Below are 55,492 nucleotides of genomic sequence, written 5' to 3'. Positions count from 1 at the left end.
GGAGGAGTTCGACGCCGCCATGGGGCGCATCGCCAGTTCCGTCGTGGAGTTCGTGCAGGGCATCGCGGTGGTCAAGGCGTTCGGCGGCGCCGGGCGCGCCCACCAGGCTTTCCTGCGCGCCGCAGACGACTTCGCCGGCACCTTCGGCCGGTGGGCGCGCGGCATGTCGCTGGTCGCGGCGGGGATGCAGGTCGCGTTGTCGCCGCCTTTCGTGCTGCTGGTCGTGCTGGCCGGCGGCGCGGCCCTGATCACGGGCGGCGGCCTGGCCCCGGCCGACCTGCTGCCCTTCCTGCTGCTCGGGCTGGGCCTGACGGCCCCGGTCGCGGCGCTCGGCCACGGCTTCGACGACCTGCAGGCGGCCCGGCGCGCGGTCGGCCGGATCAAGGACGTGCTCGCGGTGCCGCCGCTGCCGGAGCCCGTCCGTCCGGTCGTGCCCCGGGGGCACCGGATCGAGCTGCGGGACGTGCGGTTCGGCTACGACGACGGCCGCGAGGTGCTGCGCGGGATCGACCTGGAGCTGGAGCCCGGCACGGTCACCGCGGTCGTCGGTCCGTCGGGCGGCGGGAAGTCCACGCTGGTGCGGCTGTTGCCGCGGTTCTTCGACCCGACGCACGGCTCGGTCGTCCTGGGCGGGGTCGATCTGCGCGAGATCGGCAGCCGGGAGCTCTACCGGCGGGTCTCCTTCGTCTTCCAGGACGTCCGCCTGCTGCGCGCGTCCGTCGCGGACAACATCGCGCTGGGCGTGCCGGACGCCGGCCGCGAGGAGATCGTGCGCGCCGCCCGGCTCGCGCACATCCACGACCGCGTCCTGGAACTGCCCCGCGGGTACGACACGGTGATCGGCGAGGACACCGGCCTGTCCGGCGGCGAGGCGCAGCGCATCTCGATCGCCCGCGCGCTGCTCGCCGCCACGCCCGTGCTGGTGCTCGACGAGGCCACCGCCTTCGCCGACCCGCAGACCGAGCAGGCGGTGCGCCGCGCCCTGGCGACCTTGGAGGGCGAGCGGACGATCCTGGTCATCGCCCACCGCCTGGAGACCGTCATCGACGCCGACATCGTCGCCGTCCTGGAGAACGGGACGATCGTCGAGCGCGGCAGGCCCGCCGACCTGCTGGCGCGGGACGGGCGGTTCGCCGCGTTCTGGCGGTCCCACCGATCAGCGCTCACCGACGAGACCGAAGCCCATGCCGCCGTGCCGCAAGGAGAACGATCCCGATGATCCGCATGTTGCTGCGCGTGCTGGGACACCGCTACGCCGGGCCCGCGCGCCGCACCGTGGCCCTGATGACGACGACCGCCGTGGCCGAGGGCCTGTCCTACGCGCTGCTGGTGCCCGTGCTGCGGGCGCTGTTCGGCGGCGCGCCCGCGGACGTCTGGCCCTGGCTGGCCGCGTTCGGGGCCGCGGTGGCGGTCTACGCCGGGCTGCGCTACACCAGCGACCTGGCCGGCATGCGGGTGGGGACGTCGATGTTGCGTGGCATGTACCACCGGCTCGGCGAGCACCTGGCCCGGCTCCCCCTCGGCTGGTACGACGCCGGCCGGGTGGGCGAGGTGTCCGTGATGGCCAGCCGCGGCCTGTTGCAGGCGATGGGCATCATCGCCCACCTGCTGGCGCCGTTCGTCTCCGCGCTGGTCACGCCGTTGACCATCGTCGCCGTGCTGTTCACCGTCGACTGGCGGGCGGGGCTGGCCGCGCTGGCCGCCGCGCCCGTGGTGGCGGCGGTCCAGAGCTGGACGGCACGCTCGACGGCGGCGGCCGACGCCGAGCGCCACGAGCGCGACAAGGAGGCCGCGGAGCGGGTCGTCGAGTTCCTCCAGACCCAGCCGGTGCTGCGGGCCGCGGGCCGCACCGGCGAACGGTTCGCGCTGCTCGACGACTCGCTGCGCGAGGTGCGGCGCGCCTCCCGCCGTACGGTGGTCTCGACGTTGCCCGGCGTGGTGGGGCTGGCGCTGGTGGTGCAGGCCGCGTTCAGCTCGATCCTGGCGCTGGGCGCCTACCTGGCGCTGGGCGGGGAGCTCGGCGTGCCGGAGGTCCTGGCGGTGCTCGTGCTGACCGCCCGCTGCGCGGACCCGCTGCTGTCGCTGTCGGAGGTCGGGGGCAAGCTGCGCGCCGCGCGGTCCGTGCTGGCCAGGCTGGACGCGGTGCTGCGCACCGAGCCGCTGCCGGAGCCGCGGGAACCGGTCGAGCCGGTACGCCACGACCTGGCGTTCGAATCGGTCGCCTTCCGGCACGGCGACCGCGCGGTGCTCGGCGACGTGTCGTTCTCCGTGCCCGAGGGGCAGCGGCTCGCCGTGGTCGGGCCGTCGGGGGCGGGCAAGAGCACTTTGCTGCAACTGCTGGCCCGCTTCCACGACGTGGACGCCGGCGCGGTCCGCGTGGGCGGCGTGGACGTGCGCGACATGAGCACCGAGACGCTGATGAGCCGGATCGCCGTCGTCTTCCAGGACGTCTACCTCTTCGACGGCACGATCGAGGACAACGTGCGGCTCGGCCGTCCGGACGCCGACGAGGCCGAGGTGCGGGCGGCGGCCACCGCGGCCCGGCTGGACGAGGTGGTCGAGCGGCTGCCCGGCGGCTGGGCGGCGAACGTCGGCGAGGGCGGGGCGCTGCTGTCCGGCGGTGAGCGTCAGCGCGTCTCGATCGCACGGGCGCTGCTGAAGGACGCCCCCGTCGTGCTGCTGGACGAGGTGACCTCCGCGCTGGACCCGGTGAACGAGGCGGCCGTCCACGAGGGCGTCGAGCGCCTGATGGCGGGGCGCACGGTGGTCATGGTCGCCCACCGCATGCGGACCGTCCGGCGCGCCGACCGCGTCGTCTTCCTCGACGGCGGCCGGATCGTGGAGGCGGGCGGCCACGACGAGCTGCTGCGCCGCGGCGGCCGGTACGCCGGATTCTGGCACGTCTCGACGGCCGTCCCGGACTCGATAATGGAGTGAACCTTCTGGATCATGTGCGTACTGTGACGAAGGTGGATCCAGCTGACTTCTACACCGGCCTCGTCGCGGAGCTCTACGGACCGCTGAAATCCGTCTCCCAGGACCCGGAGCCCTATGCCGCCTTCGTCGAGCGTACCGGCGTCCCCGCGCTGGAGCTGGGCTGCGGGGACGGCGATCCCCTGCTGGAGCTGCGCCGGCGCGGCCTGGAGGTCGACGGCGTCGACTCCTCGGCGGACATGCTGGCCCGGCTCCGGCGCCGGGCCGGCGAGCTGGACGTGTCCGTGACGCTGTTCCACCAGCGCATGGAGAGCCTGAGCCTGCCCCGCCGGTACCGGGCGATCTTCCTCGCCGGGCCGACCTTCACCCTGCTCCCCGACGACGCCACGGCGCTGGCCGCCCTGCGCGGCATCCGCGCCCACCTGGACGAGGGCGGCGTCGCGCTGGTGCCGCTGTTCACCCCCGACCCGGCCCCGGCCGACCAGATCGGCCGGGCGCGCACGGCCGTCGCCCCCGACGGCGGCGACCTGCGGGTGTCCGTCGTCTCCCAGCGACGCGACGAGACCGCCCGGACGCAGACGACCCTGCTGCGCTACGAACGCCACCACGGCCCGGACGTCACCGTCACCGAACGCCCGTGGGTCCTGCACTGGTACCCCCGCGAGGTGTTCGCGGAGCTGGCCGCGGCCGCCGGCCTGGCCGTGACCGCCGTCACCGACCCGGACGGCCACCCCGCCCCCGCCCACGCCACCGACCTGCACGTCCACCTCGAACCCGCCATCTGACCCGGCGGCGGCGCCGCGGAAGACGGTCGTAACGGGCTGCTGGTCGGCGCGGCCCTGGGCCTGGGCTACGACCTGGCGCTCTGGCGCGCCTGCCGCGGCGTGCCCCTGTCCTGAGGAGGACGCCGGTCAGCGCCGCAGCCTCGGGTCGCGGGCGGGGTCGGCGTACATGCGCGGACAGCCGCGGCCGGCGGCCGCCGGACGCAGTTCGTAGTGCCAGGGCTCGTTCCGGTAGATCTGGCACAGCCCGTACGCGGCGCCGTGCGCCGACAACCATCCGGCGGCGGCCGCCCCCAGGTCCACCGCCTCCCCCGACACGTGCAGCGACGTGTCCGGGGAGGCGACCCATCGGGCGGCCTCCCGCTCCGAGCCGTACCGGGCGACCGCCTCCCGGCGCAGCCGTTCCTGGTAGGCCGGGGAACGCCGGCCGCTGTTGACGACGAACTCGACGCCGTCGCCCGCGGCCTCGGCCGCCGCCCGGCGCAGGGCCCGGAGCAGGTCGGCGTCGAGGCCGGCGACGGCCGGGACCCCGTCGTCGAAGACCGTCACGCCCTCGGGCACGGCCCCCTCGGCCTCGTCGTACGCCGAGACGGTCAGGGACGTCACCGCCCGGTGGACGACGACGCCGGCCGCGAGCGTCCCGCCGAGGACGACGAGCGCGGCCACCAGGGCCGACCGGGTCCGGCGGGCTGCCGTTCGTGCTGGTCCGCTGGGTGTCATGCCGCCAGTCAAGGCAGCGGGCCGTTGCCGGCCCGTATGGGATTTTTCATATGCCGGCGATAGGCCCCGGGCCGTACGGTCAGGGGTATGCGGGTACTGATCGTCGAGGACGAGCCCTATCTGGCCGAAGCCGTCCGCGACGGCCTGCGCCTGGAAGCCATCGCCGCCGACATCGCCGGCGACGGGAACACCGCCCTGGAGCTGCTGAGCGTCAACGCCTACGACATCGCCGTCCTCGACCGCGACATCCCGGGCCCCTCGGGCGACGAGATCGCCGGGCACATCGTCGCCTCCGGCAGCGGCATGCCCATCCTCATGCTCACCGCCGCCGACCGGCTCGACGACAAGGCCAGCGGGTTCGAACTCGGCGCCGACGACTACCTCACCAAGCCCTTCGAGCTGCGCGAACTCGTGCTCCGCCTCAGAGCGCTCGACCGCAGGCGGGGCCACAGCAGGCCGCCGGTGCGCGAGATCGCGGGCCTGCGCCTCGACCCGTTCCGCCGCGAGGTCTTCCGCGACGGCCGCTACGTCGCGCTCACCCGCAAGCAGTTCGCCGTGCTCGAAGTCCTCGTCGCCGCCGAGGGCGGGGTCGTCAGCGCCGAGGAGCTCCTGGAGCGGGCATGGGACGAGAACGCCGACCCCTTCACCAACGCCGTCCGCATCACGGTCTCGTCCCTGCGCAAGCGCCTCGGCGAGCCCTGGGTGATCGCCACCGTGGCGGGGGTCGGCTACCGCATCGACACGGCGCCCGCCGCCGGGCGCGAGGGGGAGGATCGTGGGTAGGGCCCCCGGGCTGAGCGTGCGGCTCAAGCTCACCCTGAGCTACGCCGGGTTCCTCGTGGTCGCGGGCCTCGTGCCGCTCGGCGCCGTGGGGGTGTACTACATGCGCGGTCTGCCCGACGACGCCATCTACTCCACCGGCGACTTCATGGTCAACCGCTCGGCCATCCTGCGGTCGTTCGCCCCGGTCGCGGCTCTCGTGCTGGCGTTCCTGCTGGTGTTCGGGCTCGTGGGCGGGTGGCTGCTGGCCGGCCGGATGCTCGCGCCCCTGACCCGCATCACCGACGCCGCCCGCAGGGCCACCGGCGGCTCGCTCTCCCACCGCATCCGCCTGCCGGGCCGCGCGGACGAGCTGCGCGAGCTCGCCGACGCCTTCGACACCATGCTCGTACGGCTCGAAGCGCACGTCGCCGAGCAGCGGAGATTCGCCGCCAACGCCTCCCACGAGCTGCGCACCCCGCTCGCCGTCGCCCGGACGCTGCTCGACGTCGCCCGCACCGACCCCACCCGCGACCCCGCCGAGCTGATCGACCGCCTCCACCTGGTCAACACCCGGGCGATCGACCTCACCGAGGCGTTGCTCCTGCTCAGCCGGGCCGACCGGCGGTCCTTCCCGCGCGAGCGCGTCGACCTGTCGCTGATCGCGGAGGAGGCCGTCGAGACGCTGCTGCCCCTGGCCGAGCGGCGCGGCCTCGCCGTCGAGACCGCCGGAGACCTGGCCCCCGCCACCGGCTCACCCGCGCTGCTGCTCCAGATGACGACGAACCTCGTGCACAACGCGATCGTGCACAACCTCGCCGGACAGGGCACGGTGTGGGTCACGACCGCCGTGCACGCCGGGACGGTGACCCTCACCGTCGAGAACACCGGCGACGAGCTGCCCCCTGACGTGGTCCCCACGCTGGTGGAGCCGTTCCGGCGGGGCACCGACCGCGTCCGCGCCGACCACGCGGGGGTCGGGCTGGGCCTGGCGATCGTCGGCAGCATCGTGCGGGCGCACGACGGGACGCTCGACCTCGTCCCCCGCCCGTCCGGGGGCCTCCGCGTCACCGTGCGCCTCCCGGCGGACGTCACGGAGGGCACCCCCCGTCGGCGATCGCCCGCCGCCTGAACTCCGTGGGCGTCAGGCCGGTCGACTCGCCGAAGGCCCGGTAGAAGCTCGACCTCGTCTGGAAGCCGCTGGCGTGCGCGACCCGGTCGACGCCCCAGCCGGTGACCAGCAGCAACCGGCAGGCGTGGGCGACCCGCAGCCGGGTGACGTACTGCCAGACGGGCATGCCGAGGGCCCGCTTGAAGGCCAGGGCCGCGTAGGTGGGGTGCACCCCGGCGGCTTCGGCGATCTCCTCGACCGTCAGCCGCTCGGTGTAGCGGCGGGCGACGACGGCCAGCATCCGCTCGGCCGATCCGGCCGCCGCCGCCTCGGCGGGCGCCGTCTCGCGCGGCCCGCCGGTCAGGCGGGCCAGCCGGGCGTGCATCTCCAGCAGGCAGACCTCGGCCACGGCGGGGGCCGGCTCGTGGCGCAGCTCCCGGTCCCAGCGGCTCATGAGGAAACGGTCGTGCTCGCCCTCGGCGGCGGTGCCGTACAGGAACTCTCCCGACAGCGCCCGCTCGACCGCGCCGCGCAGCGGGTCGTGGCCGATGACGGCGCTCAGCGGGACGGTGGCCCAGAGGAAGTCCACGCCCTCGGCCGTGAGCAGCCGGTGCGGGTAGCCGCCCCAGAAGACGGCGAGCCGGCCGGGCGGCAGGTCCACCTCGCCGCCGACGGTCGCGTACCTGGCGGTGCCCGACAGGACGAGGTTGAACTCGACCTCGGGGTGGATGTGGGAGCGGGGCATGGGGCCCGACGTCACGTGGAACGCCTGCAGGCCGATGACCTGGGCGAGAGACTGCACACCTTGAGGATATGCGACATCTTGGATCTTCCGGGTGGATGACCGGAATGAGGTCGTCGCGGCAGAGTGGCGGCATCTCACCACACCCCGGAGGTTCCACCATGTCCGAGCTGGACGACTTCATGTTCGACCTCAACGGCTACCTGATCCTCAGGAACGCCGTGGACGCGGATCTGCTGCGGCGGCTCAACGAGGAGTTCGACGCCTTCCCCCGCCACCTGGCCAGGGGCGAGTGGTACCGGGGCGCCCAGCGCCGCGACTACACCCCCGAGACCGGCTTCGAGCTGCACCAGGCGGTGGCGGCGGGCCGGCCGTTCGAGGAGCTGGTCGACCACCCGAGCTGGTTCGACCTGGTCAGGCACTACGCGGGCGAGGAGGACAGCTACATCCCCGGCGTCTTCGTCGACGAGACGATCGCCTCGATCCGCGAGTCGGGCGGGCACCACCCCGTGCACTCCGGCGGCTACCGCACCGCGCTGCGCTGCGGCTACCGCTACGACCACGGCGTCTTCCGCTGCGGCCAGGTCAACATCATCCTCGCGCTGACCGACATCGGCGAGGGCGACGGCGCGACGATGGTGGTGCCGGGCTCGCACAAGTCGAACTTCCGGCACCCGCTGGGCGGCGACTACGCCAGGGGCGACCGCATGGACACCCTGCCGGGCGCGATCCCCGTCCACCTGGAGAAGGGCGACGCGCTGCTCTTCGTGGACGGGCTCATGCACGGCGGCTCCACCCGGACCAACCCCGGCGAGCGCCGCGTGGTCATCTACCGCTACGGCCCGGTATGGGCGGGCAGCAGGTACGGCTACGTCTACGACGAGTCCTGGCTCGGCGGCCTGACCGAGCAGCGTCGCAAGGTGCTCAACCCGGTCCCGCACGTCCACGTCGGCGACCCCTGCCCCGCGGAGCCCGGGGACAGGTGAGCGACGGTCACGCCCGCCCGCGGGTGTGCCAATCTGGAGGCGTGACTGTCGAGTGGTCGCGAGCCAATGCGCTCGCAGCCGTCAGGGCGCGGCTGCTGCGTCCTGGCGCCGTGACGGCGGGGTTCGCCGGGGTCGAGGTCGTGGCGGAGGGCGACGGCCTGCTGGTGGTCTTCCGCTGGCGGCGGGACCCGAACACGTACGCCCTGCGGATCGGGTTCCCGGCGGCGCCGGAGAGCGCGTGGACCGGCCTTCCGGTGTCCCCGGCCGGCGCGTGGGCCCGCAAGGTCGAGTTCCTCCTCATGGAGGAGCTCGACACCGGGCTGGTCCGCCGGAGCCGCCGGACGGTCCGCGACGGCCGGGTCCTGCTGGACACCCGCCACGCTCCGGGCGTCTGGCCGGCCGGATACTCCGTCGACGCGGTCCCCCTCGACGACGACGCGCCCGCCACCGATGCCGGGATCTGGCTGGCCAGGGCGGGGCTGGACGTCGGCGTCCCGCGGCGGCTGATCGCCGAGGCGAAGCTGGCCTGCTGGCTCCAGGCCTACGTCGACAACGACCGCGGGGAGCCCTTCGTCGGCCACGCCGCCGCGTCCTGGGAGAACGAGCGGCACACCATGGCCCGCCTCGACGTGGCGTATGTGCAGCCCGGCGTCCCGGCCGGGGTGCGCCGGACGCTGGCCCGCCTCGCGGTCCAAGAGGTGGCCGAGGCGGGCGCCCTGGGCGTCGTCACCGCGATCGACGTCCCCGAGCTGCGGGAGCTCGGGTTCGGCCCCGCGGACGACGGCGGCCTCGTCCTGCACACCAGGAGCAGTGCCTGATCCCGGAGTGACGGGCCCGCGCCCGAGGTCAGCGCACGGGCTCAGCGGCGGGGGCAGGCGAACTCGTCGTGCGGGCCCCAGGTGGTCTTCACGTCGCCGCCGTCGCGGCGGCCGCACTCCATGGCCACCACCGGCCCTTGGGGCGTGTCCCGGAGGATGAGGAACCTCTTGTCGGACGGCACGACGGTCACCGCGCCCGACGCGTTGCGGGGATCGCTCGGGTAGACGATCGTCCCCGTCGCGCCGCGCAGGCCGGCGTCGCCGCCGACGCCGAAGGAGGACAGGACCTGCACCGAGCCTCGCCCGCACCCCGCCGCCTTGTTGAGCTGGCAGACGGTGTTGACGGCCGTGGCCATGGTCATGAGGGCGTCGTAGGCGAGCGGCCCGCGCCAGTGGTCGTACCAGGCGTCGTGGCCGTAGGCGGCGGAGTAGCGGGCGAGGTACTCCCTGCCCATCTCGTTCGGCGGCCGGCTGGGGAGCGCGTGCGCCGAGTAGTACAGGGTGACGCCGTCGAACGACAGTTGCTGCGCGCGCGTCACCGTGGTGGTGACGTCGGCCCCGGCCAGCACGGTGAGGGCGCTCGGGCACGCGTTCTTGCCCTTGACGGTCTGCAGGAAGTCGCGCAGCCGCTGGGCCCGTCCCGGCCAGAGGACCAGGGTGCGCCGCGGGTCCTTGGCGACGATCGCGCAGGTCTCGTCGGCCAGCGCCGACAGGCTGTACACCGTCTTGCCGCCGGGCTGGGGGCTCTTGTTCGACGGCGAGAACCACAGCTGGGTGCTCGGCCGGAACTCGGCGGCGAAGTCGTCGCTGAGGGTCTTGCTGTAGTCGTCGTCGGGATCGCCGAGGATGACGGCCGAGGCGGCGGGGGCGCAGGTGCCGTCACCGGCGGGGATGACGCCGGCGTTCCTGACGAAGGCCGCGATGAGCCGGGCCTGTTCCGGATTGTCGTAGGAGACCTGGTGATAGAGCGGGTGCGACTGGAAGGTCTCCGAGGTGGCGCCGATGCCCAGCATGGGCAGGCCGCCGTCGCCGAGGATCCGCTGGGCCTCGATCGTCTCCTTCCGGCTCTCGCCCAGCCCGATCACGCCGAGCACCTTCCGGTCCGGCTGGGCCGCGATCCGGCGCGCCATCTCGGGCGCCTTCGCGTACCCGGCGCCGGCCTCCTCGACGTTCACCCGCACGAAGACGTTGCCGTCGTAGTTGCGCCGGCTGTGCGGGGTGGCCTCCGCCATGTCGTTCATCTTCTGCTGGGCCAGCCGGATCCCGCGCAGCTCGGGGAGCACGCCGTTGTACTCGGGATGCTCGAAGGCCGCGACGCCGGAGCCGAGGTACACCACGGTCTTGACGGTGTATCCCTGTTTCTCCTTGGCATCGACCCTGGCGTTCTCGGCCTCGATCCGCTGCTTGTCCGCGGCGTAGAGGCTCTGCGCCCCGGCGGCGTCCGGGACCGGCGCGGGCGGGCTCGCCGGGCCGGGCGCGGGCCGCGCGAGGCAGGAGGTGTCCGGCGGCCGGATCGGGGGCAGCCAGGGGATCGCGAGCACGGCCGCCAGCCCGACGGCGGCCAGGCCCTGCGCCACGGCCTCCGTCGCGGCGAGCGCGGGGCTGCCGAGCCGCACGGGGATCCTGCTCCGGCCCGCCAGGGCGGCGGCGTCGAGGCCGCCGGTCCCCTGGATGACGCCCTCCGCCGGGTCGAGGGCCGCCTCGCCGTCGAGAACGCTCGCCGCCCACCTGAGGTCCGGGCCCGGGGCCTCGGCGCCGGACTCGGGCGCGGCGATCACGACCGTGCGACGTACGCGGGTGTCCCGTACGGCAGCGGCGACGCGGTCGGTGAGCGCGGCGTCGCCGGTGACGAAGAGCACGAACCTGCTGCGGCGACGCCGCCGCCACGGTGACAGCCTGGGGGTGAAGGCGGCCTCCAGGTCGCACAGGAGCGCCCGGAGCAGGGCCCCCTCCTGTCGCTCCCGGTCGGGGCCCCACATGAGCCGGCCGGCTTCCGGGAAGAAGTCGGCCCTGTCATGCCCGATGTAGCCGGGGAACCAGGCGCGGGTCCGGCGGCGCCACGACCAGCGGAAAACTCCGCGGATCGCCCAGCCCGCCAGGATGAACAGGAGAACCTGGAAAAACAACGACAATCCGCCTACTTGGTTGGCACTCCGCACGAAATAGGCGAGATTTGGGTGAAGGTCGTGAAATGCCAGCTCTAGTGCGCCGGTTGCCCGTTCGCCATCCTTTATCGCGCTCAAGGCTCGATAACGGGGAAAACGTACTGTGCCCCAGCCGCGTGGCGTCGTGTTCCCCAGCTGGACGACGACCCCGTCCAGGCTGGTGGCCTCGTCGATCTCGGCGTGCGGGACGAGGGGCCGGCCGTCCGCCGTGCGCAGCCGGCGGGCGAGCGCCTTGACCACGACGCCGGGGGCGGCCGCCCGGGTGCCCTTGTAGATCTTCACGACGAGCGCCGGAGCGGCCCTGCGTGCCGTGACTCTTTCGTCGACCATCAAGGCGAACGCGTCGAAATCGCCGTTCAGGGGAGCCATGCACCCAGTATTGGGGGCACGGGCAATTCGGCCCGCCCGCGATACGAAAGTGAAATCGAACGGTTCGCGACTATCGGGTCTCGCGCAGGAGCGAATGCAGCCCGGCGGTGTCGACGACGTGGGCCGTTCTCGGGAACACGCCGGTCATCAGCGTCCGGTGGAGGTGCGGGTCCGGGTCGGCGACACCGTCCGACAGGACGTGCAGCCGGTAGTCGCGGTCGGCGGCGTCGGCGACGGTGGACAGGACGGCGCCGCCGGTGGTGAGCCCGGCGACGACCAGGGTGGTGATCCCGCGTTCCCGTAACCGCCGGTCGAGGTCCGTCGTGGACAGCGCGCCCACCCGGGTCTTGCGGACGACGAGGTCCCCGGGCTCGGGCGCGACCCGCCGGTGGAAGTCCGTGCCGGGGTCCTCGTGGTGCAGCAGGCGTCCGCGCCCGATGAGCGAGAACGTCGGGTTGGCGGCCGGGATCGCCGCCCAGTCGGCCTCGGTGAAGCCGAGCCGCACGTGGACGACGGCGGCGCCGTGCGCGCGCATGGCGGCGGCGGCGTCGGCCACCCGGGACAGCAGCGCCTCCTGGCCCGCCAGGCCGGGGAGCGAGGCGAGCACGCCCTGCTGGAGGTCCAGGACGAGCAGCGCGGACGTCCGGGGGTCGAGCTCGGGGGACGTGACGGTCATCGTTGTCTCCTTGGTGATGAGGGGATTCAGGCGTGGGGCGCCGGCACCGGCTCGGGAAGGGCCGCGGCGGCGCGCCGGGGAAGCAGCAGCGGGGTCGCCAGCACGAGCACGCCGGCCAGGCCGATGGCCGTACGGGGGCCGAGCAGGGCGCCCAGCGCCCCCCACGCGGCCGTCAGCAGCGCGGTCGACGCCTTGGTCGTCACCGACCAGGCCGACAGCGTGCGGGTGATCCGGTCGTTCGGGGTGCGTTCGAGGCGGTAGGTGGCCGAGACGGGGTTGAAGACGCCGCAGCAGAAGATGAGCCCGAGTTCGACGCCCATCACCAGCAGCAGCCCTCCGGTGCCGGGCCCCACGAAGGCCAGCCCGACCGGCCACACCGCGCGCAGCGTCCCGGTGACGACCAGGACGCGGTGCTGCCCGAACCGGGTGACCAGCGGACGGGCCAGCCGCGCCCCGAGCAGGCCGCCGATCGCGGGCACGGCGAAGGCGAGACCGTACTGCCACGAGGTGAACCCCAGCCGGCCGAGCATCAGGACGGCCAGCAGCGCGTCGGCGGCCATCAGCAGCCCGTTGAACAGGGCGGTGTTGAGGAACAGCGGGCGCAGCGCGGCGTCGGCGAGGATGTGCCGCCAGCCGTCGAGCAGGTCGCCGGCGCGCATGCGCGCGGGCTCCCGGCGTGCGGGGCGCGGCTCGCCGCCGCCCGCCGCGCGCACGCCCAGGGCCGACAGCAGGTAGCTGACCGCGTCGGCCACCACCGTCGCGACCGGGCCGAGGATCGCGATGGCGGCGCCGCCCAGCGGCGGCCCGACGATCGTGGTCGTCCAGGTCGTGGACTCCAGGCGGGCGTTCGCGACGAGCAGGTGCTCGCCCGGCAGCAGCGTCTTGAGGTACGCCCCGGAGGCGGCGCGGAAGGTGATGTCGGCCGCCGCCACCACGACCGAGACCAGCAGCAGCTGGACGAAGGTGAGCACGCCGAGCGCGAACGCGGCGGGGATCGTCAGCAGCGCCGCGAACCGCACCAGGTCCGCCGCGATCAGCACGGGCCGCTTGCGGCGGAACTCCACCCACGGGCCGAGCGGCACCGCCACGGCCGCGCCCACCGCCGCGCCCACGGCCGACAGCGCCGCGACCTCCGCCGGCCCGGCGTGCAGCACCTGGACGGCGATCAGCGGGAACGCGCCGAAGGCGAGCCACGTGCCGAGCGCGCTGGTGCCGTACGCCGCCCACAACCATCCGAACCGGCGGCCCAGCCGGTGCCCGTCCCTCATGTCCCCGACGCTCCTCGTCACTCGCCCGTACAACCGATACGCGATCGGGAGCATCCAATCGGGCCGGTGAGCAGGAGATCAAACAACCGGACGGCCCGATCCGCACAACCGATGGTTGTGTCCGTAAGGTGTGCGCATGGACCTCGACATCGTCCGGACCTTCGTCGCCGCCGCCGAGGCGGGGCAGTTCCAGGAGGCCGCCGCCGACCTGGCGGTCACCCAGCAGGCCGTCTCCAAGCGCATCGCCGCCCTGGAACGCGACCTCGGGGTGCGGCTGTTCACCCGCACCCCGCGCGGCACCACGCTCACCATCGACGGGCAGGCGTTCCTGCCGCACGCCCGCGAGCTGCTGCGGGTCGCCGAGCGCGCGGTCGCGTCCGTACGGGCGGGCAGCCGTCCGCTGCGGGTCGACGTGCTGGCCTCGCGCGGCGCGGGGTCGGGCCTGATGCGCGGCTTCCATCACGCGTACCCCGGCATCGACCTCGACGTGGTGATGTTGTCCGACATCGACGCGGCCGTCTCCGCCATCCGGTCCGGCACCATCGACGCCTCCTTCCGCGCCGTCGCCATGCCCGGCCGGCCCCTTCCCGACGACGTCGAGTCCGCCTGGGTCGTCGACGAGGCCCTCCAGCTCCTCACCGGCCCCGCCCACGCGCTGGCCGACGCCCGCTCGGTGACCCTCGACCAGCTCGCCGGACACCGGATCTGGATGCCCGGCCTCGCCCCCGGCACGGAGTGGACCGCCTTCTACGACGACCTGGTCGCCGAGTTCGGCCTCAGCATCGAGGCGACCGGCCCCAATTTCGGCTCCGACGTGCTCCTCGACACCATCGCCGACACCCCGGCCCTGGCCACGTTCATGGGCGACCGGACCCGGCTCGTCTGGCCCGCCGGTCACGGGCTGCGCCGCATCCCGGTCACCGGCCCCACGCCCGTCTACCCGCACTCCCTCCTGTGGCGCCGCGACAACCCGCACCCGGCGCTGGCCACCCTGCGCGCCCACCTCGCCGCCACGGCGGCCGAGCGCCAGGCCGGGACGTGGGCCCCGGCCTGGGCACGGGCGGGGAACGGCCGCCGGGCGGGCTGACCGCCCCCCTCGCCGGTCAGCCCTCCTGAGGGCCTTGGGTGACCCAGTAGTCCTGGAGCAGGGTGTTCTTGGGGCACCACTCCTCCGAGACGGACGTGCCCCCCACCATGGGCCCGGGGCGCTCCGGCTCGATCCCGCAGCGGATGTGGACCTGGTGCCAGTGCTGGTAGGTGCCGGCCGGGCAGACGGACCGCGCCCCGAACTGCTCGTACCTGATGACGCTGCCGCCGACGCGGTGGGTCTGCTCGGCCCGGCACGGCCCGTCGGCCGCCCGGAGGTCCGGCCCGGCGCGGTGTCCAACAGCACCTCGGCCGGACCCGGCCGGACCCGTCCGGTGCGGGACGCCGCATCGGCGGCTCTCAGGCCCGCCTGCGCCCCGATAGGGTCATCCGGGCATCTCCGGACAGAAGGACCCCCTCTGGTGAATCTGGGCATCATCGGGCAGGCCGCGGGGCTGTTCGCCGTCACCAACATCGACGACATCCTGATCCTGGCGTTGTTCTTCGCCCAGGGCGCGGGCAGGCGGGGCGTCGCCGTCCGGATCGTGGCGGGACAGTACCTGGGCTTCCTGGCCCTCGTGGCGGTGGCCGTGGCGGCGGGCTTCGGGGCGACCTTCCTTCCCGGGTCGCTGATCCCGTACCTGGGGCTGCTCCCCCTCGTCCTGGGCGTCAAGGCCGCCTGGCAGGCATGGCGGAACCGCCGCGACGGGGACGACGGCGACCCGGACGGCGAGCCGCCCGGCGGCCCGAGGACGCTGGAGGTCGCCGCGGTCACCTTCGCCAACGGCGGCGACAACATCGGCGTGTACGTGCCGGTCTTCGCCACCGCCGGACCGGGCGGCACCGGCGGGTACGTCGCCGTGTTCCTCGTCCTGGTCGGCGTGTGGTGCGCGGCCGGACGGCTCTTCGCCACCCGTCCGCTGGTCGCCCGCGCCCTGGGCCGGTGGGGGCACGTCCTGCTGCCCGTGGTCCTGATCGGCCTGGGCCTGCTCATCCTCGTCGAGGGCGGCGCCTTCGGCCTCTAGATCCGAGGAAACTTCGGCGCGGCCCGAACCAAGGGCCGGGCGGGGGCGTCCAACAAGATCACGGCATCGGAAGGGGGTGGCGGATGTTGATCCGCTCGGGCGGCGCCTCGGGGGCGCGGGCATGGTGACGCGCCGACGCGCAGCCCGTCCGGCACCGCGGATCGACGTGGCCCGCCTGCCCGAGGACGTCGTCGCGCTCGTCGACGCCCTCGAACCCGGCGAGAGCCTGGTCCTCACGCGGGACGGAGCGTCGATCGCGACGATCTCCAGCACCGTCGACGTGGTCCAGGGCGCCGTCGTCGGCCGCGGGGCGCCGGACGAGCCCGGCGATCCGCCGCCGGTCGACCACGACAGTGTGACGGTCGTGGCCACCGCGATGGAGCTGTCGAACGCCGCCCGGGTCGCGCTGTCCGACCGGCTCGGGGCCGACTACGTGGTGCTCGACATGCACGCCGCCCCGGCGACGGCCGACGTGCTGCTGGTGCCCGCCGGCAGCCCGCAACTGATCGCCGGGCTCCGGTCGATGTTCCCCAAGGCCCGCGTGGTCGTCACCGAGATCGAGGACCCGGAGCTCGGCGTCCGGTACCACGGCCCGGTCCGGCGGCTGCTCGACGCCGGCGCGGACGCGTACCTGCCGCCGGCGACCGTCCCGCTGCTGGCCAGGCAGCTCGGCCATGTCCTCGACCAGGGGCGCGAGCTCACCGGCGGGGCCACGGCACCGCTGCAGATCGCCCCGGCCCCGGCGGCGGACGGCGACCCGGAGGAGCAGGTCTAGCCGGGCGGCGGCTGGGACGGCGGCCCGAACAAGGTGGCGGTGTCGACGGTGGCGACGTCGCCCGAGCCCGTGCGCTTGGCTTTGCCGTCGGCGCCGATGAGCGGCAGGCGGTCCGGGAGCCTGCTCGGGTCGACCGCGCCCGTGCCGGTGATCCAGGACGGGCGCGGCGGCTGCGCCGGTGGCGTCTTCGCCTGGAGGCCGTACTTGGACGTGAGCCAGACGTTGCCGGAAGGCAGGGAGCCGCCGTACCACGAGCCGTTCCAGGCGTAACCGAAGCCCAGCGAGGCGTACCAGGCGGTGCCGCAGGGGGCGGGGTTGGAGCCGTAGCCGTCCCACATGTACCAGTCGGCGTGGCTGGTCACGTCGGGCGTGTAGCGGAAGCCGGAGTCCATGCCCGAGCAGGTGCCCCACTCCTGCCGGTCGAAGTTGTAGACGAGCACGATCAGCCGCACCGCGAGGTAGCCGGCGGGCAACGACCACTGGCGGCCGCACGGGATGGTGCCGGTCGGCACCCAGGTGTCCACCCAGGCCGACTTGTACGAGCCGGCGTCGATGCTGCTGAAGTCGCGCACCTCGGCGTGGACGCTGACACACAGGAAGTCGGAGCGGTAGACGTAGTCCTCGTTACTGGCCCGGCCGTCCTCGGCCTGCGCCGGGGCGACCGAGGTGCTCAGGACCAGGACGGTCGCGGCGACGGCGCTCAGGGCGCGGCGGGCCCGCCGGCCTGTCGTGCCGGGTGTCCGGGGGTGTCTTCGCATGATGTTCTCCTCAGCGGTGTGCGGGGGCTGTGGTGACCACGACGCCGGCCGGGAGCGGCCGTTGCGAACGGAGGAGCGCCGAGGGCGGCGTGGAGGGCAGGGCGAACACGTCCCGGACCGGCACGTACCCGGCGAGCCTCCTGCCGGAGGGGGAGGACGGCGCGGAGTCGTACACGGGGATCTGGCTGGGGGCGGCGGCCAGGTCGACGCTGCCGTCAGGGCGCACCCAGTCGGGCGGCGCCGGGCGCACCTGCTCCGCGGACCCGCGGGCCGCGTAGAACGGCCAGGCGAACCACATGTTGCCCGAGGGCAGCCAGCCGCCGTACCAGGCGCCGTTGTAGACGGCGCCGCCACTGTAGGTGGCGTACCAGGCGGTGCCGCAGGGCGGGAGCGGGGGGTTGCCGTCCCAGTTCCAGGTGATCCACATGCTCGACATGCTGACCTGGTTGAAGACCCATCCGCCGTTGATCGGTGACCGGCACTCGGCCCAGGACGCGGTGTCGAATCTGTAGAAGAGCAGCACCAGGGAGGCGGCCATGTTCATCGTGGGCCGTTCGAAGCTCCTGCCGCACTCCACCCACTGCTTCCAGATGGGGACGTACACGCGGGTCGTGCTGTCCACCGAGGTGACGGACGTGACGGCGCCGTTCGGGTTGCTGATGCTGGCGGTGGTGTTGACGCACAGGTCGCTGGACTTGTACACGAGACCGCTGTTGAGGACCTCGTCGGCCGAGGCGGTGCCGCCGACGGCGAGGAGCAGGAGCATGACGGCCGCGACGGCCGTCGATCTGCGGAGTGCGCGCATGCCGGAACCTCCACAAGGCAGGGGCGGCGGGCCCCTCGGACGCCGGGGCGGGCCGTTCGCTGCCATGGTCGAGGCGCGCCGGGGCGCGCACAATCTTTTCGGCGGGGCACCGAAGAGTTTCGCAGTCAAGCGAACGATTGCTTGAAATCGATCATCAGGGGACGATTGGCGCATGCGTCTGAACTTCCAGGTGGGCGACCTCGCGGCCACCCGGTTCGTGGTCTCGCCCCTGACCCACGCGATCTTCGCGGCCTTCAGCGTCCACCATCCCGACCTGACCGAGAAGGGCTCGATCTGGCGGGACATCGCCAAAGCCGTGCCGCGCCGGACGCTGCCGCTGCTCGACATCCTCAACCGCGGCGCCTCCCGCGTCACCCTGCATGAGGGGCTGGTCACCTCCGAGGTGGCCCCGCCGATCGAGACCGCCGCGCTCTCCGACGAGCTCGACGCGCTCGCCGCGCTGGACACCCCGCCCGAGGAGCGCGAGTTCGGCGGCGACCTGTGGCGCTTCAGCGGGGTGCCGGGACGGCCCGACCTCGACATGGACCCGGCGCGGTTCCGCCGGGCCCTGGCAGACAGCATGTACGTGCTCTTCCACCGTTTCCTCGCCCCGGAATGGCCCGGCATGCGCCGGAGGCTGGAAACCCGCCTGGCCGCCTACCAGGAGACGGTGGCGCGGATCGGGCTCGGCTCCGCGCTCAGCACCCTCAGCCCGCGGCTGTCCTGGGACGGCGGCGGCATGGTCGTCGCGGGCGGGCCGCCGATCACCGTCGATCTCGGCGGCCGCGGCCTGCTGCTGCATCCGATCTCCGGCGCCTCGCCCCGCTACCTGGGCATCGCGACCACCCGGGACCGGCGCAGCTCGGTGCTCACGGTGCCGATGCCCGACGGCGGCCGCCAGGTGCTGCCGTCACCGGCCTTCGACACGCTCGCCGCGCTGGTCGGGCGGGCGCGGGCGCGGGTGATGCGGGCCGTCGGCGGACACGGCTGCCGTACGGACGAACTGGCCGGGCGGCTCAGGGTCAGCGCCTCCACCGCCTCCGAGCACATCACCGTGCTGCGCAACGCCGGGCTGATCGCCACCCGCCGCAACGGCCAGGCCGTCCACCACCACCTGACCTCACTCGGCGCCCGCCTGCTGGAGGCCAACGGCTGACCCGGCACGGACGGGCTCACCCGCTCCCGGGGGCGGGCAGCCGACGCGGCGGTACTTGCCGGGGGGCATGCCGTACTGGCGTTTGAAGGCGTTGGCGAAGGCGAACTCCGAGCCGTAGCCGACCGCGGCGGCGACCGTGCTCAGCGCGGCGTCGGAGTCGCGCAGCATGCGCGCGGCCGTGCTCAGCCGCCACCAGGTCAGGTAGGTCAGCGGCGGCCGGCCGACGAACTGGGTGAACCGGCGGGAGAACGCCGCGCGCGACAGCCGGGCGCGGCGGCCGAGCGACTCGACCGTCCAGGGGTGGGCGGGATCGCGGTGGATGCCGTCGAGCGCGGCGCCGACGGCCGGGTCGGCCAGCGCGGCGGCCCAGTTGCCCGCCTCGCAGTGGTCGGCCGAGGCGTCGAACCAGGCCCGGAGGATGTACAGCAGCAGCATGTCCAGCAGCGCCGGGACCACCAGGTCGGCGCCCGGCCGCGGGTCGTCGATCTCCTTGCCGAGCAGCTCGACGGCGGCGCGCAGGTCGGTGTTGCGCCCGAGCCCGGTGGGCAGGTGGATCATCTCGGGCAGCCCGCCGAGCAGCGGATGCGCCCGGCCGGCGTCGAGCCGGTAGCCGCCGCAGAGCGTCACGGTGACGGGCCCGGCGCCCTCCAACGAGGCCGAGGTGAACAGCTCGGCCGGGGCGTAGGGGTCACAGTCGGGCTCCGGGAGGGGCCGGTCGGGCGAGTCGGCCAGCCCGTAGCCGTGGCCGTGGGGGAAGAACAGCACGTCGCCCGTGCCGACCGGGAACGGCTCGCCCTCCGGCGGGATGGCCCAGCACGAGCCGCGCAGCACGACCTGGAACCCCGCCGACCCGGGCGCCGACGGGAAGCGCTGCCCCCACGGCGCCGGCCACTCGACCCGCGCCGAGCGCGGCACGCCGATGCGCATGGAGGCGACCACGTCGCTCAGTACGTCCATGGCCGGAGTCTAGTGCGGAAGACGATCGCGTATGAATCAAGCACGCGGACTCATTGGACGCCTCGTGTCCGGCTCCTAGAGTTGACGGCATGACAAGAGTCCTGGTCAGCGGGGCGACCGGCACGATCGGCCGTCCGCTGGTGGAGCAGTTGAAGGAGGCGGGCGCCGGCGTCCGCGCGGTGACGAGGGAGCTGACCGACCCGGTCGCGCTGGCGGCGGCCCTCGACGGGGTGGACGCGGTGTTCCTGCTGTGGCCGTTCGCCTCGGCGGAGGGGGCCCGCGAGGTGCTGGAGCTGATCGGCGCCCGGCGGGTGGTCTACCTGTCCTCGGCCGCCGCGCGTCCGCACGAGGTCGAGATCGAGCGCCTGATCGCCGGGACCGCCCGGGAGTGGACGGTGCTGCGTCCGCACGCCTTCGCGGCCAACGCCCTGCGGTGGGCCGGGCAGGTCCGGACGGGCGTCGTGCGGCAGCCGTCCGGCGAGGCGGTCTTCTCCCCCGTGCACGAGCGGGACGTCGCGGCCGTCGCGGTGCGCGCGCTGCTCGGCGAAGGGCACCACGGCGCGGTGTACACGCTGACCGGGCCGCGGCCGCTGACCCAGCGGGAGCAGGCGCGGCTGATCGGCGAGGCGATCGGCCGGCCGGTGCGGTGGTCGGAGGAGCCTGCCGAGGAGGCCAGGCGGCGGCTGCTCGGCCTGGGCTGGCCCGCGTCCGCCGTGGGCGGCATGCTGCGCGCGCTCACCGAGCCGGGCCCGTCCACCCGGACGGTGGAGGAGGTCACCGGGGTGCCCGCGAGCGACTTCGGGACGTGGGCGATCGAGCACGCCGCGGACTTCCTCGGCACCATGCGGGCCGCCCGCCTGCACGAGTACGGCGACGCCTCGGTGATCAGGGTGGAGGAGGCGCCGGTGCCGCGGCCCGGCCCCGGCGAGGTGCTCATCGAGGTGGCCGCCACGTCGTTCAACCCCTCGGAGGTGGGGCTGCGCGCGGGCCTGCTGCGGGAGGTGTTCGGCGGCACCCTGCCGCACACGCTCGGCTGGGACGTCGCGGGCACCGTGCTCACCGGGGCGGGCGACCTCGTCCCCGGGGACCGGGTGATCGGGCTCATCGACGGCGCGGCGGCCGAGTACGCGGTCGCCAGGGCGGACGTGCTGGCCAGGGCGCCGCGGCGGATCCCGCTGACGGCCGCGGCGGCCGTGCCGGTGGCCGGGCTCACCGCCTGGCAGGCGGTCTTCGAGCACGCCCGCATCGGCCCCGGCAGCCGGGTGCTGATCAACGGCGCGGGCGGCGGCGTCGGGCTGTTCGCGGTGCAACTGGCCAAGCACGCGGGCGCGTACGTGGTGGCCACCGCCGGGCCGCGCAGCGCCGCCGCCGTACGGGCGCTGGGCGCGGACGAGGTCGTGGACTACACCGCCGGCCCCCTGCCGGGCGGCAACGACGTGCTGATCAACCTGGTGGCCGACGTGCCCGGCTCGGTGACGGAGCTGGCCGCGGAGTTCGTCTCGATCACCCGGCCGATCGAGCATCCGCGCGCCGTCCACTTCGTGGCCCGCAACGACCCGGGGCAGCTCGCCGAGCTCGTGGCGTTGATCGACGCGGGCGTGGTGGACGTCGAGGCGGCCGTCCGCCCGCTGGAGGCGCTGGCCGACGTGCACCGGGAGGCCGAGCGCGGTCTCGTCCGCGGCAAGGTCACGCTGACGACGGGCGGCTGATCACGCCCGTTCCTCCGGTCACCGGTCCGGGGCTCAGGTCCGGGAGGGGTCCACGGAGAGGAAGTCGCGGACGAGGCGGTCGTAACGGGCGCGGTCGACGTTCCACGCCTCCGTGTGTTCGCCCCGCTCGAACGGCTCGAACCGGATCTCCCACCCCAGCCGCCTGCCCGCGGCCACGAGACCGTACGCCTCCTGGATCGGGTGCTCGGCGTCGGGAACGGTGTGGATCAGCAGCAGCGGCGGCCGGACCCGCGGCGGACGCCGGATCAGGCTGAGCCGGTCCGGATCGACCCCGGTACGCCACCGGACGACCTGGTTCGACAGCCCGGCCAGGAAGCCGGGCAGGTGGTGGTTCCTGACGCCCTGTTCGGCGGTCATGCCGACGTCGATCATGGGGGCGTCCATGACGACCCGGTCGACCAGGGCCGCCAGCGGCGACCGGTCCAGGAACTGCCCGACGACCTGGCCGCCCATCGAGGTGCCGTACAGGACGAACCGCCGCGCCCCCATGGTCCGCGCGTGGCGCAGGGCGGCCTCCAGGTCGCGCCACTCCGAGTCGCCGAGGTGCAGCAGCCCGTCGGGCGAGGCGGGCGCGCCCTGGTCGTTGCGGTAGCTGATGTCCAGGAAGGGCAGCCGCAGCCCGTGCACGACGGGCAGGACCTTCAGCTCCGCCTTGCGCCGCCCGTTCTGGCCGTGGACGGCGACGACCCAGGTGTCGCCCTCGCCGGGCACGTACCAGGCCGGCGCGGGTCCCAGCTCGGTGGGCACCATGATCTCGGTGTAGCCGATCCCCCAGGCCACCTCGGGATCGCCGGGCGGCACGTTGCCGAACCAGCCGGGCGTGCCGACCGAGGGGACGTGGCCGCGCAGCACCTTGCGCGTCACCCGGTCGGCGGCGCCGGTGACGACGTCGCCGAGCATGGCGTACGAGCCGGTCCACTCTAGCCAGTACGTGCCCGGCTTGCCGGTCTCCGGCGTGCGCGTGAGCGTCACCAGGTCGCCGCGCACGGCCAGGACCTCGGTGTTGGCCGCGCCGTGACGGACGACGCCGACCGACTGCTCGCTGCCGAACCAGGCCCCGGCCCCCGCCGCCCCGGCCAGGACGACGACGACCGCCAGCCCCGCGATCCACAGCCGCCTCTTCTTCAGTGCTCGCATGTATACAGAGTAAACTATGAACGTTTACGGCGTATACATCGTGGGCTCAGGCCGTTCCGGCCAGGAGGTCCGAGAGCCGGTGCAGCCCGCGCGAGATGCGGGCCTTGACGGTGCCGATGGGCACCCGCAGGTGCTCGGCGATCTCCCGCTGGGTCAGGTCGGCGAAGTAGGCCAGCTCGATGGCCTGCCTCTGGGCGTCCGACAGTTCGGCGAGCGCGCGGTCGATCTGGTCGCGGTCGCCGACCGCGTCGGGAGCCGGACGGGCGCGTCCCGGCAGATCCCCGGCCTCCTGCAGCGGGACGGTCAGCAACCGCCGCACCCGCAGATGGTCGACGGCGCGGCGGTGGGCGATCGCGAAGACCCACGCGGCCTGGCTGCGCCCGGGGTCGTACCGCCCGCGCGAGCGCCAGACGTCGGCGAAGACGACCTGCAGCAGATCCTCCACCTCCTCGGCGGGTACGAACCGGCGCAGGTAGGAGCGCACGGAGGGAGCGTGTGTGCGGTAGCACTCGCCGAGCGCTTCCTCGTCACTGGTGTCCATGCGCCTGCCCCTCACCGCAAAAACCTATTCAAAACTTATTCATACCGAGGCGCGGCAGCCGGTCACAAGCTCATCAAGGGAAAGGGCGGCTCAAATCAAGGTCGACATGACGCATGCGACGGCGTCGGCCAGCGTCGACACCCGGACGACGCCCTCGGGGGCCGGGCCCTGCCAGCCGCGCCCGCCGATGACGATCCGGCAGGCCGGACGCACCTGGGGCAGGGCGGCGAGAGGCGCGGTGTCGCCGGTCTCCGCCCGCTGCGACCAGACGAACACGGCCGCGGGACCGAGCCGCCGCATCGCGTGCGCCAGCGCCGGGTAGGGGGTGCGGGCGCCGAGCACGCGGGTCTGCACGCCGCGTTCGGCGAGCGCGGCGGCCAGGGCGTGCACCGGAAGGCTGTGCTGCTCCTCCTCGGCGCAGGCCAGGAGCACCGGCCGGTCCGACCGCGGCGGCACGTCGCCGGCGAGGCGGTGCAGCGCCGCCTGGAGATGGCCGGACAGCAGGTGCTCGGCGTCGATGCCGGACCCGGTCGCGTCCTGGCCCCGGCAGACGGCGTCGAGCGCGGGCAGGAAGAGGTGCTCCCACGTCCACACCACGCCCTGCGCGGCCAGCGTCTCCTCGACCAGTGCGGCGACGGCGCGGCCGTCGAGCATGACCGCGGCGCGGGCCAGCGCGGCGACGACCTGCCGCGGCGCGGGCCGCCCGCCGGGAGGCTGCGGCGTCCGCCGGCCGCCGGAGGGGACGGCCGCCGCACGCGCGCCGGACGGCGGCGCGGCGGGGGCGTCGGGCAGCGCGAGGGCGAGCCTGGCCGCCTCGGCCGGCACCAGGCCGGTGGCGATCAGGCGTTTCATCTCGGCCAGCCGCCGCACGTCGGCGGCGCCGTAGCGGCGGTGGCCCCCGGGGCTGCGGCGGCTGGGGCCCAGGCCGTAGCGCAGGTTCCAGGTGCGCAGCGTCGGCGCGGGAATGCCGAGGCGCCGGGAGACGGCTCCGATGCCGAATCCCGCGTCCTCCTCGCTGACCGGTGTGTCCTCGTCCATGGTGTTCCCGCTGCCGCTCGACGTGTCCGACTATCTTTTCGCGCTTGCGGGGTCCTTGGGCGCATGGCTGGGCGCGTCCGGCTTGATCCCGTTGTCCGGTGACGTGCAACCGGGCGCGCTCCTGGCACGAATTCTGTTCATAGCGACAGAAGGAGCTGCGTACATGGACACGGTGACCTCGCAGGCCGGGCACGTGCGTGGAACGGCCGGCCGATGAGCCCGGTGGTCGTCGTCGGGGCCGGGCTGGGCGGGCTGGCCGCGGCCGTCCACCTGGCGGCCGCCGGTCGTCAGGTCACCGTGGTCGAGGCGCTCGACGAGCCCGGCGGCTGCTGCGGCACCGCCCGCCTCGGGCCGTACCGCTTCGACACCGGGCCCTCGGTGCTGACCATGCCCGGCGTGCTGGCCGAGGTGTTCGGCGCGGCCGGGCAGGAGCTGCGGCACTGGTTGCCGTTGCGCCGCCTGGACCCGTCGTACCGGATGGTCTTCGACGACGGGTCGCGGCTGGACGTCCTGCCCGAGCGCGAGGCGATGGCCGAGCAGGTGCGGACGGTGTGCGGGCCCGCCGAGGCGGCGCGCTACGAGCGTTACCGCGCGCTGCTGGACGAGCTGTTCCGGGTGGAGTGGCCGGCGTTCATCAACGCGGACGTGAGCCGGCTGCGCGCCCTGGCCCGGCCGGCCGCGCTGCTCCGGCTGGCCCGGCTGGGCGGCTTCCGGCGGCTGGACCGCCTGGCCGCCCGGCACCTGCGCGACCCCCGGCTGATCAAGGCCCACACCTTCCAGTCCCTGTACGTGGGGCTCGCGCCGCAGCGCGCGCTCGGCATCTACGCCGTCATCGCCCACATGGACACCGTCGGCGGCGTGTACTTCCCGCGGCGCGGCGGCATGCACGCCATCCCCTCGGCCATGGCGGCCCTGCTGGCGAAGCTGGGCGGCGACCTCCGCTACGGCGCCCGCGCCGACCAGGTCGAGACGGACTCCGACGGCGTCACCGGGGTGCTGCTGGCGGGCGGCGAGCGGCTCGCGGCGCGGCAGGTGGTCGTGGCCTGCGACCGCCTGGCCGCCCGGCGGCTGCTGCCCGGCCCGGCGGCCGACTGGCGGTTGCGCCGCCCCCACCACTCCCCCTCCTGCCTGGTGCTGCACGTCGGCCTGGACCGTCCCCTGGACGGCCAGGCCCACCACACCCTGCAATTCGGACGGGCCTGGCGGGAGACCTTCACGGCGCTGGCGGCCGGCCGGCCGCAACCCGATCCCAGCCTGCTGATCACCCATCCCGAGCCGGACGGCGAGGCCGCGCCGCCCGGACAGGCCACGCTCAGCGTCCTGGAACCCGCGCCCAACCTGCGGACCGCCGACTGGGACCGGTTGCGGCCCGAGCTGGAGACGCGGCTGCTCGGCCGCCTGGCCGCGCTCGGCCACGGCGACCTGTCCGGCGCGCCCCGGCTGGTGCTCGACCCGCCCGCCTGGGCGGCGCGCGGGCACAGCGCGGGCACCCCGTTCGCGCTGGACCACCGCTTCACCCAGACGGCGTGGCTGCGGCCCTCGGCCGTCGCCCGGCGGGTGCCGGGACTGCACTTCGCCGGCATGTACACCGCACCCGGCGTCGGGATCCCTCCGGTGCTGATCTCCGGCCGGCTCGCCGCCGAACGCATCTTGAAGGAGGCCCGTTGACGCTCACCGCCAGCTACGAACGCTGCCGACAACTCCACGCCCGCTACGGCCGCTCCTACTACCTGGCCACCCGCCTGCTGCCCCAGTGGAAACGCCGGCACGTGCACGCCCTGTACGGCTTCGCCCGCTACGCCGACGAGATCGTCGACTCCTTCACCATGACCGGCGACCGCGCCCGCGCGCTCGACGACCTGGCCGCCAAGGTCGAGGCCGGGCTGGCCGGGGCGGCGACCGGCGATCCGATGCTGCCCGCGTTCCTGCACACCGTGCACTCCTTCGGCATCGACCACGGCGACGTCCGCGCCTTCCTCGCCTCGATGCGCGCCGACCTGTCGGTGCGGCGGTACGCGACCTACGACGACCTGCTGGGGTACATGTCGGGATCGGCCGCCGCGATCGGCACGATGATGCTGCCGGTGCTGGAGCCGGCGCCCGGCCACGAGGAGGCGGCCCGCGAGCCGGCCCGCCAGCTCGGGCTGGCCTTCCAGCTCACCAACTTCCTGCGCGACGTCGCCGAGGACTTCGCCCGCGGCCGGGTCTACCTGCCGATGGAGGACCTGGACAAGTTCGGCGTCGTGCCCGGCATGCTGGGCGAGCGGCGGACCCGGCGGGCGGTGCGCGACCTGCTGGCCTTCGAGGCCGGGCGGGCCCGCGAGCACTACCGGGCCGCCGACGAGGGCGTCGGCCTGCTCGTCGCCTCCTCGCGGCCGTGCGTGCGCGCCGCCTTCGAGCTGTACGGCGGCATCCTCGCCGAGATCGAGCGCCGCGGCTTCGACGTCCTGGCCGGGCGGGTGCGGGTGCCGCGCCGCCGCAAGGCCGCCGTCTTCGCCCGGCACCTGCTGGCCTCCGCCGGGTCGGGCCGGGCCGAGCGGCGCGTCCGCGTGGAGCTGCCGTGACCGGCGCGGCCCCCGTGGTGCTGGACGCGATGGGCGGCGACCACGGGCCCGCCGAGGTGGTCGCGGGGGCGGTGCTGGCCTGCCGCGAGCACGGCGTGCCCGTCGTCCTCGTCGGCACGGCGCCCCGGCTGGCCGAGGAGCTGCGGCGGCACGGCGCCGCGGACGAGATCTCGGTGGCCCACGCCGAGGACGCCGTGCCCATGACCGAGCGCGGGGCGGGCGCGACCGCGCTGGCCGCCTCCAGCCTGGCGATCGGCTGCGACCTGGTCGGACGGGGCGAGGGCGGGGCGCTGGTGTCGGCCGGGTCCACCGGCGCGGTGGTCGCCTGCGCGGTGCGCGGCATCGGCCGGGCGACCGGCGTGCTGCGGCCCGCGCTGGCCGTGGCGCTCCCGTCGCTGCCGGGCGGCGCGAGCGTGCTGGTGGACGCCGGCGCGATCACCGATCCGCGCCCCGCCATGCTGGCCCAGTTCGCGCTGCTCGGCGCGGGATACGCGCGGGCCGTGCTGGGCGTGGCCGACCCGGTGGTGGGGCTGCTGTCGATCGCGGCGGAGCCGGGCAAGGGCAACCGGCTGGCCCGGCAGGCCGAAGAGCTGCTGAGCGAGCTCCCGGTGCGCTTCCACGGCCCGGTCGAGGGGCACGACGTCCTGGCCGGCACGGTGGACGTGATCGTCACCGACGGCTTCACCGGCAACGTCGTGCTCAAGAACGTCGAGGGCTGCGTGCGCACGGCGCTGGCCATGGTGGCCGACGCCGGCCTCGCTCCACCCGACCGGCTCGCCGAGGTGGCGCGCCGCTACGACCCGCAGACGCACGGCGGCGCCGTCCTGCTCGGCCTGCGCGGCACCGTCGTGGTCGCGCACGGCTCCTCGCGGGCGGCCACGATCGCCCGCGCCTGCGTGGTGGCCCACACGCTGGCGGGGCGGGACCCGGCGGCCGGGATCGCGGCGGGCGCGGCCACGGCGGCGGGATGAGGGGGTCAGCCCAGCGGGTCGCGCCCGTCCCAGCGGCCCTCGCTGGCATAGGGGACGAAGCGGGCGAACAGCTCTTCGGCGTACCAGTCGCGGGCCCGTACCCGCTCGACGACCCGCCGGTGGGCCTGGCCCCGGTAGGCGAAGTCCCGTACGGCCCGCCGGTCGCGCCACAGCGAGAAGGTGGCCTGCCGGGCGAGCGGCCACTCCCCCATGCCGACCGAGGCCAGGCAGCCGTCCTGCCGCCGCAGCAGCTCCTCGACCGGCGGGACCGACCGGTAGAAGGCGACCAGCCGGCCGGGCCGGATGGACGCCCTGGTGAGCACCGCCACCGGGCCGGGCCCGCCGTCGTCGCGGGCCGGCGCGCCGCCGAACGGGTCGCGGCCGCCCCACGCGCCGCGCGAGGCGAGCGGGGCCAGCCGGGTCTGCCAGTACTCCGCGGACTCCGTCCGCCAGCGGGCGGCGATCGGCGAGTCGCGCAGGAACTCCGCCAGGTCGCTCTCCCGCCGCCAGACGGCGAACAGCGCCCAGCGCCGCAGGTCGGCGCCCAGCGACATCGAGCGTCCCCTGCCGGTGCCGAGCAGCCGCCAGAAGATCGGGCCGCCGGGGCGGCGCAGCAGCGGCCGGTCGAAGGCCATGTGCTTCATCGCCCCCCTGCCGCCGTACCGGACGAGGTGGAACGACGCGATGGTTGAGGTGCTCGTGTCGGTCGTCATCGGCTACCTGCTGGGGTCGGTGCCGGTCGCGGTCCTGACGGCGCGGGCGCACGGCGTCGATCCGCGCGACGTCGGGGACCGCAACCCGGGGTACTGGAACGTCAAGGAGCAGCTCGGGCGGTGGGCGGGCGTGCCGGTGTTCGCCGGCGACACGCTGAAGGGCGCTCTGGCCGCCCTGGTCGCGCTGGTGATCGGCGGCGGCCACACCGCCGCCTTCGGCGTGGTGTCGGGGGCGAGCGTGGCGCCGGTGTACCTGGCGGTGGCGGCGGCCATGGCGGGGCACGCGTGGCCGCTGTTCGCCGGCTTCCGGGGCGGCCGGTGCGTGCTCACCTTCGCCGGCGGGGTCGCGGTCATCTGCCCGCCGGCGTTCGGGCTGGCCGTGGCGGCGCTGACGCTGGTGGCGCTGGCGACGCGGTCGTTCGCGGCGGGCGCGCGCCTGGCGGTGTTCGGGGTGCCGCTGCTGCAGCTGCTGTTCATGCCGGCCGAGCTGGTGGCGGCCACCGGGGGGCTGATGTGCCTCATCGGGCTGCGTTTCCGGCAGGCCGCGCTGGCCGGCCGCCGCCGCTCGTCCCATCGCTGACGCCCGCGCTCACGTCGCCGTAGGTGCGTCCCCGCCAGTCGCGCACCGGGCGTACGGTGGCCTGCGTCAGGCGGAACGCGGCGGCCGGGTCCAGCAGCGGCGACAGCAGCAGCCCCACTCCGGGCCGCCGGTAGCTGCCCCGCAACGCGGCCGTCAGTGACACCCGCAGTCCCAGCAGCGCCAGGTCCAGGCCGGTCGGGCGGCCCGCGGCCAGCCGCAGCACGGGCAGCGCCGCCGTCAGCCAGATGACCGCCAGGTCGGCCGCCTGCCGGCCGGGGCCGGTCACGTCGGCCAGCGGCAGCGAACGGCCCCACTCCCGCCACAACTCGCCCGCCGAGTCGTGCATGTCGACCTCCAGCAGGCCGCCGGCGTCCAGGAAGCCCACCGACCAGCCCTGTGCGGCCAGGCGGCGGGCCAGCGCCACGTCGTCGGTCATCCGGTCGTGCACGAGCGCGAAGCCGTCCGCCTCGGTCATCCGGGACCGCCGGAAGGCCATGCACTGGCCGTTGGCGATCACCCGGTGCGGCGGCGGCGGGCTCGGGGGGCCGACGGGGCCGAAGCGGTAGACCAGCGTCGCCAGCATCGAGGCGTGCAGCGCCTGCTCCAGCGCGCCGTCGCAGACGAAGCGCGGGCCGGCGCTGACCAGGTCGTAGCGGTCCAGGGCCGCGGCCAGCGCGCCGAACAGGCCGGGCGCGGGCCGGACGTCGGCGTCCAGCGTGACCACCACGCCGGCGCGGGCGGCGGCCACCCCCTGCCGCAGCGCCCACTGCTTGCCGACCCAGCCGGGCGGCAGCGGATCGGCGGTGACGACGGTGGCGCCCAGCGACGCCGCCAGCCTCGCCGTGCCGTCCCGGGAGCCGTCGTCCACGACGATCACCTCGCGGACGCCGGGGGCGGCCAGCGCGGCGCGCAGGCACGGGCCGATCCTGGCCTCCTCGTCGCGGGCGGGGATCACCACGGAGACCGGCTCGCCCGCGACCGGACGGGGCCGCAGCGCGGGCAGCCGCCGCCGCCCCCGCGCGAGCCGGGCCGCCACGACGGCCGCCGCCACGCCCTGCGCGACGGTGAGCGCCCTCATCGCGAACCGCCCGCGAGGTCCTGCGCCACCAGGCCGGCCACGATGCGGGCGCCCAGCGTCACCATCGGCAGGCCCCCGCCGGGGTGGGCCGAGCCGCCCACCAGGTACAACCCGCGTCTCGGCCCCCGGTTGCCCGGCCGGGCGAAGGACGCCAGCCTGCCCCGGTAGGCGCTGCCGTAGATCGCGCCGCCCCAGGAGCCGTACCGGTCCCGCAGGTCGGCGGGGGTGAGGACGTCGACGAAGCGCAACCGGCCGGCCAGGTCGCAGCCGCGCCCGGCCAGCCGCTCCAGCACCAGGTCCCGGTACGCCTCGACCCCGATCCCCCACCGGGCCGGATCCCGGGCGGGCACGTTGACCAGCATCGTCCAGTTCTCCGCCCCGCCCGGGGCCTGGGAGGCGTCGTCCACCGCCGAGCAGCCGACGTAGACCGTCGGGTCGAGGGGCGGACGTCCCCGGTCGAAGATGTCGGCGAACTCGCGCTCGTAGTCGGCCGAGAACAGCACCGAATGGTGCGGCAGTCCCGGCGTGCGGCCCTCCACCCCGGCCAGCAGCAGGAAGGCCGAGGAGGAGGCGCCGAGCCGGGCGATCCGGCGCAGCCGCCGCCGGTCCGGCGACAGGCGGCCGTACAGGGCGGCGGCGTCGGTGCCGGCCACCACGACGTCGGCCCGCACCCTGCGTCCGCTCGCCAGCCGTACCCCGGTGACCCTGGACGCGTCGGCCTCGACGGCGGCGACGGGCTCGGACAGGAAGATCTCCACCCCGGCGGCCTTCAGCAGCAGCGCCAGGTCGTCGGCCAGGCGGGCCAGGCCGCCGGGCGCGTACCAGACGCCCTCCCCGTGCTCCAGCGCCGGGACGCAGCCCAGTGCCGCCGGCGCCCGGTACGGGCTCGACCCGGCGTACGTGGCGTAGCGGCCGACGTACTGGCGCAGGCGGGGGTCGCCGAAGTGGCGCCGCGCCAGCCCGGCCAGGGTGCGGGCGGGGGCCACCGCGGTCAGGTCCGACAGCCGCGGCCGTCCCTGCCGCCGGATCGGCGGACCGGCGAACACGGTCCGCTCCGCCGCCCGCAGGCAGCCCTGCGCCCACTGGTGGAAGGCCGTCCAGGCCCGGCCCTCGCCCGGCGCCAGCCGCTCCACCTCGGCGGCCATCCGCGCCGGGTCGCGGTGGGCGTCCAGGACCGTGCCGTCGGCGAAGCGGTACCGGCACAGCAGGGCGGGTTCGATCAGCTCGCGCTCCAGCCCGAGTTCGCGCAGCACCCGCGGCATGGTGAGCAGCGAAGGGCCGAGGGAGAAGGTGAAACCGTCACGGCGGTGCTCGGCCAGCTTGCCGCCCAGCCGCGGCAACTGCTCGTACAGCCGCACCTCGTGGCCCTGGCGGGCCAGCAGCAGCGCGCACGCCATGCCGCCCATGCCGCCGCCGATCACCGTCACCTCGGCCATGACCGCCTCCAGGCCGGCGCGGCGAACGCGCCCATCGTGATCCCTCCGGCGGCGGCGACCAGCAGGTCCGGCGGCCGGAACACCGCCGCGAAGCCCACCGTCTCCATCACCGCCATGACCGTGTACAGCGTCAGCAGCCCGCGCGCCGGGGCGGCGGCCCGGACGATCCGCCCGACGACCACCATGACCAGCGCCGACACCAGCAGCCAGCCGGCGAAGTTGCTCAGCGGCACGCCGCGGTAGAAGCCCTCCCGCGCCCACGTCCACAGGCCGAGCCGGACCATCTGGGGGTCGAGGAACAGGTCCCACGCCGTCAGCGCGCCCGCGCCCGCGCACACCCGGGCCACCCCGCCGGACGGCACGACCGCGACCGCCACCGCGTGGGCCGCCAGCCCCATGCCGCCCCACGCCAGCACCACCACCACGGGAACCCCGGCCACCTGCGGCCACAGCGCGTCGCTGTAGCGGTAGGAGCCGAACGGGAACCCGGTCAGCAGCCCCGCCAGCTCGGCCGCGTACCCGGTCAGCGCCGCGCCGGCGAAGGCGGCCGCCGCCCTGGCCGCGCCCCAGGCGTCCGCGGCGAAGGCCATGGCGCACGCCGCCAGCAGCACGACGATCACCCCGGTGAGCCGCTCGGGCCGCGCGGCCAGCCCGGACGCCACCTGGCAGCCCATCATGGCCAGCACCGACAGCACGCCGAGCGCGCGGGCCGGCCGCAGCGCCGATCTCAGGGCCGCGCCCGTCAGCTGCCGGCCTGGTGTGCCTTCCACATACCTGTGTTTCGCACGTGCCGCCCGCGGGGTTGCACGGGCCGCGAGCCGGTACGGGACGAAGAGGATCTTTGTCCCGTTCCCCGCACACGACGGGCGCCCGCTTTGCAATGCTGGGACCGTGAGCCGGCGGACGAGGACATGGTGGTTCCGGGCGGGCGTGGCGGCCGGGATGGTCATGCTGGTGGCCGCCGCGCTGCGGCTGTGGACGCTCTACCCGGGCGACGTCGACCCGGTCGGCGCCGGGCTGGGGCTGGCCGGGACGGGCATCGCCGCGCTGTCCTGGTGGCAGGCGCAGCGGCTGGCCGACACCGACGTGCAGGCGGCCGCGATCCTGCTGGCGGGGCGGGTGCTGGCCGAGGAGCGGGCCCAGCGGGCACAGCTGCTGGGTCGCAAGGGCAGCGACGCGGTCATCGACGTCGACTTCTCCTTCCATCCCACCGGCGGTTCCGTCTCCGCGCCGCCGGCCGGCAGCCTGAAGCAGGTGGCCGGCTACTTCCGCGAGCTGGGCGGCCCGGGGCGGCTGGTGATCACCGGGGTGGCGGGTTCGGGCAAGACCGTCCTGGCCATCGAGCTGATCCTCCGGCTGCTCGACGGCCGGCGGCCCGACGACCGCGTCCCGGTGCGGATCTCCGCGGCGAGCCTGGATCCCGACGTGCCGGTGCGGGACATGCTCGCCCGGCACCTGACCGCCGCGTACGGCCTGAAGCCGGTGACCGCGCGCACGCTCGTGCAGGCGGAGCGGATCCTGCCCGTCGTGGACGGGCTCGACGAGATGGACGACACCGACGAGCCGGGCTACGGTTCACGGGCCGCCCGGGCGCTGCGCGCGCTGGAGGAGTACGAGCACGGGCTGGACCGCTGCGGCATGGTCCTGACCTGCCGCACCGACCAGTACGACGCCCTGGTCGCCGACCGGGCCGTCCCCCGCGGGATCGTCCGGGTCGACGTGGGCAGGGTGGGCGGCGACAAGGCGTGGAGCTTCATCCAGGCCGTCACCGACCAGGAGGATCCCGACCGCTGGCGGCCGGTCCTCGACGCGCTGACCCGCGACGGCCACGTCCTGGCCGAGGCGCTGAACACGCCGTGGCGGCTGACCCTGGCGGTCAGCGTCCACGAGCAGCGCGACCCGGTCACCGGGCGCTATGTGCGTTCCCCCGAGGTCCTCACGCGCTTCGCCGACCAGCAGGCCGTACGGGAGCATCTCCTCGGCCTGTTCATCCCCGCCCGCCTGGCCGCGGCGGACCCGGCGGGCAGGGGGCCGGACGCCCGGCGCACGCACGCCTACCTGGCCGTCCTGGCCGCCCATCTGCGCGCGAACGCGGGCCGGCCGCCGCTCGACGGGCGCGTGTTGTCCGGCACGGATCTCGTGCTGCACCGGTTGTGGCCGCTGGCGGGCGACCGGGCGCGGTTCTTCGGCGCGCTGGTGGCGCTGGCGACCTGCCTTCCCGGGGTCGCCGCCGTCGTCGTCGCCGCCGTCGCGGTGTTCTCGCGGGTGGAGATCGTGGACGGCCGGATCTCGGGCGCGACGGTGATGGCCGTCGCCCTTCTCCTGCTGCCCGGCACGGTGGCGGTGCGCCTGCTGACCGAGCCGGTCACGGCCTATCGGCAGGCGTGGTCCACGGCGGACGAGGACGGCCTGCTCCGGTCCCGCGGCGGACAGAGCCGCAGGCGGAGCGTCGTGGACGGCGTGCTGGCCGCCCTGTACGGCTGCCTGACGAGCGCGGCGGTCATCATGGAGTTCGGCGCCGCCCTGCCGCTGTGGGTGCCGATCGTCTTCGGCGTCCTGGTCGGCGTGGGGATGGCGAGCGGCAGGGACGTGACGCTGGGATACGCCGGCTCCTGGGACGGCGTCGACCCCAGGACGGTCATCCGCAACGACGTCGTCTCGACGCTCGTGGCCGCGCTCACCTTCGGCCCCGGATTCGGGTTCATGCTGGGCATCTGGTTCGTGAAGCTGCTGGAGGGGATCCCGGTCGTCGCGGCGGTCGCGGTGGCCGCGGTGTTCGGCATGTCGCTGGTGGCGTCCTGGTCGCCGCTGCTGGCGCGCCGCTACCTGGGCCTCCTGCTGGCCACGCGGGGCCGGCTGCCGTGGCGGCTGGGACGGTTCCTGCACCGCTGCTACGACGCCGGGCTGCTGCGGATCTCCGGGATCGCCTACCAGTTCCGGCACCGCGAGCTCCAGGACTACCTGGCCACGCACCCCCAGGCCCCCACGGCGGCCCCGGTCCCCTGCCTGGAGGGAGAACCCTCATGACGACTCCTGCGAGCGCCACACGCCCACGATGAGCGCGAGCGCCGACGTCACGACGATCAGATCGAAGATCACCTGCACGACGACCAGGGCCTTCGCCCCCTGCCCGAGGGGGACGACGTCGCCGTAGCCGACCGTGCCCAGGGTGATCACCGAGAAGTAGAGCGCGTCCACCCGCGTGCGCAGGCCGTGGAACTGCGCCGCCATCAGGAAGTACAGCGCCGCGAAGAAGACCACCACGACGATGACGACGGTCAGCAACATCGCCAGCTGCTCCGCCAGGGACCGTCCGGGCCGCAGCGCGCGCCCCACCTGCCGCCCCAGCAGCCAGGCCAGCACGATCACCCCGGCCAGGCAGCCCAGCACGCGCAGCTCGGGCGAGCCGTCCTGGAGTTTCTCCGTCGGCAGCGGCACGACGAAGTAGACGCCGGTGATCAAGGCGGCGGCGACCGCGCTCCGCACCCATGCCAGCACGCCGGCCGGAGAAGCACACATGAGAGGAACGTTCCTCGGACCGGCGGCCGCACCGCCGCGAATGCCCTTTCTTGGGGCTCTCCTTGCCCTCATCGCAGACTGCCGAGGGCAGGACGCTCACATGGCAGACCTTCCCTTCCAGGACCGGACGGACTTCGAGCACGCCGATCGCGGCTTCGTCGCCAGGCTGACCCCCGGCGTGGTCAGGACGTCCGGGGGCGAGGTCGTCTGGGACAACGACGTCTACGGCTTCCTGACCGGCGACTGCCCGCCGACCGCTCATCCGAGCCTGTGGCGGCAGGCGCAACTGTGCGCCCGCCAGGGCCTGTACGAGGTGACCGACGGCATCTACCAGGTGCGCGGCCTGGACCTGTCCAACATGACCCTCGTGGAGGGCGACACCGGCGTCGTCGTCATCGACCCGCTGGTCTCCGCCGAGTGCGCCGCCGCCGCGCTCGGGCTCTACCGCGACCATCGCGGCGACCGGCCGGTCACCGGGGTCGTCTACACCCACAGCCACGTCGACCACTTCGGCGGCGTGCGCGGTGTCACCGACGGGAACGTGCCGATCGTGGCGCCCGCCGGTTTCATGGAGCACGCGGTCTCCGAGAACGTCTACGCCGGCAACGCCATGAACCGCCGCGCCCTCTACATGTACGGCCAGCTCCTCCCCCGGTCCCCCGAGGGCCAGCTCGGCTGCGGGCTGGGCATGGGCACCTCGCAGGGCACCGTCTCCCTGATCCCGCCGACCCTCGACGTCACCCGCACCGGCCAGGAGGAGACGATCGACGGCGTCCGCGTCGTCTTCCAGCTCACCCCGGGCACCGAGGCCCCCGCCGAGATGAACTTCCTGTTCCCCGACCACCGCGCCCTGTGCCTGGCCGAGAACGCCACGCACAACCTGCACAACGTGCTCACCCTGCGCGGCGCGGTGGTCCGCGACGCCCGGGTGTGGGCCCGCTACCTCACCGAGGCCGTCGAGCTCTTCGCCGACCGGGCCGACGTCGCCTTCGCCTCCCACCACTGGCCCACCTGGGGCCGGGACGACATCGTCACCTTCCTGTCCCAGCAGCGCGACCTGTACGCCTACCTGCACGACCAGACCCTCCGCCTGCTCAACCAGGGCCTGACCGGCCCCGAGATCGCCGAGGTCATGCAGGTGCCGCCCGCGCTGGAGCAGGTCTGGCACACCCACGGCTACTACGGCTCGGTCAGCCACAACGTCAAGGCCGTCTACCAGCGCTATCTCGGCTGGTTCGACGGCAACCCCGCCCACCTGTGGGAACACCCGCCCGTCGAACTGGCCCGCCGCTACGTCGAGTCCTTCGGCGGCACCTCGGCCGTGGTGGCCCTGGCCGGCCGCTACGTCGAGGAGGGCGACCTGCGCTTCGCCGCGACCCTGCTCAACCACGCCGTGTACGCCGACGGCAACGACGCCTCGGCCCGCAGGCTGCTGGCCCAGGTCTACACCCGGCTCGGCCAGGGCGCCGAGAACGCGACCTGGCGCAACTTCTACCTCACCGGCGCGGCAGAGCTGAAGGACGGCCCCTCACCCGGCGCCACCGACACCACCTCGCCGGACATGCTCGCCGCGCTGTCCAGCGAGCAGCTCTTCGACTCCCTGGCCATCCGGGTGAACGGCCCCGACGCCTGGAACGAGCGCTTCGCCATCGACTGGCACCTCACCGACCTGGACGAACGCCACCGGACCACGATGTCCAACGGCGCCCTCATCCACCAGCGGTCACCCACGGGCGACGGAGCCGACCTGACGCTGCGCCTCACCCGGCAACGCCTGCTCACCCTGCTCTCCGGCGACGGCGACAGTGACGGTGACGGCGACGGTGACGGTGACGGTGACGGCGGCGGGCTCGACCACGACGGCGACCTGACCGTCCTGCGACGCCTGGCGTCCCTGCTGGAGCAGCCCGAGCCGGACTTCGCCATCGTCACGCCCTGATGACCCGAGCGCCACGCCGCGGCTCACGGCGGGCGGATGAGGCCCCGCTTCGAGGCCGCCGCGACGGCCGCGGTGCGGGAGTCCACGTCCAGTTTGGTGTAGATGTGCGCCAGGTGGGTCTTGACGGTGGTCTCGCTGAGGAACATCACCTTGCTGATCTGCCGGTTCGACAGGCCGGCGGCGACGTGCCCGAGCACCTCCAGCTCGCGCGGGCTGAGCGTGGCGTCGGGGGCGCGGACCCGGCCCAGCAGGCGGGCGGCCACGCTCGGCGCCAGGGCGCTGGCGCCCGCGGCGGCCGACCGGATGGCGGCGTGCAGGTCCTCCGACGGGGCGTCCTTGAGCAGGTAGCCGGTCGCGCCGGACTCGATGGCGGCCACGATGTCGGCGTCGGTGTCGAACGTCGTCAGGACCAGGACGCGGGGGCCGTCCAGGGCGACGATCCGGCGGGTCGCCTCGCTGCCGTGCATGCCCGTCCCCAGTTGCAGGTCCATCAGCACGACGTCGGGGACGAGCGTGGCGGCCAGCCGCACGCCCTCCTGCCCGGTGGCGGCCTCGCCGACCAGGGCGAAGTCGGGCTGCCCGGCGAGCATGGCGCGCAGGCCGGAGCGGACCACGGGATGGTCGTCCACCAGGACGATCCGGATCACGGCCCCTCCAGCGGCGGCAGCGGCAGGGTCGCCACGACGGCCGTGCCCTCGCCGGGGGCCGACTCCACGGTGAGGCTGCCGCCCAGGGCGCTCACCCGTTCGCGCATCGCGCGCAGGCCGTAGCCGGCCGAACGTCCGGGGTCGAAGCCGCGGCCATCGTCGTACACGTCCAGCATGACCACGTCGTCCAGGTAGGTGAGGGTCACCCCGGCGTGGCCGGCGCCGGAGTGGCGGCTGACGTTGCCCAGGGCGCCCTGGGCGACGCGGAGCAGCGTCGCGTCGTAGTCGGCGGGCAGCGGCGCCGGGGTGCCGGAGACCTCGAAGCGCGCCTGGATGGGCGTGCCCGCCACGGCGGAGTCGCCGGCCCTGCGCAGCGCGGCGGCCAGCGACGAGTGCCGCAGCGCCGCGGGGGCCAGGCCGCGGACGAAGTTCCTGGCCTCCTCCAGGTTCTCCTTGGCCGCGTCCGCCGCCTCGGTGATGCGGCGTTCGGCGGCCGGGAGGTCGTCGGCCAGGTCCCGCCGGGCCGCCCGCAGCAGCAGGATGATGCTGGACATGCCCTGTGCCAGGGTGTCGTGGATCTCTCTGGCCAGGCGTTCCCGCTCGGCCAGCCGTACGGCGTCGCCCTCCGCCTGGAGCAGTTTCCCGCGCGTGCGGACCAGGTCGTCGATCAGCAGGCGGCGCTGCTCGCTCTCGGCGTGCAGCGCCTTGTAGACCATCGCCATCAGGGTGGCCACCGCCGCGCCGATCGTCGGGCCGATGACCAGGGCGGCGGTCAGCCGTCCCTCGTGCCAGGCGGCGGCCAGCACGGCCGCGACGGTCAGCGCCGCCACGCCCGGCAGCGCCACCGCCAGCGGCAGCAGGTGCAGGTAGGCGAAGAAGAGCGGGAAGGCCAGCCAGACGAACTGCGGCGCGGCCAGCGCGAGCAGCGCCCACCCGGCCGTGGTCAGCACCAGCCAGATCCGGCCCAGCAGCAGGTGCGTCGGCCCGCCGAAGTGCGGCAGCCGCGCCTCGATGGTGATGCCCGCCGCGTAGAGGACGCCGAGGAGCGCTCCGCCCAGCGTCGGCGCGAGCCGTCCGGTCCCGGCGACGCCGGCCAGCGCGATCGCCAGGAGGGTCGCGAACGTGCCGTGCACGGTCCAGCGCAGCAGGCGGAGGGCGGGCGGGAACGGATAGTCAGACATCTCTCACCAAGCGTATGCGACGACCCTGCGCCACAAATCGTCCGAAAGAAGTATTACGGGCGGACCGCATGCACGATGCGCGGCCGATCCGGCGGCGCGCACGCTGGAGCACGTCAACGTGACCTTCAACCGCAACGGGGGACGCGCCGTGTTCGTGGCGCTCAGAGACCTGCGCTTCGCGAAGGGACGGTTTGCTCTCATGGGCGCCGTCGTCTTCCTCATCACCCTCCTGGTGACCATGTTGTCCGGCCTGACCGCCGGGCTGGCGCGGGAGAACATCTCGGCCGTGGAGGGCCTGCCCGCCGGGCACCTCGTCTTCGCCGGCAGCGGGAAACCGTCCTTCGCCGACAGCCGCGTCACCGACCGGACCTGGCAGGAGTGGCGGCGGGCGACCGGTGACGCCGCCGAGCGGCTGGGCGTCTCCATGTCGCGGCTCGGCTACGGCGACGACGGGAGCGCGGGGGTGGCGCTCTTCGGCGTCCAGCCGGGCGGCGCCCTCGCCCAGGGACGGCCCGTGGACGCCGGGAAGGTCGTCCTCTCCGCCGCGCTCGCCGCCGACACCGGGGTGGGCGCCGGGGACACGGTGCGGATCGCGGGCCGGGACTTCACCGTGTCCGGCGTCGGCGGCCAGGCGTCCTACAGCCACACGCCCGTCGTCTGGGTCGGCATCGGCGACTGGGAGCAGATGGGCCGCCAGGCCGGCGCCGACAGCGTGGCGACCGTCCTGGCGCTGCCCGCCGGTGACACGGGGCTGCCTGCCGGCGGCCTGGCCGCGGCCGACGCGCGGCTCGGCACCACGACGGTCCCGCTGTCGCAGGCGCCCGCGGCGATCGGCTCGTTCTCCTCCGAGAACGGGTCGCTCCAGCTCATGCGCGGGTTCCTGTTCGCGATCTCGGCCCTGGTCATCGGGGCCTTCTTCACCGTCTGGACGATCCAGCGGCGCGGCGACGTCGCCGTGCTCAAGGCCCTGGGCGCGAGCTCCGGCTACCTGCTGCGGGACGCGCTCGCCCAGGCGGTCATCGTGCTGCTGGTGGGCGCGGGCGCCGGCGGCCTGCTCGGCGCGGGCCTCGGCGCGCTGGCCGAGGGGACGGTGCCGTTCGTGTTGTCGGCGGCCACCACCGTGGCGCCGGTGGCCGTGCTGATCCTCCTCGGCGCCGCCGGGGCCGCGCTGGCCATCCGCAAGATCACCTCTGTCGACCCGCTGACCGCCCTGGGAGCCTCCCGATGACACTCAAGCTGACCGACGTCGTCCTGACCTATCCCGACGGCGACCGTACGCTGACCGCGCTCGACCACGTCAGCCTGGCCGTCGCGGCGGGCGAGTTCGCCGCGGTGGTCGGCCCGTCCGGCTCGGGCAAGTCGAGCCTGCTCGCCGTCGCCGCCACCCTGATCACGCCCGCCGCGGGCAGCGTGATCATCGCCGGGCAGGACGTCTCCGGAGCCGGCCAGGCGGCCCGCACCAGGGTCCGCCGCGACCACGTCGGCATCGTGTTCCAGCAGGCCAACCTGCTGCCCTCGCTCACCGCGCTGGACCAGCTCCTGGTGATGGCGCACCTGGCCGGCGAGTCCCCGCGCGCGGCCGGCCCGCGGGCGCGGGAGCTGCTGCTCGCCGTCGACCTGGGCGGCAAGGAGCACAAGCGCCCGCACCAGCTGTCCGGCGGCGAGCGCCAGCGCGTCAACATCGCCCGCGCCCTGATGAACTCCCCCGAGGTGCTGCTGGTGGACGAGCCCACCAGCGCGCTCGACCACCACCGGGGCGAGCTGATCGTCTCCCTGCTGGCCGACCTCACCAGGCGCAACGAGCTGGCCACCGTCATGGTCACGCACGACCTGGCCACCCTGGACCAGGTGGACACCGTCCTGTCCATGGACGACGGCAGGCTCGGCGAACGCGCCGCCACCCGGGTCGCCTGACCGGGCCCGCGCCGCGAGCACCGGCCGGGTCAGCCGCGCGGGGTGAACTGGTCGAGGTCGTAGATGCCGAGCGCCTTCTCGATGTCGGCCACCTGCGCGACCACGCCGGTGAAGCCGGCCGCGCCGAAACGGCGGTGCTCCTCGTCCTCGAACGTCTCGGCCAGCTCGGCGAACTCCTTGGGCGGGATGACGGCCCGCATGGCGGGGAAGACCACGGTGTCCTCGCGCGCCTCGTGCGGCTCGTACATGCGCACGAAGGCGGCCAGGTCGGCGGTCAGGCCGCGGCGGACGCTCTGGGGGACGGGCCGCGCGGTGGCGTCCAGGATGCGGCCGGTCAGGACGCGTCCGCGCCGGTGCTGCCGGATCAGCACGGGCACGACGTCGGTGAGCCTGCCCGCCCCCACCAGGCGCGGGAAGACGTAACGCTCTTCCAGCCGCTCGTGGTAGTCCTCGATGAACGTGCGGATGATCCCGGCCCCGGCGTGCAGCGGGCCGACCGGCACCCGCTCCCCGGCGCCGATCCGCCGGACGCCCTCCCGGTAGACCAGCAGGACGCGCTTGAGGACCCCGTGCTCGCGCATGAGGTCCTCCGGCGGCGTGACCGGCACCTCCCCGGTCTGCTCCGGGCCGGGAGCGGGGCTGGCCGTCGTGGCACTGCGGGCCGGCCGCGCGGTGTCGCAGCCGGTCAGCATCGCCGAGCCGCAGGCCAGGGCGACGGGCATGGCCAGCATCTCGCGACGGCGCACGCTCGCCGGCCCGCCGGCTGCTTCGTCCCGCATCGTCCGCCCCCGTTCCCGAGCCGTCCCTTCCAGGTGCTGCCCGTCGGCGGCGGTCCGACGCGAAGGCGCGGGTAATCCTTGTGCCGGGAACGCGTCTACCTGCGGGCTACCACTCCTCGTTCCATGCCTCGTCAGGCATGGACCACTCCTGCGGGTGCGGGCAGGCGAAGGCCGATTTGTGGCAGACGTCGTGCCAGCCCGGGTGCTCCTCGCAGCGGTCCCAGCACGGGTGCGGGTCGTGGCAGTGGTCCCAGTACGGATGCCCGCCGTGGCAGTGGTCGGGACGGGTCGGCGTGGGCTTCGGCGTGGGCGTGGGCGTCGGCGTGCGTGTCGGGGTCGGCGTGGGCGTGACGGTCGGCGGGACCGTGGGCGTCGGGGTGACCGTCGGGGTCGGGGTCACCGTGGGTGTCGGTGTCGGTGTCGGTGTCGGTGTCGGAGTGGGCGTGGGCGTGGGCGTCGGGGTCGGGGTCGGCGCGGGCGGGCGGTTGTAGACGGTGCAGCTGACGGCCGCGTCGCTCGGCACCTCGACCGTGAAGCCGAGGCCGCCGCTGTTGGTGACCGGCACCTCGACGCCGGTGTCGATCAGGCGGCAGACGGCGTTGCGCCCGTCCTGGGTGACCAGGGTGTGGTCGGGGTGCTGGGCCTCGGTGACGGTGACGTCGGCCGACGCGGTCTGGCTGAAGGTGAGGTCGAAGTTGACCGACCCCGTGCCGTCGCCGGTCGTCGACTCGGTGGCGGGCAGCCCGCCGATGCCCGGCGTGGTGGTCTCGGCGGTGAAGTCCCAGCCGGGGCCGGCCGGGGTGGCGCCGGTGACGTCCTCACCGGTGTTGCCGGACGGGACGAGCTGCTTGATCACCGACAGCGACCCCTCGCACTGGGCGCGGACGATCTCCCGCAGCGCCTGCCCGGCGGCGGCGTAGTCGCTGGTCTGGAAGTAGTCGGCGGCGGCCGCGTTGGTGCCGTCGAAGGCGGTGGTGCCGGAGATGGCGCGCAGGTTGAGCGCGGTCAGGCCGGTCACGCCGTTGCCGACGCCGACGGCCAGGACGCGGGTGCCCTCGGCCTTGACCGCGTTGGCGGAGAAGATCCCGGCCTCGACCTCGGCGATGCGGGTGTTGCTGCCGTCGCCGAGCAGGGTGTCGTAGTAGGTGGGGTTGCCGTCGGTGAGCACCACCAGCAGGTCGTAGCGCGGCGCGGCCTCGGCGACCGCCCACAGGCCGCGGTCCCAGTTGGTGCCGCTGCCGAGCTGCCAGTCGGCGTACTGGTTCTTGAACGCCTCGGCGCCTGCCTCGGTGGACACCGGCATGAGGTCGGGGTTGTTCGTGGTGCCGGCGCTGGGCGAGTTGCGGTCGAAGGTGAACAGCGCCATCCGGGACGGGGTGCCGGTCAGCGCGTCGGTGAAGGTGTCGGCGGCCGCCTTCAGGTCGGGCAGCGCGCTGCCCACCGAGGCCGACAGGTCGAGCAGCAGCGCGACGTCGAGGCCGCAGGTGAGATCGGGCCGGGGGTTGACCCGTGACTGCTGCCAGATCCCGGTCGAGGCGGTGGCGTCCGCGCGGGTGTCGTTGATCATGAAGTCGCTGGTGGAGGAGTACGTGGTGCCGCTCTCCAGCGCGGGGGTCTGGAAGACGTACGGCGTGGCGACGGAGTTCGACCCGCTGCCGCGGCCGGTGCGCAGCTCGGGGTTGGTGTACCAGCCGCCGGGGGCGGACAGCTGCTTGACGTAGAAGCGGGCGCCGGCGTTGTCGCCGCCCGGCTCGGTGCCGGGGACGACGAAGCTGCAGTCGCCGTCGTCGTCCGAGACGCACACGCCCCAGTCGGCGTCGACCGGGTCGGCCGCGTCGGGCGTGGCGAACAGGCCGAGCTCGACCCCGGCCAGCGGCCCCACAGTGGTGTCGCCGGTGCGGTCGCCGCCGGTCCGCACCGTCACCACCGAGGTGTCCGGCGACGGATCAGGCACGACCAGCGGGGACGACGGGACCGCGAGCAGCCCCGCGCACAACACTTTCGCCATCCTGCCGGCGACTATGCGAACACTCTTCATCTTCCCCCCAGAGCGATCCGATCACTACGGACTGTAACCAGGAGTGGATCAAAGGGCGCTTCCGCCGTCCCCGGCCGCGCGATCAATGCCGACCGCACCTTGGGATGCGCTTGACCTGGGACGGCCCCCGTCAGCCCGCCGTACGGTCGCTGATCCAGCGGGCGGCGAGCAGGCCGGAGACGGCGGTGAGGACGGCCCCCGCGACGACCGTGGCGCCGAGGCCCAGCACGTCGGCGAGCACCCCGGCGACCAGGGCTCCCGCCGCGTAGCCGACGTCGCGCCAGAAGCGGTAGGCCCCCAGGGCGTTGGCCCGCCAGGAGGGGTGGGCGTGGTCGGAGACCGACGCGATGAGGGCGGGGTAGACCATGGCGGTGCCGAGCCCGAGGATGACGGCGGACAGGACCCCGGCGAGCAGGGCGTCGCCCAGCGGGGCGACGGCCAGGAGGAGCCCGCCGGCCTGGACGAGCATGCCGGTGACGATGAGGGGTTTGCGGCCGAGGCGGTCGGCGAGGTGCCCGGCGGGGATCTGGCCGACGCCCCACAGCAGCGGGTACAGGCCCTTGATCAGGCCGACGGCGGCCAGGCCCAGGCCGTGCTCGGTGAACAGGAGGGGGAAGACGCCCCAGGTGAGGCCGTCGTTGAGGTTGTTGACCAGACCGGCCTGGCTGACGCCGCGCAGCGAGCGGTCGCGCCAGGACGTGCGGGCGAACGCGGCCGCCGGACCGATGTCCCCGCCGGCGGGCCGGGGGTGCCGGTCGAGTTCGAGGGCCACGTGGGCGGCGGTGTCGCGGACGGCCAGGGCCAGGGCCAGCCCGGCCGCCACGAAGACGACGCCGACGAGCTCGGGGACGGGACGCAGGCCGTGTCGGGTGGCGAGGTAGCCGGTGAGCAGGGCGGTGGCGCCGACGGCGGTGTACCCGGCGGCCTCGTTGAGGCCGGTGGCCAGCCCCCGCCGGCCGGGCCCGACCAGGTCGATCTTCATGTTGACGGTCATCGACCAGGTCAGGCCCTGGTTGAGGCCGAGCAGGACGTTCGCGGCCACGATCCACCCCCAGGAGGGCGCCCAGGCCAGGACGAACGGGACGGGGATCCCGATCAGCCAGCCGGCCACCAGGAGCTGCTTGCGGCGGAACCGGGCCGTCAGCGCTCCGGCGGCCAGGTTGCTGACCGCCTTGGTGAGCCCGAAGGCGACGATGAAGGAGAAGACGGCGAGGTCGCTGGTCAGGCCGAAGGCGTGGGCGCCGATGAGGGGCACGGTGGTGCGTTCGAGGCCCACCAGGCCGCCGACGGCGATGTTGACGACGACCAGCAGCGAGAACTGCAGGGCGTTCTCCCGGAGTCCCAGGCGTACGGGAGGCCGGCCGGCCGGGGCGGGAGCGGAGGTGTTCTGCACGGCGAAGGTCCCTTCGCGCCTGGATTGCCGGGTGGATATGTCCAGGTCACCATACCCCCCCAGGTATTCTGGGCAATACCACGGGGGGTATTTGACATCCTCTCCGCGGAGAACCTACTGTCGGGTAGGCGATACCCCCTGGGGTATCAACCCACTGGCCGCGTTCCTCACGAAGGGATTGCCGTGTTCTTCACCCAGTACTACCTGGACTGCCTCTCGCAGGCGTCGTACATGATCGCCGACGAGGGGACCGGCCGCGCGGTGGTCGTCGACCCGCGGCGGGACGTCTCCGAGTACCTGGCCGACGCCCGCGCGCACGGCCTGACCGTCGTCGGCGTCGTCAACACCCACTTCCACGCCGACTTCGTCGCCGGCCACCTGGAGCTGGCCGACAGCACCGGCGCCTGGATCGGCTACGGCCGCCGCGCCGAGACCGAGTACCCCATCCGCAAGCTCGGCGACGGCGAGCGCATCTCCCTCGGCGACGTCACCCTGGAGATCATGGAGACGCCCGGCCACACCCCGGAGTCGATCAGCGTCCTGGTCTACGAGCACGCCGAGGATCCCGTCCCGTACGGGGTGCTGACCGGCGACGCCCTGTTCATCGGCGACGTCGGCCGCCCCGACCTGCTCGCCTCCGTCGGCGTCACCCCCGGGGAACTGGGCGCGATGTTGTACGACAGCGTCCAGAACAGGCTCATGGGCCTGCCCGACGCGGTGCGGGTCTTCCCCGCGCACGGCGCCGGCTCGGCCTGCGGCAAGAACCTCTCGGCCGAGAAGCAGTCGACCATCGGCGAGCAGCGGGCCACCAACTACGCGTGCGCGCCGATGGACCGCGAGACGTTCGTCGCGCTCGTCACCGCCGGGCAGCCCGCCGCCCCCGGCTACTTCGCCTACGACGCCGATCTCAACCGCAGGGACCGCGCCCGCTACGACGCCTCGGCGGCGCCCGTGCCGCTGACCCTCGATGGGTTCACCGAACTGAGGGCCGCCGGCACCGTCGTGGTGGACGCCCGCGACCCGCAGGACTTCGCCGCCGGGCACCTGCGCGGCGCGGTGAACGTGCCCGCCGACGGGCGCTTCGCCGAGCAGGCCGGCACCGTGCTCGACCCGGACGCCGAGCTGGTCGTCATGGCGCCGCAGAACCGCGAGGAGGAGGTCGTCACCCGCCTGGCCCGGATCGGCTTCGACCGCGTCGCGGGTTACCTGCGCAACCCCGACGACGCGCTGGTGGCCCTTGCCTCCGAGGTCGCCCCGGCCAGCCGCCTGACCGCCGCGCAGCTGCGCGCCGCGCTCGCCGGCGACGCCCCGCCCGTCGTCGTGGACGTGCGCACCGCGGGCGAGCGCGAGGCGAACGGCTTCATCGACGCCGCGCTGCACATCCCGCTGAGCGAGCTGCCCGCCCGCAGCGGCGAGCTGCCCGCCGACCGGCCCGTCGTCCTGCACTGCGCGGGCGGTCACCGCTCCTCCGTCGCGGCGAGCCTGCTGCGGCACCGCGGCTTCCAGGACGTCTCCGACGTGCTCGGCGGCTACGCCGCGTGGGCCCTGTCGGCCGAGCCGGCCGGCGTCTGACCGGACTGTCCCCTGTCCCCGTCCCACACGTATGTCTACTCGATACCCCCCGGGGTATCGGCGAAGGAAAGACCCATGAACACCTCCTCCGTCCTCACCCCCACCGTGCTGCAGCGGCTCGTCCAGGAAGGGCGGGCGCCGCGCCTGCTCGACGTGCGCACGCCCGGCGAGTTCCGCACGGCGCACATCCCCGGCTCGTACAACGTGCCGCTGAACACCCTGCGCGAGCACCGGGCCGAGCTGCTGGCCCACCTGGACGAGGACGTCGTGCTCGTCTGCCGCTCCGGGGCGCGGGCCGCGCAGGCCGGGCAGGCCCTCGCCGAGGCCGGGCTGCCGAACCTGCGCGTCCTGGAGGGCGGCATCGTCGCGTGGGAGACGGCCGGCGCGTCCCTGGAGCGGGGGCCCGAGCGGTGGGACATCGAGCGCCAGGTGCGGCTCGTGGCCGGTTCCGTCGTCCTGGTCACCGGTCTGGCCGGGATCTTCCTGCCCGGCGCGCACCTGATCGGCACCGCGATCGGCGCGGGCCTGACGTACGCGGCCGTCAGCAACTCCTGTGCCATGGGCGTCCTGCTGTCCCGGCTGCCCTACAACCGCGGGCCGCGCACCGACATCCGCACGGTGCTCGCGGAGCTGCGGAGCACCCCGTGACCGTGCTGATCGTCGCGGCGTCGCTGCTCGTCGGGGTCAGCCTCGGCGTGCTGGGCGGCGGCGGCTCGATCCTGACCGTGCCGATCCTGGTCTACCTGGCCGGGCAGGACACCAAGGAGGCGATCGCCACCTCGCTGTTCGTCGTCGGCGTCACCAGCCTGGCCGCGCTGGTCCCGCACGCGCGGGCCCGGCGGATCCGCTGGCGGACCGGGCTGCTCTTCGGCGCGTTCAGCATGGCCGGCGCGTACGGCGGCGGACGCCTGGCCGAGTACGTCCCCGGCACGGCGCTGCTCGTCGCCTTCGCCCTGATGATGCTGGCCACGGCGGTCGCGATGCTGCGCCGGCCCCGCAACCCCAGGAAGCGGGCGCGGCCCGCCCACGGCGACCTGCCGCTGCCGCACATCGCGGCGGAGGGCCTGGTCGTCGGGGCGGTGACGGGGCTGGTCGGCTCCGGCGGCGGTTTCCTCGTCGTCCCGGCGCTCGCCCTGCTGGGCGGGCTGCCGATGGGCGTCGCGGTCGGCACCTCGCTGCTCGTCATCGCGATGAAGTCGTTCGCCGGGCTCGCCGGGCACCTGGCGGGCGTCGCGATCGACTGGCGGCTCGCCCTGATCGTGACGGCGTCCGCGGTGATCGGCAGCCTGGCCGGCGGCCGGCTCGCGGGCCGCATCCCGCAGGACGCGCTGCGCACGGCGTTCGGCTGGTTCGTCGTCGTCATGGGCGTGTTCGTGCTCGTCCAGCAGGCCGGCGCCGCCGTCTGGAGCCATCCGGCCACGTGGGCGGGGGTCGTGGCGGTGCTGGCCGCCGTCCTCGCCGCCCGCCGGTGGCGCGCCTCAGGCGCCGGCTGACGGTCCGGAGGACGCCGGTTCGTCGCGTACCTGGGCGGCCGTGACCGCCACGGTGGTGACGATGTCGGCCACGGTGGCGCCCCTGGACAGGTCGTTGACCGGCCGGCGCAGCCCCTGCAGCACCGGCCCCACCGCGACCGCCCCCGCGCTGCGCTGGACGGCCTTGTACAGGTTGTTGCCGGTGTTCAGGTCGGGCACCACGAAGACGGTGGCGTGCCCGGCCACCTGGCTGCCGGGCATCTTGGCCCGCGCCACGGCCGGGTCCACCGCGGCGTCGTACTGGATCGGCCCTTCCACCTGGAGGTCCGGGCGGCGCTGACGGACCAGCTCGGTGGCGGCGCGCACCTTGTCGACCTCGGCGCCCGCGCCCGAGGTGCCCGTCGAGTACGACAACATCGCGATCCTGGGCTCGACGCCGAACATCGCCGCGGTGCGGGCCGAGGCGATCGCGATGTCGGCGAGCTGCTCGGCGGTGGGATCGGGGTTGACCGCGCAGTCGCCGTAGACCAGGACCCGGTCGGCCAGGCACATGAAGAACACGCTGGAGACCAGCCCGAGCCGCAGGATCTCGAACGCCGGCCTGATCGTGTGCGCGGTGGTGTGCGTCGCGCCGGAGACCATGCCGTCGGCTAGGCCGGCGTGGACCATGAGCGTGCCGAAGTAGGAGACGTCGGTGACGGTGTCGCGGGCCAGCTCGACGGTCATCCCCCGGTGCGCCCGCGCCTCGGCGTAGGCGTGCGCGAACCGCTCGCGCAGCTCCGGGTCGAACGGGCTGAGCACCCTGGCCGCGGCCAGGTCGAGGCCGAGCTGGGCGGCCTGGACCCTGATGCGTTCGGCGTCGCCGAGCAGGGTGAGGTCGGCCACGTCCCGGCGCAGCAGGATGTCGGCCGCGCGCAGGATGCGCGGCTCCTCGCCCTCGGGCAGCACGATGTGCCTGCGCCGGGCGCGGGCCCGGTCCAGCAGCTCGTACTCGAACATCAGCGGCGTGACGACGTCGGTCTTGGCGATGTCCAGCCGTTCCAGCAGCAGCGGGCCGTCCACGTGCTCGGCGAACAGGCGCAGCGCCGCGTCGATCTTGCCGCCCGCCTCGGGCGTGAACCGCCCCTCCACGGCCGACAGCCGGGTCGCGGTGTCGAACGTGTCGTGACCGGTGGCGATCACCGGCAGCGGGATCTCCATGCCGCGCAGCAGCCGCTCCACCGAGCCGGGCAGCTCCGTGCCGCCGGTGAGCACCACCGCCGACAGGGCCGGGAAGCCCGGCGAGGTGTGCGCGGCGATCAGGCCGGGCAGCAGCGCGGCGGCCCGGTCGGACGGGATGATCACCGCCGCGCCCTCGGTGAGACGCTCCAGGATGCCGGGCAGCGACATCGCGCCCACCATCAGCGCGCTCGCCTCCCGGCCGAGCCCGTCGCGCTCGCCGAGGAAGAACCAGCCGTCGCACGCGTCGAGCAGGTCGGCGACCGTCGGCGCCCGCAGCGAAGGGGTCTCCGGCAGCACGAACACGGGCGTCGCATGGCTGAGCGCGAGCGGCCCGCCGGTCGAGCGGGTGACCACGACCGCGAGCTCCTGGGCGTGATGGTGGGCCAGCTCCCTGGAGGACACCTCGACCGCCGCGGCGGTGCGGTCGGCCGTCCGGCCCCTGCCGCTCACCACGTTGATCACGGGAGTGCCCAGGTCGGCGGCCAGCCGGGCGTTGAACCCGAACTCCGTCGGCGCGCCCACGTCGGTGTAGTCGGTGCCGACCACCACGACGGCGTCGCAGCGCCGGGCCAGCGCGCGGAAGCGGGCCACGATGTCGCCGGCCGCCCGCTCGACGTCGGCGTGCACCTCGTCATAGGTGACCCCCGCGCACGCCTCGTAGGGCAGGGCGAGCTGGAACCGGCTGCGGATGGTGTTGACCAGGCCGTCCTCGCGTCCGGCCCGTACCACGGGGCGGAACACGCCCACGCTTCCCACCTGCCGGGACAGCAGTTCGACCAGGCCCAGGGCGACGGTCCCCTTGTTGCTTCCCGCTTCGCCGGCGGCGACGTACACAGCTCGTGTCATGACACTCATTCTCGACGCCCCCGCCGGGTCCGGAACGCCATCGGGCCCGGATCAGTGTCGTACGCCCCCGGTGTCAGGGACCAACGTCCCTGTCTTGGGGGTGAGGCAGGTGGGTAGCGTCATCGTCATGGCCGCCTTGACCCGGTCCGTGGGGTCGCGATGAACCCGTGGACGCTCACGTACGAGGGCTTCGCCCCGGGTTCGGCCGGGCTGCGGGAGGCGCTGTGCACGCTCGGCAACGGCCGCTTCGCCACCCGCGGCGCCACGCCCGAGGGCCGGATCCGCACGCCCGGCACCTACCACGCGGGCTGCTACGACCGTCTGGCCTCGCAGGTGGGCGGCCGGACGGTCGTCAACGAGGACCTGGTCAACCTGCCCGACTGGCTGCCGCTCGGCTTCGCCACCCCCGGCCAGGACTGGTTCAGCCCGGAGCTGGCCGACCTGCTCGGCTACACCCAGGAGCTCGACCTGCGCCACGGGGTGCTGCGGCGGGAGCTGCGCTGGCGCGACGCGCGGGGCCGGGTCACCCGGGTGCGGCAACGCCGCCTGGTCTCCATGGCCGATCCGGCCCTGGCCGCCCTGGAGACGACCTTCACCGCGGAGAACTGGTCGGGCCCGCTGCGCGTCCGCGCCGGGCTGGACGGGCGCGTCACCAACAGCGGCGTCGAACGCTACCGCGACCTGCGCGGCGACCACCTGACGGAGCACGCCACGGGCCACCGCGACGGGCTGACCTGGCTGACCGCGACCACCCGCGCCTCCCGCGTCACCGTCGCGCTCGCCGCCCGCGCCGACGCCCCCTCCCCCGGCTCGCCCTCCATGGAGCCCGACCACGTCGCCAGCGAGCACGTGCTGACGGTGGCCGAGGGCGCGCCGGTGACGTTCACGAAGGTCGTCGCCCTGCTGACCTCGCGCGATCCCGCCGTGCACGACCCGCTGTCGGCCGCCCTGCGCCGCGCGGCCACGGCCCCGGGCTTCGCCGAGCTGCTGGAGGCGCACGCCGCGGCCTGGGAGCGGCTGTGGGAGCGGGCCGAGCTGAACGTGGACGGGCCGGAGCTGTCGCAGATCGTCCACCTGCACATCTTCCACCTGCTCCAGACCCTGTCGCCGCACACCGCCGACCTCGACGCCGGGGTGCCCGCGCGCGGCCTGCACGGCGAGGCGTACCGGGGGCACGTGTTCTGGGACGAGCTGTTCGTCCTGCCCTGGCTCAACCTGCGCTTCCCCGAGATCTCCCGCGGCCTGCTGCGCTACCGGTGGCGCCGCCTGCCCGAGGCCCGCGCGGCCGCCCGGTCGGCCGGGTACGACGGCGCGATGTTCCCCTGGCAGAGCGGCAGCGACGGCCAGGAGGAGACCCAGACCTACCACCTCAACCCCGCCTCGGGACGCTGGCTGCCGGACGTCTCCCACCTGCAGCGCCACGTCGGCCTCGCCATCGCCTACAACGTGTGGCAGTACCGCCTGGCCACCGGCTCCATGCCGTCGTGGTGCGCCGACCTGCTGATCGCCATCGCGCGGTTCTTCGCCTCGCTGGCCGTGCTCGACCCCGTCTCCGGCCGGTACGAGATCCGCGGCGTCATGGGCCCGGACGAGTACCACACCGCCTACCCGGGCGCCGCCGAACCGGGCCTGGCCAACAACGCCTACACCAACGTCATGACCGTGTGGCTGCTGCGGCACGCCCTCCGGCTCGGCGCGGCCGGCGCGCGGGAGGCGGCGCGGTGGGAGGACATCACCCGCCGCATGCGGGTCGACTTCCACGACGGCGTCATCAGCCAGTTCACCGGCTACGCCGGGCTCGCCGAGCTGGACTGGGAGCGGTACGCGGGCGTCCGCCGCCTCGACCGCGCCCTGGAGGCCGACGGCGACGACGTGAACCGCTACAAGGCGTCCAAGCAGGCCGACACGCTGATGCTGTTCTACCTGCTGGGCGCCGACGAGCTGCTGGCGATCCTCGACGGGCTCGGCTACCCGGCCGACCCCGGCCTGATCCCGCGCACGACCGCCTACTATCTCGACCGCACCAGCCACGGCTCCACGCTGAGCGCCGTCGTGCACGCCTGGGTGTTGTCGCGCTGCGACCGGGCGCGCTCCTGGCAGTTCTTCGCCGAGGCGCTGGTGGGGGACGTGCACGACGTCCAGGGCGGCACCACCGCCGAGGGCGTGCACCTGGGCGCGATGGCCGGGACGGTGGACATGCTGCAACGCTGCTACCTGGGCCTGGAGCCGAGGCCCGAGGGCCTGTTCCTCGACCCTCTGCTGCCCGGACGGCTCGGCACGCTCTCGTTGCCGGTCCTGTTCCGCGGACGCCGGATCACCATCGAGGCCGGCCACGACGGCACGCGGGTCGACGGCGTCCCCGTGCCGGGCGGTGCGGGCCTCGTCCTCACGGAGAAGGAGATGATCATGACGAACAGTGGCGACTTCGGACGCCGGGTGGCCCACCACCGCGACCGGCTGGGCCTCACCGTCGACCAGCTGGCCGAACGCGCCGACATGTCCCCCGGGTACGTCGCGTACCTGGAGGGCCACCTCGGCATCCCGGACAGGAACACGGTGACCCGCCTGGCCACCGCCCTGGAGACGACCCCGCAGGACCTGCTGGGCGGTGGCCGCGACCGCCCGCCGGGCCCCGGCGCCGGCCCGGACGAGCCGGTCCTGGAGGTCCTCGACCCCGAGGAGTGCCTGCGCCTGGTCGCGCCGGGCGGGATCGGGCGGATCGCGTTCAACGGCTCGCACGGGCCCACGGTGCTGCCCGTCAACTACCGGCTGCACGAGGGCGCCGTGCTGTTCCGCACGTCCCGCGGCGGGCCCATGGACCAGGACCTGCGCACCGGCCTGGAGGGCGTGGACATCATGATCGGCTTCCAGGTGGACCGGATCGACGAGGTGCGCAAGGAGGGCTGGAGCGTGCTGATCCAGGGGCCCGCCCACCACGTGCCCGAGGACGAGGTCGCCAAGCTGGCCGACGCGGGCGTCACGCCCTGGGCGGGCGGGGAACGTCATCTCTACATCCGGGTCGTGCCGCACCAGGTCACCGGCCGCCGGATCCACGGACTGTGAGCCGGCCGCCGCCGTGGACCCGCGTCACACGAGGGCGGCGGGCCGCAGCAGCGCCTGTTGCAGCGCCCTGCCGAGGTCGGCGTCGGTGATCATGCCGGTGACCGCGCCGCCCTCGACGACCACCGCCGACAGCCCGCCCACCCGCGACGGACGTTCCAGCAGGGCGGCCGCGTGGTCGTCCGGCGACAGGACGCGCGGCGGCTTCTGGGCGGCGACCAGCGTCTCCACCCTGGTGTCCCCCCTGCGCTCGGCGGGCACGGCGAGCAGGGTCTCCAGCGAGACCACGCCGAGCGGCGCGCCGTCGAGCCCCACGACGGGGAAGACGGACTGGTGCGAGCCGAGCACCACCGTGTCGACCAGCCCCTGCACGGTCAGCCACGCGGGCGCCAGGTCCGGCGTGGCCGTCATGACGTCCCGCACCAGCACTCCGCCGAGGCCGCGCCGGGCCGCCCTGCTCATGATCTCGCCGCGGGCGGCGCCCGCGATGTACCAGCCGGTGATCACCACCCACATCCCGCCCAGCGGGTTCCACACCCAGATCACGACGAACCCGGTGAAGGTCAGCGCCATGCCGATCGCGTAACCGGCCCGCGCGGCGCCGGCGTCGGCGCGGGCGCGGTCGCCGTGGCGGCTCCACATCAGGCCGTGCAGCACCCGCCCGCCGTCGAGCGGGCTGCCGGGCAGCAGGTTGAACACGCCCAGGACGAGGTTCATCATGGCCAGCCACGCCACCGCGGCCCTGGGCACGCCCGGCGGCAGCACGGCCGTGACTCCGAGAGCGAGACCGCCCAGCAGCAGGCTCGCGGCGGGACCGGCGGCCGCCGTCACCACCTCGGCCCCGGGCGTCCGCGCCTCGTCGCGGAACTGCGTGACGCCGCCCAGCGCCCAGAGGGTGACGGACTCCACCTCCATGCCGCACCGCTTGGCCACCAGCGCGTGCGCCAGTTCGTGCGCGAGCAGGGACACCATGAGCAACAGTCCCGTGAGCGCGCCGGCGACCCAGTACGTCGTCCTGCCCGCGCCCGGGGCGGCGACGGCCAGGACCCCGGAGCCCAACCCCACCGCCACGAGCGTGACGATGGCCAGCGCGGACCAGTGAGCGCCGACGGGGATGCCCGCCACCCGTCCGAAGCGCAGGGTTTGCCTCATACTTCCACCTTGCATGCTTCTCGACCCTTCTGACCAGGGACGACCTCTAGGGGCGGACCACCGCGACGGCGCAGCGGGCGTGGTGCAGCACTCCCCTGCTGACCGAGCCGAGCACCAGCGAGCCGAACGTGCCCCGCCCGTGGGAGCCCACCACGATCAGGTCGCAGGGGGCCCCGGTGAGCGCCTCGACCGGATGCGCGCTCTGGACGTCCTCCACGACCGTCACCTCGGGACACCTCTCCCGCCATCCGGCCGTCCGGGCGCGGACCGCCTCGTGCTGGGCGGCGCGGACCTCGTCCAGGTCGTAGGCGATCTCGGGGGCGAAGGCGTGCACGGGGATCTGCCAGGCGCGGATCAGGCGCAGCCGGGCGCCGCGCAGCCTGGCCTGCTCGAAGGCGTAGCCGATGGCCGGCTGGCAGACGTCGGAGTCGCCGATCCCGACGCCGATCTCGCCGACCGGCCCGCCACTCTCGGCACGCACCACCACCACGGGACAGGCGGCGTGCCCGGCCACGTGTGTGGTCACCGATCCCAGCAGCGCGCCGGCGAACCCGCCCAGCCCCCGGTTGCCGATGACCAGCTCGTCCGCCTGCCGCGCCTGATCCAGCAGGACGGCCGCGGGCGTCCCCTCGACGACCTCGGCGTGCAGCCGCACCGACGGCTGCCGGGCGCGCGCGGCGGTCTCGGCCGCCTCCAGCACCTTGGCCGCCGCCATCAGCAGGTAGTTGCCCTGGCCGTAGTCGGGGAACCTGGTGACGGCGTACGGCTGCCGGTCCAGGGCGTGCACGATCCGCAGCTGCGCGCCCGTCCGCGCGGCGTCGTCGGCGGCCCAGCCGACCGCCGCGGCGGCGGGGGCCGAGCCGTCGGCTCCCACCACGATCACACCGGCCATGACGCCCCCTCGTCCGACACTCCGAACACCTCCGGTCCCGTCATCCCTTCTCCGCGCGCGGCCGTACCACCGCCACCGGGCAGGCCGCGTGGTGCAGCACGCCGTGGCTCACCGAGCCGAGCACCGCGGAGGAGAAGCCGCCCCGTCCGCGCGAGCCGACCACGACGAGGTCCGCGGCGGCGGCCGC

At 74.5% G+C, this 55,492-nt stretch carries 49 protein-coding genes (2 of these 49 cut by a window edge); 24 read left to right on the top strand and 25 right to left on the bottom strand.

Annotation, left to right across the window (positions count from 1 at the left end; genetic code table 11):
• The 3 genes in view from ACFYUV_RS35500 to ACFYUV_RS35490 are tightly spaced (at most 32 nt apart) and all read left to right on the top strand, a layout consistent with a single transcriptional unit that may run on beyond the window.
• Positions 1-1,219, top strand: partial view of an ABC transporter ATP-binding protein gene (locus ACFYUV_RS35500; protein WP_387676604.1) — the 3' portion only. 665 nt of this gene lie to the left of the window's left edge; the window shows 1,219 of its 1,884 coding nt (coding positions 666-1,884); its start codon lies beyond the left edge, outside the window; the stop codon is at positions 1,217-1,219.
• Positions 1,216-2,937, top strand: a complete 1,722-nt coding sequence (locus ACFYUV_RS35495; RefSeq protein WP_387676601.1) for an ABC transporter ATP-binding protein — start codon at positions 1,216-1,218, stop codon at positions 2,935-2,937. The genes ACFYUV_RS35500 and ACFYUV_RS35495 overlap by 4 nt, the downstream gene beginning before the upstream one ends.
• 32 nt (positions 2,938-2,969) lie before the next feature.
• A complete protein-coding gene (locus ACFYUV_RS35490) occupies positions 2,970-3,719 on the top strand; it encodes a class I SAM-dependent methyltransferase (protein ID WP_387676598.1) in 750 nt (249 codons plus the stop codon).
• 126 nt (positions 3,720-3,845) lie between these two features.
• Here ACFYUV_RS35490 and ACFYUV_RS35485 read toward each other — a convergent pair whose 3' ends face one another.
• Positions 3,846-4,436, bottom strand: a complete 591-nt coding sequence (locus ACFYUV_RS35485) for a D-alanyl-D-alanine carboxypeptidase family protein (RefSeq protein ID WP_387676595.1) — start codon at positions 4,434-4,436, stop codon at positions 3,846-3,848.
• A gap of 87 nt (positions 4,437-4,523) precedes the next feature.
• On the opposite strand from ACFYUV_RS35485, the gene ACFYUV_RS35480 reads away from it, so the two are divergent.
• Both ACFYUV_RS35480 and ACFYUV_RS35475 read left to right on the top strand, forming a co-directional pair.
• On the top strand, positions 4,524-5,219 hold the full coding sequence (locus ACFYUV_RS35480) for a response regulator transcription factor (RefSeq protein ID WP_387676592.1): 696 nt from the start codon (positions 4,524-4,526) through the stop codon (positions 5,217-5,219).
• Positions 5,212-6,327 carry a sensor histidine kinase gene (locus ACFYUV_RS35475; protein ID WP_387676589.1) on the top strand — a complete coding sequence of 372 codons (1,116 nt, stop codon included), beginning with the start codon at positions 5,212-5,214 and terminating at the stop codon, positions 6,325-6,327. Before ACFYUV_RS35480 ends, ACFYUV_RS35475 begins: the two co-directional genes overlap by 8 nt.
• On the opposite strand, the gene ACFYUV_RS35470 is transcribed toward ACFYUV_RS35475, so the two are convergent.
• Positions 6,287-7,108, bottom strand: coding sequence for a helix-turn-helix domain-containing protein (locus ACFYUV_RS35470; protein WP_358301560.1), 822 nt, complete (start codon positions 7,106-7,108; stop codon positions 6,287-6,289). The genes ACFYUV_RS35475 and ACFYUV_RS35470 overlap by 41 nt on opposite strands.
• A 101-nt stretch (positions 7,109-7,209) precedes the next feature.
• Here ACFYUV_RS35470 and ACFYUV_RS35465 point away from each other — a divergent pair, with 101 nt between their 5' ends.
• Together ACFYUV_RS35465 and ACFYUV_RS35460 are read left to right on the top strand one after the other, a co-directional pair.
• Positions 7,210-8,034: a phytanoyl-CoA dioxygenase family protein gene (locus ACFYUV_RS35465; RefSeq protein WP_387676585.1), complete on the top strand. Its 825-nt coding sequence runs from the start codon at positions 7,210-7,212 to the stop codon at positions 8,032-8,034.
• 41 nt (positions 8,035-8,075) lie between these two features.
• Positions 8,076-8,852: a hypothetical protein gene (locus tag ACFYUV_RS35460; protein WP_387676582.1), complete on the top strand. Its 777-nt coding sequence runs from the start codon at positions 8,076-8,078 to the stop codon at positions 8,850-8,852.
• A 41-nt stretch (positions 8,853-8,893) separates the two neighbouring features.
• Here the strand turns inward: ACFYUV_RS35460 and ACFYUV_RS35455 are convergent, their stop codons facing one another.
• The 3 genes from ACFYUV_RS35455 to ACFYUV_RS35445 all read right to left on the bottom strand — a co-directional run bounded on the left by ACFYUV_RS35455 (position 8,894) and on the right by ACFYUV_RS35445 (position 13,330).
• Complete coding sequence (locus tag ACFYUV_RS35455) at positions 8,894-11,386, bottom strand: hypothetical protein (RefSeq protein ID WP_387676579.1); 2,493 nt, start codon at positions 11,384-11,386, stop codon at positions 8,894-8,896.
• Positions 11,387-11,456: 70 nt separating this feature from the next.
• A complete protein-coding gene (locus tag ACFYUV_RS35450) occupies positions 11,457-12,062 on the bottom strand; it encodes a cysteine hydrolase (protein ID WP_387676576.1) in 606 nt (201 codons plus the stop codon).
• A 26-nt stretch (positions 12,063-12,088) separates the two neighbouring features.
• On the bottom strand, positions 12,089-13,330 hold the full coding sequence (locus ACFYUV_RS35445; RefSeq protein ID WP_387676573.1) for an MFS transporter: 1,242 nt from the start codon (positions 13,328-13,330) through the stop codon (positions 12,089-12,091).
• 136 nt (positions 13,331-13,466) lie between these two features.
• On the opposite strand from ACFYUV_RS35445, the gene ACFYUV_RS35440 reads away from it, so the two are divergent.
• The 3 genes from ACFYUV_RS35440 (at position 13,467) to ACFYUV_RS35430 (ending at position 16,216) form a co-directional block, all read left to right on the top strand.
• Positions 13,467-14,417 carry a LysR family transcriptional regulator gene (locus ACFYUV_RS35440; protein ID WP_387676570.1) on the top strand — a complete coding sequence of 317 codons (951 nt, stop codon included), beginning with the start codon at positions 13,467-13,469 and terminating at the stop codon, positions 14,415-14,417.
• 421 nt (positions 14,418-14,838) lie between these two features.
• Positions 14,839-15,441: a cadmium resistance transporter gene (locus ACFYUV_RS35435; protein WP_387676567.1), complete on the top strand. Its 603-nt coding sequence runs from the start codon at positions 14,839-14,841 to the stop codon at positions 15,439-15,441.
• Positions 15,442-15,562: 121 nt separating this feature from the next.
• Entirely contained in the window at positions 15,563-16,216 is a 654-nt protein-coding gene (locus ACFYUV_RS35430; protein WP_387676564.1) for a hypothetical protein, read from the top strand.
• Here ACFYUV_RS35430 and ACFYUV_RS35425 read toward each other — a convergent pair.
• Together ACFYUV_RS35425 and ACFYUV_RS35420 are read right to left on the bottom strand one after the other, a co-directional pair.
• Positions 16,213-16,974, bottom strand: coding sequence for a hypothetical protein (locus tag ACFYUV_RS35425; RefSeq protein WP_387676561.1), 762 nt, complete (start codon positions 16,972-16,974; stop codon positions 16,213-16,215). The two genes, ACFYUV_RS35430 and ACFYUV_RS35425, sit on opposite strands and share 4 nt — an antisense overlap.
• Before the next feature lie 10 nt (positions 16,975-16,984).
• On the bottom strand, positions 16,985-17,779 hold the full coding sequence (locus ACFYUV_RS35420; RefSeq protein WP_387676558.1) for a hypothetical protein: 795 nt from the start codon (positions 17,777-17,779) through the stop codon (positions 16,985-16,987).
• A gap of 172 nt (positions 17,780-17,951) precedes the next feature.
• Here ACFYUV_RS35420 and ACFYUV_RS35415 point away from each other — a divergent pair, with 172 nt between their 5' ends.
• Positions 17,952-18,935 carry a hypothetical protein gene (locus ACFYUV_RS35415; protein ID WP_387676555.1) on the top strand — a complete coding sequence of 328 codons (984 nt, stop codon included), beginning with the start codon at positions 17,952-17,954 and terminating at the stop codon, positions 18,933-18,935.
• On the opposite strand, the gene ACFYUV_RS35410 is transcribed toward ACFYUV_RS35415, so the two are convergent.
• The gene (locus tag ACFYUV_RS35410) at positions 18,900-19,892 is read right to left on the bottom strand and encodes an AraC family transcriptional regulator (RefSeq protein ID WP_387676552.1); all 993 of its coding nucleotides are present in this window, start codon (positions 19,890-19,892) and stop codon (positions 18,900-18,902) included. The two genes, ACFYUV_RS35415 and ACFYUV_RS35410, sit on opposite strands and share 36 nt — an antisense overlap.
• Positions 19,893-19,981: 89 nt before the next feature.
• Between ACFYUV_RS35410 and ACFYUV_RS35405 the strand changes: the two genes are divergently transcribed.
• Positions 19,982-21,601: an alcohol dehydrogenase catalytic domain-containing protein gene (locus tag ACFYUV_RS35405; RefSeq protein ID WP_387676549.1), complete on the top strand. Its 1,620-nt coding sequence runs from the start codon at positions 19,982-19,984 to the stop codon at positions 21,599-21,601.
• Positions 21,602-21,634: 33 nt separating this feature from the next.
• Here the strand turns inward: ACFYUV_RS35405 and ACFYUV_RS35400 are convergent, their stop codons facing one another.
• From ACFYUV_RS35400 to ACFYUV_RS35390, 3 genes are all read right to left on the bottom strand, one after another.
• Entirely contained in the window at positions 21,635-22,759 is a 1,125-nt protein-coding gene (locus tag ACFYUV_RS35400; RefSeq protein ID WP_387676547.1) for an alpha/beta hydrolase family protein, read from the bottom strand.
• Between the two features lie 46 nt (positions 22,760-22,805).
• Positions 22,806-23,300: an RNA polymerase sigma factor gene (locus ACFYUV_RS35395; protein WP_387676544.1), complete on the bottom strand. Its 495-nt coding sequence runs from the start codon at positions 23,298-23,300 to the stop codon at positions 22,806-22,808.
• A 90-nt stretch (positions 23,301-23,390) separates the two neighbouring features.
• Complete coding sequence (locus ACFYUV_RS35390; protein ID WP_387676541.1) at positions 23,391-24,338, bottom strand: MerR family transcriptional regulator; 948 nt, start codon at positions 24,336-24,338, stop codon at positions 23,391-23,393.
• 213 nt (positions 24,339-24,551) lie between these two features.
• Here ACFYUV_RS35390 and ACFYUV_RS35385 point away from each other — a divergent pair, with 213 nt between their 5' ends.
• From ACFYUV_RS35385 to ACFYUV_RS35375, 3 genes are read left to right on the top strand one after another with little or no spacing between them, the layout of a single operon-like run.
• Positions 24,552-26,006 (top strand): phytoene desaturase family protein, encoded by a 1,455-nt coding sequence (locus tag ACFYUV_RS35385; protein ID WP_387676538.1) that lies wholly within the window; start codon positions 24,552-24,554, stop codon positions 26,004-26,006.
• Positions 26,003-26,902, top strand: a complete 900-nt coding sequence (locus ACFYUV_RS35380) for a phytoene/squalene synthase family protein (protein ID WP_352354748.1) — start codon at positions 26,003-26,005, stop codon at positions 26,900-26,902. Before ACFYUV_RS35385 ends, ACFYUV_RS35380 begins: the two co-directional genes overlap by 4 nt.
• Positions 26,899-27,873 (top strand): phosphate acyltransferase, encoded by a 975-nt coding sequence (locus ACFYUV_RS35375; protein ID WP_387676536.1) that lies wholly within the window; start codon positions 26,899-26,901, stop codon positions 27,871-27,873. Before ACFYUV_RS35380 ends, ACFYUV_RS35375 begins: the two co-directional genes overlap by 4 nt.
• A gap of 5 nt (positions 27,874-27,878) precedes the next feature.
• Here ACFYUV_RS35375 and ACFYUV_RS35370 read toward each other — a convergent pair whose 3' ends face one another.
• On the bottom strand, positions 27,879-28,586 hold the full coding sequence (locus ACFYUV_RS35370) for a spheroidene monooxygenase (protein WP_387676533.1): 708 nt from the start codon (positions 28,584-28,586) through the stop codon (positions 27,879-27,881).
• Here ACFYUV_RS35370 and ACFYUV_RS35365 point away from each other — a divergent pair.
• Entirely contained in the window at positions 28,558-29,166 is a 609-nt protein-coding gene (locus ACFYUV_RS35365) for a glycerol-3-phosphate acyltransferase (RefSeq protein ID WP_387676530.1), read from the top strand. The two genes, ACFYUV_RS35370 and ACFYUV_RS35365, sit on opposite strands and share 29 nt — an antisense overlap.
• Here ACFYUV_RS35365 and ACFYUV_RS35360 read toward each other — a convergent pair.
• The 3 genes from ACFYUV_RS35360 to ACFYUV_RS35350 are packed head-to-tail and all read right to left on the bottom strand — an operon-like array spanning position 29,105 to position 32,450.
• Complete coding sequence (locus tag ACFYUV_RS35360; RefSeq protein WP_387676527.1) at positions 29,105-30,244, bottom strand: glycosyltransferase; 1,140 nt, start codon at positions 30,242-30,244, stop codon at positions 29,105-29,107. The genes ACFYUV_RS35365 and ACFYUV_RS35360 overlap by 62 nt on opposite strands.
• Positions 30,241-31,680, bottom strand: a complete 1,440-nt coding sequence (locus tag ACFYUV_RS35355) for a phytoene desaturase family protein (protein WP_387676524.1) — start codon at positions 31,678-31,680, stop codon at positions 30,241-30,243. Before ACFYUV_RS35355 ends, ACFYUV_RS35360 begins: the two co-directional genes overlap by 4 nt.
• The gene (locus tag ACFYUV_RS35350; RefSeq protein ID WP_387676522.1) at positions 31,668-32,450 is read right to left on the bottom strand and encodes a carotenoid biosynthesis protein; all 783 of its coding nucleotides are present in this window, start codon (positions 32,448-32,450) and stop codon (positions 31,668-31,670) included. The genes ACFYUV_RS35355 and ACFYUV_RS35350 overlap by 13 nt, the downstream gene beginning before the upstream one ends.
• A gap of 121 nt (positions 32,451-32,571) precedes the next feature.
• Between ACFYUV_RS35350 and ACFYUV_RS35345 the strand changes: the two genes are divergently transcribed.
• Positions 32,572-34,707 carry an NACHT domain-containing protein gene (locus ACFYUV_RS35345; protein WP_387676519.1) on the top strand — a complete coding sequence of 712 codons (2,136 nt, stop codon included), beginning with the start codon at positions 32,572-32,574 and terminating at the stop codon, positions 34,705-34,707.
• Here the strand turns inward: ACFYUV_RS35345 and ACFYUV_RS35340 are convergent.
• Positions 34,702-35,199 carry an ion channel gene (locus tag ACFYUV_RS35340; RefSeq protein ID WP_387676516.1) on the bottom strand — a complete coding sequence of 166 codons (498 nt, stop codon included), beginning with the start codon at positions 35,197-35,199 and terminating at the stop codon, positions 34,702-34,704. The two genes, ACFYUV_RS35345 and ACFYUV_RS35340, sit on opposite strands and share 6 nt — an antisense overlap.
• A 100-nt stretch (positions 35,200-35,299) precedes the next feature.
• Between ACFYUV_RS35340 and ACFYUV_RS35335 the strand changes: the two genes are divergently transcribed.
• Positions 35,300-37,138: an alkyl/aryl-sulfatase gene (locus ACFYUV_RS35335; RefSeq protein ID WP_387676514.1), complete on the top strand. Its 1,839-nt coding sequence runs from the start codon at positions 35,300-35,302 to the stop codon at positions 37,136-37,138.
• A 23-nt stretch (positions 37,139-37,161) separates the two neighbouring features.
• Here ACFYUV_RS35335 and ACFYUV_RS35330 read toward each other — a convergent pair whose 3' ends face one another.
• A complete protein-coding gene (locus tag ACFYUV_RS35330; RefSeq protein WP_387676511.1) occupies positions 37,162-37,785 on the bottom strand; it encodes a response regulator in 624 nt (207 codons plus the stop codon).
• Positions 37,782-38,966 carry a sensor histidine kinase gene (locus ACFYUV_RS35325; RefSeq protein ID WP_364338349.1) on the bottom strand — a complete coding sequence of 395 codons (1,185 nt, stop codon included), beginning with the start codon at positions 38,964-38,966 and terminating at the stop codon, positions 37,782-37,784. The genes ACFYUV_RS35330 and ACFYUV_RS35325 overlap by 4 nt, the downstream gene beginning before the upstream one ends.
• Positions 38,967-39,114: 148 nt before the next feature.
• Here ACFYUV_RS35325 and ACFYUV_RS35320 point away from each other — a divergent pair, with 148 nt between their 5' ends.
• Positions 39,115-40,194 (top strand): ABC transporter permease, encoded by a 1,080-nt coding sequence (locus ACFYUV_RS35320; protein WP_387676636.1) that lies wholly within the window; start codon positions 39,115-39,117, stop codon positions 40,192-40,194.
• Positions 40,191-40,880 carry an ABC transporter ATP-binding protein gene (locus tag ACFYUV_RS35315; RefSeq protein ID WP_387676507.1) on the top strand — a complete coding sequence of 230 codons (690 nt, stop codon included), beginning with the start codon at positions 40,191-40,193 and terminating at the stop codon, positions 40,878-40,880. The genes ACFYUV_RS35320 and ACFYUV_RS35315 overlap by 4 nt, the downstream gene beginning before the upstream one ends.
• A 29-nt stretch (positions 40,881-40,909) precedes the next feature.
• Here the strand turns inward: ACFYUV_RS35315 and ACFYUV_RS35310 are convergent, their stop codons facing one another.
• The 3 genes from ACFYUV_RS35310 to ACFYUV_RS35300 all read right to left on the bottom strand — a co-directional run bounded on the left by ACFYUV_RS35310 (position 40,910) and on the right by ACFYUV_RS35300 (position 45,090).
• Positions 40,910-41,659 carry a hemerythrin domain-containing protein gene (locus ACFYUV_RS35310; protein ID WP_387676504.1) on the bottom strand — a complete coding sequence of 250 codons (750 nt, stop codon included), beginning with the start codon at positions 41,657-41,659 and terminating at the stop codon, positions 40,910-40,912.
• Positions 41,660-41,765: 106 nt separating this feature from the next.
• On the bottom strand, positions 41,766-43,667 hold the full coding sequence (locus tag ACFYUV_RS35305) for a vWA domain-containing protein (protein WP_387676501.1): 1,902 nt from the start codon (positions 43,665-43,667) through the stop codon (positions 41,766-41,768).
• Positions 43,668-43,827: 160 nt separating this feature from the next.
• Complete coding sequence (locus ACFYUV_RS35300; RefSeq protein WP_387676498.1) at positions 43,828-45,090, bottom strand: MFS transporter; 1,263 nt, start codon at positions 45,088-45,090, stop codon at positions 43,828-43,830.
• Positions 45,091-45,273: 183 nt separating this feature from the next.
• On the opposite strand from ACFYUV_RS35300, the gene ACFYUV_RS35295 reads away from it, so the two are divergent.
• The 3 genes from ACFYUV_RS35295 to ACFYUV_RS35285 all read left to right on the top strand — a co-directional run bounded on the left by ACFYUV_RS35295 (position 45,274) and on the right by ACFYUV_RS35285 (position 48,155).
• On the top strand, positions 45,274-46,662 hold the full coding sequence (locus ACFYUV_RS35295; protein WP_387676495.1) for a rhodanese-like domain-containing protein: 1,389 nt from the start codon (positions 45,274-45,276) through the stop codon (positions 46,660-46,662).
• A 75-nt stretch (positions 46,663-46,737) separates the two neighbouring features.
• Entirely contained in the window at positions 46,738-47,310 is a 573-nt protein-coding gene (locus ACFYUV_RS35290; protein ID WP_352323725.1) for a rhodanese-like domain-containing protein, read from the top strand.
• Complete coding sequence (locus ACFYUV_RS35285) at positions 47,307-48,155, top strand: sulfite exporter TauE/SafE family protein (protein ID WP_352323726.1); 849 nt, start codon at positions 47,307-47,309, stop codon at positions 48,153-48,155. Before ACFYUV_RS35290 ends, ACFYUV_RS35285 begins: the two co-directional genes overlap by 4 nt.
• Here ACFYUV_RS35285 and pta read toward each other — a convergent pair.
• Positions 48,141-50,201 (bottom strand): phosphate acetyltransferase, encoded by a 2,061-nt coding sequence (gene pta / locus ACFYUV_RS35280; RefSeq protein WP_387676490.1) that lies wholly within the window; start codon positions 50,199-50,201, stop codon positions 48,141-48,143. The two genes, ACFYUV_RS35285 and pta, sit on opposite strands and share 15 nt — an antisense overlap.
• Positions 50,202-50,360: 159 nt before the next feature.
• Here pta and ACFYUV_RS35275 point away from each other — a divergent pair, with 159 nt between their 5' ends.
• Positions 50,361-53,264: a pyridoxamine 5'-phosphate oxidase family protein gene (locus tag ACFYUV_RS35275; RefSeq protein ID WP_387676487.1), complete on the top strand. Its 2,904-nt coding sequence runs from the start codon at positions 50,361-50,363 to the stop codon at positions 53,262-53,264.
• A gap of 24 nt (positions 53,265-53,288) precedes the next feature.
• Here the strand turns inward: ACFYUV_RS35275 and ACFYUV_RS35270 are convergent, their stop codons facing one another.
• The 3 genes in view from ACFYUV_RS35270 to ACFYUV_RS35260 are tightly spaced (at most 46 nt apart) and all read right to left on the bottom strand, a layout consistent with a single transcriptional unit that may run on beyond the window.
• A complete protein-coding gene (locus tag ACFYUV_RS35270) occupies positions 53,289-54,413 on the bottom strand; it encodes a M50 family metallopeptidase (RefSeq protein WP_387676484.1) in 1,125 nt (374 codons plus the stop codon).
• A 46-nt stretch (positions 54,414-54,459) separates the two neighbouring features.
• Positions 54,460-55,305: a universal stress protein gene (locus ACFYUV_RS35265; RefSeq protein WP_387676481.1), complete on the bottom strand. Its 846-nt coding sequence runs from the start codon at positions 55,303-55,305 to the stop codon at positions 54,460-54,462.
• Positions 55,306-55,345: 40 nt separating this feature from the next.
• Positions 55,346-55,492: the 3' end of a universal stress protein gene (locus ACFYUV_RS35260; RefSeq protein ID WP_387676478.1), read on the bottom strand. The gene runs 693 nt beyond the window's last position; 147 of the gene's 840 nt are visible here — the last part of the coding sequence; its start codon lies off the right edge, out of view; the stop codon is at positions 55,346-55,348.

The sequence above is a fragment of the Nonomuraea sp. NPDC003560 genome (assembly GCF_042878785.1).
GTDB lineage: Bacteria > Actinomycetota > Actinomycetes > Streptosporangiales > Streptosporangiaceae > Nonomuraea.
Note: the sequence above shows the minus strand (reverse complement) of the source record. Positions and strands in the feature narration are given on the sequence as shown.

Bases quoted from the DNA above. Each gene is read 5' to 3' on its own strand.
- ACFYUV_RS35495 (WP_387676601.1), top strand. From the start codon at position 1,216: ATGATCCGCATGTTGCTGCGCGTGCTGGGACACCGCTACGCCGGGCCC.
- ACFYUV_RS35485 (WP_387676595.1), bottom strand. From the start codon at position 4,436: ATGACACCCAGCGGACCAGCACGAACGGCAGCCCGCCGGACCCGGTCG.
- ACFYUV_RS35480 (WP_387676592.1), top strand. From the start codon at position 4,524: ATGCGGGTACTGATCGTCGAGGACGAGCCCTATCTGGCCGAAGCCGTC.
- ACFYUV_RS35465 (WP_387676585.1), top strand. From the start codon at position 7,210: ATGTCCGAGCTGGACGACTTCATGTTCGACCTCAACGGCTACCTGATC.
- ACFYUV_RS35455 (WP_387676579.1), bottom strand. From the start codon at position 11,386: ATGGCTCCCCTGAACGGCGATTTCGACGCGTTCGCCTTGATGGTCGAC.
- ACFYUV_RS35450 (WP_387676576.1), bottom strand. From the start codon at position 12,062: ATGACCGTCACGTCCCCCGAGCTCGACCCCCGGACGTCCGCGCTGCTC.
- ACFYUV_RS35445 (WP_387676573.1), bottom strand. From the start codon at position 13,330: ATGAGGGACGGGCACCGGCTGGGCCGCCGGTTCGGATGGTTGTGGGCG.
- ACFYUV_RS35440 (WP_387676570.1), top strand. From the start codon at position 13,467: ATGGACCTCGACATCGTCCGGACCTTCGTCGCCGCCGCCGAGGCGGGG.
- ACFYUV_RS35430 (WP_387676564.1), top strand. From the start codon at position 15,563: ATGGTGACGCGCCGACGCGCAGCCCGTCCGGCACCGCGGATCGACGTG.
- ACFYUV_RS35425 (WP_387676561.1), bottom strand. From the start codon at position 16,974: ATGCGAAGACACCCCCGGACACCCGGCACGACAGGCCGGCGGGCCCGC.
- ACFYUV_RS35420 (WP_387676558.1), bottom strand. From the start codon at position 17,779: ATGCGCGCACTCCGCAGATCGACGGCCGTCGCGGCCGTCATGCTCCTG.
- ACFYUV_RS35415 (WP_387676555.1), top strand. From the start codon at position 17,952: ATGCGTCTGAACTTCCAGGTGGGCGACCTCGCGGCCACCCGGTTCGTG.
- ACFYUV_RS35410 (WP_387676552.1), bottom strand. From the start codon at position 19,892: ATGGACGTACTGAGCGACGTGGTCGCCTCCATGCGCATCGGCGTGCCG.
- ACFYUV_RS35405 (WP_387676549.1), top strand. From the start codon at position 19,982: ATGACAAGAGTCCTGGTCAGCGGGGCGACCGGCACGATCGGCCGTCCG.
- ACFYUV_RS35400 (WP_387676547.1), bottom strand. From the start codon at position 22,759: ATGCGAGCACTGAAGAAGAGGCGGCTGTGGATCGCGGGGCTGGCGGTC.
- ACFYUV_RS35395 (WP_387676544.1), bottom strand. From the start codon at position 23,300: ATGGACACCAGTGACGAGGAAGCGCTCGGCGAGTGCTACCGCACACAC.
- ACFYUV_RS35390 (WP_387676541.1), bottom strand. From the start codon at position 24,338: ATGGACGAGGACACACCGGTCAGCGAGGAGGACGCGGGATTCGGCATC.
- ACFYUV_RS35385 (WP_387676538.1), top strand. From the start codon at position 24,552: ATGAGCCCGGTGGTCGTCGTCGGGGCCGGGCTGGGCGGGCTGGCCGCG.
- ACFYUV_RS35365 (WP_387676530.1), top strand. From the start codon at position 28,558: ATGGTTGAGGTGCTCGTGTCGGTCGTCATCGGCTACCTGCTGGGGTCG.
- ACFYUV_RS35370 (WP_387676533.1), bottom strand. From the start codon at position 28,586: ATGACGACCGACACGAGCACCTCAACCATCGCGTCGTTCCACCTCGTC.
- ACFYUV_RS35360 (WP_387676527.1), bottom strand. From the start codon at position 30,244: ATGAGGGCGCTCACCGTCGCGCAGGGCGTGGCGGCGGCCGTCGTGGCG.
- ACFYUV_RS35355 (WP_387676524.1), bottom strand. From the start codon at position 31,680: ATGGCCGAGGTGACGGTGATCGGCGGCGGCATGGGCGGCATGGCGTGC.
- ACFYUV_RS35340 (WP_387676516.1), bottom strand. From the start codon at position 35,199: ATGTGTGCTTCTCCGGCCGGCGTGCTGGCATGGGTGCGGAGCGCGGTC.
- ACFYUV_RS35335 (WP_387676514.1), top strand. From the start codon at position 35,300: ATGGCAGACCTTCCCTTCCAGGACCGGACGGACTTCGAGCACGCCGAT.
- ACFYUV_RS35325 (WP_364338349.1), bottom strand. From the start codon at position 38,966: ATGTCTGACTATCCGTTCCCGCCCGCCCTCCGCCTGCTGCGCTGGACC.
- ACFYUV_RS35315 (WP_387676507.1), top strand. From the start codon at position 40,191: ATGACACTCAAGCTGACCGACGTCGTCCTGACCTATCCCGACGGCGAC.
- ACFYUV_RS35310 (WP_387676504.1), bottom strand. From the start codon at position 41,659: ATGCGGGACGAAGCAGCCGGCGGGCCGGCGAGCGTGCGCCGTCGCGAG.
- ACFYUV_RS35305 (WP_387676501.1), bottom strand. From the start codon at position 43,667: ATGGCGAAAGTGTTGTGCGCGGGGCTGCTCGCGGTCCCGTCGTCCCCG.
- ACFYUV_RS35290 (WP_352323725.1), top strand. From the start codon at position 46,738: ATGAACACCTCCTCCGTCCTCACCCCCACCGTGCTGCAGCGGCTCGTC.
- pta (WP_387676490.1), bottom strand. From the start codon at position 50,201: ATGACACGAGCTGTGTACGTCGCCGCCGGCGAAGCGGGAAGCAACAAG.
- ACFYUV_RS35275 (WP_387676487.1), top strand. From the start codon at position 50,361: ATGAACCCGTGGACGCTCACGTACGAGGGCTTCGCCCCGGGTTCGGCC.
- ACFYUV_RS35270 (WP_387676484.1), bottom strand. From the start codon at position 54,413: ATGAGGCAAACCCTGCGCTTCGGACGGGTGGCGGGCATCCCCGTCGGC.
- ACFYUV_RS35265 (WP_387676481.1), bottom strand. From the start codon at position 55,305: ATGGCCGGTGTGATCGTGGTGGGAGCCGACGGCTCGGCCCCCGCCGCC.